The organism is Streptomyces sp. NPDC101166 (assembly GCF_044768125.1).
Classification (GTDB): domain Bacteria; phylum Actinomycetota; class Actinomycetes; order Streptomycetales; family Streptomycetaceae; genus Streptomyces.
Window position 1 is genome coordinate 480,381 of sequence record NZ_JBIWPF010000002.1, and the last position, 54,838, is coordinate 535,218.

The following is a 54,838-nucleotide window of genomic DNA, read 5'->3' on the forward strand; positions in this document are numbered from 1 at the left end:
TCGGCCCGGAAGCGATCACCTCGATCGCCCGCACCCTGCGGGAAGGCACGCGCTGACGGCGGCGCGCGGGCCGACTGCGGGGCGGTGAGCGCCGCCCCCCGAACGCGTCGCCCAGGTGTGCGTGCCGGTGACGGCAGGCCTCAGCGGCGTCGTGAGCCTCCGGCGCGGCGCAGCCGGCGGACCGCCGAGCGGAGGTCGGCCGTGCGAGGGGGCCGTGCGGTCACCGCGCCCGGCGGGACGTCGTCGGCCCGAGGCTCTCCGGGGACCGCGGCTTCGTCGAAGACCGAAATGACGCCTTCACCGCTGCCGAGCGGCATCCCCTCCCCAGGTACGGCGATGTCGCCGGGAACGGATCCGCGGAGAGCGGATGCCTCGGTGGCGTTCCCCTCGTCCCTCCCCCACAGTGCGAGGTCCCGGTCGCGCGGCCCGTACGCGGTGTACGCGACGGACGCGCTCGCCTCGGCGCCGTCCGCGCCGCTGTCGCCGAACACGCGCACCGGGTGCGTGGGGCCCCACGCCTCCCAGCCGGGGTCACCCGTCGTCGCGAACCGCACCCACGCCCCGTGCATGGCGTCGGCCAGCTCACGCGGCGCGTCCTCGCCTGCGAGCTTGACGGCGTCGGGCACGTCCCCGGTGCCGAAGACGAAGCCCAGCTCCAGGGCATGGCAGGCGCCGAGCCGCGGTCGCCCCGACCGCCAGGCGAACTCGTACACGTACGCGGAGCCGGGCCGGGCGTCGGCCAGGCGCTGGAGCGGCCGGCGCAGCAGGTGGTCGGTGATCATCTGTCCGACGATCTCGGCGGCGCCGGCCTCGGGGTGCAGCGCCCGGTAGCCGCGCGGCACCTCGTGGCCGCAGTGGCAGCGGGCCATGGCGCCGGCCAGTCCGACGGCGCCCAGCCGGTCGATGCGGTCCAGCAGGCCGCCGGGCACCAGCCAGAGCCGGTACTCCTCGCTCGTCCAGCCCAGGAGCAGGTCGGCGCCGCGTGCGGCTTCGCCGTCGACGAGGGCCTGGAGAGGGTCGCGCGGGACGAGGTCGCCGTCGAAGACGACGCCGAAGGCGGGGCCGCCGAGGACGGGGCTGCTCAGCCTGCCGATCTCGGCCTGGGTGCGCAGCAGCACGTCGCGGTCGACGGCGGCGAGGGCCTCGGCCGTGGCGGGGACGCGCAGCCGGTTCGCCATCCGGCGGACCATGCGCCGCACCTTGTCCCGTGGCAGGGCTTCCGGCGGCCCGCTCTGCAGGACGGCGCGCCGGAACAGGCCCCGGGCCTGCGGGGCGGCGATCAGGGCGCCGACGCTGATCGCCCCGGCCGACTGCCCGGCCAGGGTGATCCGCGCCGGGTCGCCGCCGAAGCCCTCGATCGACTCGTGGACCCAGCGCAGGGCGGCGAGCTGGTCGCGCAGCCCCGGGTTGGCAGGCGCGTCGGGGAACAGTCCGTACCCCTCCACGCCCAGGCGGTAGTTGACCGAGACGAAGACGATTCCGTCGCGGGCGAAGTGCCGTCCGTCGTAGACCGGCACGGCGGAGGTCCCTCTGGTCAGCCCGCCGCCGTGCAGCCACACGAGCACCGGCAGCCGGCCGGCCGCGCCCGGTGCGGGGGTCCAGACGTTGAGGTTGAGGCATCCGTCGCCGGGCACGACCGGGTCGGACAGGTACCGGGCGAACGCCTCGGAGTACGGCGGTTTCGGCGCCGTCGGCCCGAAGTCGCCCGCGTCCCGCACGCCGTCCCAGGGCTCGGGCGGCACGGGCGGCCGGAACCGGCGGGGCCCGAAGGGGGGTGCGGCGTAGGGGATGCCCCTGAACACGCAGACCCCTGATTCGTGGCGTCCGCGGACCGCCCCGTAGGGGGTGCTGACCACGGGGTCGGGCCGGTCCCCGGCCACGGTGTCCTTCCGGCCTGCCGTCATCTGCCCACCAGCCCTCCAGGCCGCGGCCCTGCGCCGCGCTCGCGCACCGGCGGGCGGCGGTCGGTGACCGCCGCGCGGTGACGGGTGACCGACGCCGCCGGTACCACCAGAGCACCACAGCCGCGTCCGGTGTTCCGGCGCACGGGCCTTCCACAGGGCTGTTCGGCGTACGCGGGGGCGCTCAAACCCCGCGGCCCGCCGTCGCGCACGCCCGCTCGGGACGATTGACCTCGCTCCGGGCCGGACCTACCGTAGATCGCGCTTTCAGAAAGCGCTTCCCAGGCACCTCAGGAGAGTCATGCCCAGCGCCCAGCTTCCCAGGGCCGTGTTCGCCATGGATCCGGTGCACCTCCCCCAGCTGTTCCCCGCACAGCTCCTCGCACGGCTGCGGCGGACCGCCGACATCGACCCGGGGTTCGTGGTGCGGGACTTCCGGGATCTCACCGACCCCGCCGCGGCCGCGGCGCTGGCGGACGCCGAGGTCCTGATCACCGGCTGGGGCTGCCCCCGCCTCGACGCGGAGGCGCTCACGGCGGCGCCCGGCCTGCGTACCGTCCTGCACGCCGCCGGCTCGGTGCGGCCCCTGGCCGGAGAGGCGCTGTGGAGTCAGGGCGTGACCGTCTCCAGCGCGGTCACCGCCAACGCCGTCCCCGTGGCCGAGTACACGCTGGCGATGATCCTGCTGGCCGGGAAGGACGCCTTCGCGCACCGGGAGCGGTTCCGGCTCACCCAGGCCCACCCCACGCCCGCGGAGACCGCCGCTACCGGCAACCTGGGCCGGCGCGTCGGCCTGATCGGGGCGTCCCGCGTGGGCCGCCGTCTGCTCGAACTCCTGCGGCCGTACGACTTCGAGATCCTGCTGTACGACCCCTACGTCGACGCCGCCGAGGCCGCCGCACTGGGCGCGCGGCCGCTCCCGCTGGAGGACCTGCTGCGGCACAGCGACATCGTCAGCCTGCACGCGCCCGACATCCCCGAGACCCGTCACATGCTCGACCGGGAGCGGCTCGCCCTCATCCGTGACGGCGGCATGCTGATCAACACCTCGCGCGGGGCCCTGGTCGACCACACAGCGCTGACCGAGGAGCTGGTCTCCGGCCGGCTGCACGCGGTCCTCGACGTCACCGAGCCCGAGCCGCTGCCCGCCGACTCCCCCCTCTACCGGCTGCCCAACGTCTTCCTCACGCCGCACATCGCGGGCTCCCTCGGCAACGAGCTGGAGCGGCTCGGCCTCATCGTCGTCGAGGAGATGGAGCGGGTCGCGGCGGGCAGGCCCCTGGCCCACCAGGTCCGGCACACCGACCTGGCCCGCGTGGCGTGACCCGGACACGACGCCGGTACGGTCACCGGGCGCGGCCGCCCGAGCGGCCGGAGGCGGCCGGGGCCGCGCGCCGGAACACCCCGGCCCGCGGCCCTCGGCGCGTGCTCCGCGGAGGCCGCGTCAGCACCAGCCGGCGCAGCCGCCGGCGAACTGCTTGAAGGCGGCCTGCGTTCCCGAGCCGGCGATTCCGTCGATCGCTCCGGTGTAGCCCCAGTTCCGCAGCAGGCGCTGGAGCGCGCTCACCGTGCCGCCGCCGACTTCGCCGTCGATGGCGCCGGTGTAGCCCCAGTGGGTCCTGAGGTTGCGCTGGAACGCCTTCCAGCTGTTGGTGCCCAACTCGCCGTCGATGCGCCCGGTGTAGCCCCAGTTCGCCTTGAGCCAGCACTGGACGTATCCCGCCTGGGTGGCGTTCAGGCCGAGGTTGACCGTCGCGAACGGGGCCGCGGCCCGAGGGGGCGCCGCGGGGTGCGCGGCCGGCGCGGTGGCCGCGAATCCGGCGCTCGCCCCGGTGAGGCTCCCGGCCGCGATGCCCGCGACGGCGGTGAGAGTGACGATGGTCCTGGTCAGAAGTCGCATGCGTTTCCCTCTTCGATTCGTAGGGTGGCGCTTGACGTTCGGCTGACGCGCTCGTCGTAGTGGTGTCGCGGCGGGCTTTCGCGGGTGCCGTCTCCCTGCGGACACTTCGTGAAGTGCGGCTGGACGAACGGAACTTCCTGGGCCGCGCGCGACGTTCGGCGCACAACGCCCCGTGCACGGCGGGCAGTCGTCGGTGCGCGACGCCCCGGCCGTGGTGGCGCCATGGCCCGCGGGCGGAACTGCCCGCGCCGGATCGGTACGCGGCCGAAGCTACCGTCTCCGCCGCGCCGGGCGCGTCATCAGAATCGGCCATTGGGCAGTGGACGGTCGGCCGTGGTGCGCGATGCACAGGACCTGCGTCTTCCCGCCGCGCTGAGGCACACCTAGGATAGCAAGCGCTTTCTGCGAGCCGTGGGGTTGGCTCCGAAAGGACGGTGGTCGAACTTTCGCTGGCCCACGGGCGGGGCCGGAGAGGTGGTTCCCGATGGTCCGCACGGGCAGTGCGAGCGTGACGGCCGGGCCGACCCTGGCGGTCGTGGCCCGCGAGGCGGGGGTGTCCGTGCCGACGGCCTCCAAGGTGGTCAACGGCCGTGAGGACGTGGCTCCCGAGACCCGCCGACGGGTCACGGAGGCGCTGGACCGGCTCGGCTACGTACGCAGACCGCGTTTCGACGCGACGAAACCGCCCCGGCTGGTCGACCTGGTCGTGCACTCGCTGGACAGCTCCTCGACCGGCGCGGTGCTGCACGGGGTGGAGGAGGCGGCGCACGACGCGGGCCTGGACGTGGTCGTCTCGGCGGCGCTGTCCCGCACCAGGGCGGGTCGCCCGCAGCGCGGCTGGCTGGACAAGCTCACCGCCCGGGGGTCGGCCGGAGTCCTGTTCAACCTGGCCGAGTTGACGCAGTCGCAGTACGCCTGGCTGGAGCAGCACCGGATCCCGTTCGTGATGATCGACCCGGTGGTGGAGCCGCCGTCGGACGTGGTGTCGGTGGGCGCGGCCAACTGGCAGGGCGGTGTGACGGCGACCGAACACCTGCTGGCCCTCGGGCACGAGCGGATCGCGGTGATCGCCGGGCCGCGCCGCAGGATGAGCAGCAACGCCCGGATCGCCGGCTACCGCTCCGCGCTGGCGTCGGCGGGGATCGTCCACCGTCCCGAGTACGTTCGCCACGGCGGCTTCGACGAGACGGCCGCCCGCCGCCACATGCGCGACCTCCTCGATCTGCCGGAGCCGCCGACGGCCGTCTTCACCTGTTCCGACCGACAGGCCCTCGGCGTCTACGAGGTGTTGTCCGAAAGGGCGTTGAGGGTTCCGGACGACATCAGCGTGGTCGGTTTCGACGATCTGCCCGAGTCCCGCTGGACCACCCCGGCGCTGACCACCGTCCGCCAGCCCCTCGCGGAGATGGCGGCGACGGCGCTACGGCTCCTGGTGCGGATGATGGACGGGGACCGCCCGGAGGGTACGCGGACGGAGCTGTCGACACGGCTGGTGGAACGCTCGAGCACGGGCGCGCCCCGCGTCCGGACGGGGTGACCGTATCGGACGCGACACGCCGCACGACGCTTGGAGGGGCGTCTGACCAGCCCCTGTCAGGGTGCGCCGAGATATGTGGTGGCCTGGATGTCGTGCAGGTGGATGAGGATGTCGTGGGCCTTGCCGGGTGCGGCCGTGTACTCCACGGGGTCGGGCCATCCGGCGCCGATGTTCCAGGTGACCCGCTCCTTGTCCAGCCACTCGCGCACCGGCTCGGGGGCCCTGCGCATGTCGAGGATGTAGTCGTCCCCATGGGCCTTGTCCAGGGTCTGTTCGTTGGAGCCAGGCTTCGCGCCGTCCACGTGGTAGGTGCGTATCACGTTGTCGTCGCTGCCGAACGCCTTGAAGGAACCCTTGAAGAACGAGAAGCCGACGCTGGTGTAGCGGCTGCCCAGCGCGTCGCGGAGGAAGGAGCCCTGGGTCTTGGGGTACCGCGCGTCGAACGAGTCGTAGGACACGTGGGTGTTGTGGGCCGACAGCAGAATGCTGTCCCCGGTGTGCCTTCGCCACCACTGCACGTTCTCGGCCATCACCTGGTCGCGGAGCTTCATCATCAGGGCGATCTGGTCCTCGTCGCCGATGTCGAAGGCCATGCCCCTGGCCATCTGGTGGATGGCCAGGGCGTGCTGCGTCATCCACAGGTGGTTCCGCTTGTCGCCGGGGCCGGGGCGCTGTGCGCGCAGGAGGTCGTAGACCTTCCGGGTCCGCTCCGCCCGCTCCTGGCGCTCGGCGAGCGACAGCTCGAGGTACTCCTCGGCGAAGGTGCCGGCGTCGGTGGCCGGGGGAAGGCCGCGGTACAAGTCGGTGACCTGCTTCAGCAGGTGCGGGTACGTTCGGGACACGTGGTCGATGACCCGTGCGTACAGTTCCGGGCCGGCGTAGCCCATGTCGTTGCCCATGAAACGGACCGGGTCGCCGGGGTGGTGGAGGTTGTAGTCGCGCATCCACGTGATGAGGTCGATGTAGTCCTGGTTGTTCCAGATCCGGTAGGAACCCTGGAACTCGTCTCGGGCGATGTCCTTGAGGTCGCCCCTGCCCCGCACCACGTACTCGTCGATCCGCACACCGCTGCTCCAGGGGAGTTCCAGGCTGAAGGTCCTGAAGCCCTTCTCCTCGACCAGATAGCGGAAGACCCGGTGCTTCATGCGGAAGAAGTCCCGCGAACCGTGGGTGGCCTCGCCCAGTCCCACCACCTCGGCGCCCTTGAGCATGCGGCCCAGCGCGTCGAGGTCCCGCAGACTGCCGGTGGGGTTCGTGGTCCGCAGGGGGTGGGAGCTGCGGTCGATGCCGGCCACCACGCTCTCGCCGCGCTGCCAGGAGGCGGATGCCTGCGAGGCCGGGGCCGGCGAACCGTGCGCCGTGGCGCCCATGGCAGGCGTGGCGACCGTCAACGCGCTGAGCGAGAGGAGGACGGAGGGGATGATCATTGCCTTGCGTCGCGTCATGCCCACAGATTTCCGTGCGCACAGGGTCCGTCACCAACCCGTGTGCTGCCCGTTTCCGAGTACCGCAGGCACTACCGACGGGACTCGGGCCGCCCCCCTACGTCGTGACCTTGCCGCCTGGTGGAGCCGGTCGCGGGCGAAGAGCGGATACCGGGGACGACGAAAGCCCGGACCCGGCATACTGCCGGGCCCGGGCTGACGGACCGAGCGGTTCAGTGAACCCGAATCGCTTCGGCGGGCGCCGTGCGCAAGGCCTGGCGCGTAGGAAGTTCGATGGTCAGGTAGGCCGTGGCGGTGACCGTGAGGGCCAGGGCGGGCAACAGCCAGGTGGGGCCGGCGGGCCAGGGGCGTCCGAGGAAGCCCTGGCCCAGGAGGGCCAGGGGAATCGCGGAGAGCAGCATGGCCGTGGTGAGCGCGGTGGCGGCGGTCACCGCGGCCTCGCGGCGCATCATCGCGCGGATCTGGCGGGGTGTGGTGCCGTTGAGGCGGAGGGCGCCCAGTTCGGCCCTGCGCTGGGCGGTGGCCGCGACCAGCTTGTTGGCGATGCTCAGCAGGAGGTAACCGAGCAGCACGACGATGGTGGCCAGATTGATCCACACCGCGGGCGGAACGTCCTTCAGGCCGCCGGCGGAAGGGGAGTCGGCAGGTGCGAGGGCCAGGCCGGGGCGGGAGGCAGCGAGAGTCGTCAGGCTCTGCCGGACCTTCGCCGTGTCGTCGGTGCGGATCAGGAGGGACTGGTCGAGTGCCGTGGTGGTGTGTCCGGCGGCCAGGTCGTGGGACAGCACGACCGTGCCGAATCCGAGGCCCCGGCCGTACACGGCGACCACCTCGGCGTCGACCCGCGCGCCGTCACCGAGAACCAGGCTCACCCGGCGGCCCGCCGTCGCGGAGCGCGAGCGGGCGACATCGCTGCTGACGGCGACGGTCGCGCCGGTCAGGCGGTCCAGGCCGCCGTCCTGCACGTCGAGGTCGAGGACGCCCGCCGCCTCCGGGGTGAGGACGGCCGCGGAACCGGACTCGGCCTCCTTGTCGCCGAACTGCGTGTACTCCCACACCACGGTCGTCGTGCCGACCGGGGCGGCGGCCCGCACACCGGCCGTCTTCCGGACGGCGGCGGGAACGTCGGCTGGAATACCGCCCAACCCTGGTGCACTCAAACGAAGTTGGGCCAGGGTGCCGGTACGGGTGTCATGGCCGGTGGCGGCCAGCACGGTGGTCTGGGTGAAGGTGTACGTCAGCACGAACACGACCGCCATGGCCAGGGTGGAGACGATCCCGGCGTTGCGCAGGGCGTAGGCGCGGAAGTTGGCCATCGCCAGCCAGGTCGGCGCGGAGCCGCTGCGGCGCGTCGCCCGGGCCACCGCGCCGCCGATGCCCCGTACCAGCGCCGGACCTGCGACGGCCAGGCCGATCGCCGCGACGATGCCGGCGATCGGGGTGGCCGTGGCACCGATGACCGTGCGCAGGAAGAGCGGCGGGACCGACATCACCATGGCGGCGAGGACGACGAGCACGCCGATCCACGTCCGGGTCCGCGACGGGTCGCGCGGTTCACTGCGCGACGCGGCGACCGCCTCGGTGGCCGGCATCCGCGAGGTGCTCCAGGCCGAGCAGCGGGCCGCCGCCTGGACAACCAGGAGCAGCAGGAGGAACGCTGCGAGGGCGGGCAACGGGCTGAAGGTGAGCGGAAGTCCGGGCGGTATGACCCCGCGGTCCGCGAGCACGCCGCGGAACAGTCCGGCGAGCAGATAGCCGAGGCCCACGCCGGGTGCCACGGCCACCGCCGCGACCGCGGTGGACTGCGCGGCGGCCAGCCGACGGATCTGTCTCGGGGTGGCGCCGACCGCCCGCATCAGCGCCAGGTCGCGGCGCTGCCCGGCGACCGACACGGCCAGCGCGCTCGCCATCACGAAACCGGTGATCAGCAGGATGATCCCCGACAGCGAACCGGCGAGCAGCACCAGCAGCGAGCGGGAGGCGCCGGCGCCGGGCACGGCCGCCTCACCCCGCTCCGCTCCGGTGAGCACGCGCAGCCCGGCGCCCTTCACCTTCGTACGGATCTCGGCGGCCACCCGCTCCTCGACGCCGGGCGTGGTGCGCAGGCCCACCAGGTCGACGCGGTCCGAGCGGCCGGAGAGTCGCAGGGCCGTCGCGTCCGCGAAGTAGACGCCCTCGCCAGGCGCGTCGACCACGGCCGAGACGTGATAGCCCGTGGCGGGGCGGGCGTTGACGACGACCTGGACCTCGTCGCCCGGCTCGATGCCCGCCGCGGCGGCGGTGGCGCGGTCCACGGCGATCTCGTCGGAGGCGTTCGGCTCGCTGCCGGTGACCCGCGCGTCCGCCAGCAGCTTCGTCGAGGACCAGCCGTGCCCCGCCACCCGGGGATCCTCGAACGGTACGACCTGCCCATGGGTGTCGACGAGGGCGGCGGGGAACCCGATGTCGCCGACTGTCGTGGTCACGCCGGGCAGCCGGCCGAGCTCGCCGACGAGTCGGGCCGGGAGCCGGCGGCGTTCCGAAAGCGCGAGCGGCAGGTCGCCGGCCGGGTGGAACTCCTGGTCGGCCGCGACCACGACGGACGCACCGGCCAGCCGGCCGGCGGGCAGACGGGAGCGCAGACCGGACTCCGCCAGGACGCCGGTGGCGGTGATCAGAGCCGCACCGCCGAGGACCGCGCAGGCCACGGCGATCAGCGCGATGACGCGGTGTCCGGCCATCTGTATCGCGAGACGGAACACGGTTCAGTCCTCTCCCAACGCGACCAGGCGGCTCGCCAGTTCAGGAGCGGTCGGCGCCTTGACGGCCTCGACCACGCGGCCGTCCGCCATCACCAGCACCTGGTGCGCGCGGGCGGCGGCGGCCGGATCATGGGTGACCATCACCACCGTCTGGTGCAGGTCGGCGACGAGGTCGCGCAGCAGGTCGAGGACCTCGTGCGCGCTGCGCAGGTCGAGCGCGCCGGTCGGTTCGTCGGCGAACACGACGGCGGGTTTCGCGGCCAACGCCCGCACCAGGGCAGCCCGTTGCTGCTGACCGCCGGACAGCTCCGCCGGGCGGTGACTCAGCCGGTCGGCCAGTGCCACCCGCTCCACCAGCGTCCGCAGCCAGTCGCGGTCCGCGGTACGGCCCGCCAGCCTCAGTGGCAGCGTGATGTTGTCCTCGATGGACAGCGAGGGGATCAGGTTGTACGCCTGGAACACGAACCCGACGCGTTCCCGACGCAGTCGGGTACGGCGGGATTCCTTCAGTCCGGCGATCTCGTGACCGTCGATGCGGACGCTGCCCGACGTCGGGGAGTCGAGGCCGGCGGCACAGTGCATCAGTGTGCTCTTGCCGGAGCCCGAGGGGCCCATGACGGCGAGGAAGGTGCCGCGCTCCACGGTCAACGACACGTCGTCGAGGGCGCGTACACCACCCGGGTACGCCTTGCTGACGCCCTCCAGGGCGATGGCGGGGGCGCCTGCGGCGTTCATCGTCGGCCTCGCAGGTTCCGTACGGCGAGCGTGCCCGCGCACAGGACGGTGATCGCACCGCACACCAGGTGCACCCAGGTGTCGGCGCCGCCGAAGGAGGCCGCCATGTTGGCGAGCGCGCCTGCCACCACCGCCGTCCAGAGCAGGGGGCGGGCGATGTCCTCGGAGTCGGGCCGGTCGGCGGGATCGGGGGTCGTCGTGTGCCGCATGGGGCTGCTCCCGGGGTCTTGTTGTGTGGTCCTGCGGTGGCCGTGTGCCGTCCCCGCTGTCGTCACCGACGCTATGGATCAGCACCCGTGGCGGCCGATCCCGCAGGCCGCCTGGTTCGAGGTACAGCAGGCTGTACCGCCCCGCCGCTCGGATGACGTGAACTCGCTCGCGACATAGGGTCGTTCGCATGACAGTGGGCACGAGTGGAGCGGCGGACCGACGCGAGAGCCGCGAGAGCTTCAAGGCCATCGCGCTCCGGAGCCTGAGCGCCGCCGGTGAGGCGATCGCCCAACTGGCGTCCGGGCTCAACACGGCGCTGCTCGCCATGCTGTTGCTGCTGTGGCTGACTCTCACCGTCGCGACGAGCGTCATCGGCGTCGGACTGCTCATGGCACCCGCGCTCCTGCGCACCCTGCACGCCCTGGCCGGCCGGGAGCGCGGCCGGCTCGCACGCTGGGGCCCCGAGGTCGCCGCCCCGGAGCCGCCGCCCACATCGCTGCGTGCTGCCCTCGTCGACCGCACCACGTGCCGCGAACTGGCCTGGCTGGTCCGGCACTCCACCGTGGGGGCGCTGCTCGGGCTGCTCGGCGTCCTGCTGCCGGTCCTCGCGGTGCGGGACACCGCCTTCTTGCTGTACTGGACGTACATGCCCGAGGGCGCGACCGCCACCTCCGTGGGCATCGGAAACGCACACACCTGGCCGGACGCCGTCGCCGTGACGCTGCTGGGCGTGGGCTGGATCGCCATCATCCTGGGACTGACGCCGGGTATGGCCCGGCTCCAGGCGGGCCTCGGGCGGCGTCTCCTGGCGGCCGACCCCGGTGTCGATCTCTCCCTGCGCGTCGCGGAGCTGACCGCCACGCGTGCCGCCGCCCTGGACGCCCACGCCACCGAACTGCGCCGCATCGAACGCTCGTTGCACGACGGTGCGCAGAACCGGCTCGTCTCCGTCGCCGTGCTGATCGGGGCGTCCCGCCGCATGGTGGCCCGTGATCCGGCGGGCGCCGACGAACTCCTGGAACGTGCCCAGTTGGCCGCCGAAGAGGCGCTGGCCGAGCTGCGTGCCGTCGCCCGCGGCATCCTTCCGCCGGTGCTGGCCGACCGTGGCCTCGAGGGCGCGCTCTCCGGTCTCGCCGCGAACTGCGCGGTGCCCTGCCGGATCGACGTGGACGTGCCCGAACGCTGCGCCGCCTCCGTCGAGGCGACCGCCTACTTCGTGGTCGCCGAGGCCCTGACCAACATCGCCAAGCACAGCGGCGCCCGGCACGCCGTCGTCACGGCACGCGGCCGCGGGGGCCGACTCGTGCTGTCCGTCGAGGACGACGGCAGGGGCGGCGCGGGGGGTGACTCCCGGGCTTCCGACCCCGGGGTGGAGAGTGGCGGCTCCGGGCTCACCGGCATCCGTCGCCGCGTCGCGGCGCACGACGGCGACCTCACCCTGACCAGCCCGCCCGGTGGCCCGACCCTCCTGACAGTGGACCTTCCCTGTGGATCGTGACGACCGGAGCCCGACCCGGGGCCTTCGCCCACCGCCGTTGAATCCGGACCCTTTGGAGCCTGACATGCGGATTGTGATAGCGGAGGACGATCCCCTGCTGCGTGAGGGGCTCGCCCTGCTGCTGCGCGCCGAGGGACTCGACGTGGTGGCCACCGCGGACACCCCCGACGAGGCGCTGGGCGCCATCGACGTGCACAAACCTGATGTCGCCATCTTCGACGTCCGGATGCCGCCGACCCACACCGACGAGGGGATCGTCGCCGCGGTCGAGGCCCGGCGTCGACGGCCCGGCCTTGCCGTGCTCGTGCTGTCCGCGTACGTCGAGCAGAGCTTCGCCACGGAGTTGCTCGGCGGCGGGGTGAACGGCCTCGGCTACCTGCTCAAGGAACGGGTCGGCCGGGTCGAGGAGTTCCTGGACGCGCTACGGCGCGTGGCCGGCGGCGGCACCGCCATCGACCCGGAGGTCGTCGCCCAGCTCTTCACCCGCTCCCGCCAGGACACCCGCCTGGAACGGCTCAGCCCCCGCGAACGGGACGTGCTCGCCCTGATGGCCGAGGGGTTGGGCAACTCCGCCATCGCCGGGAAACTCGTCGTCACCGACGGCGCCGTCCACAAGCACATCCGCAGCATCTTCGCGAAGCTCGATCTGTCTCCGACGGACCAGGTGGACCGCCGGGTCGCCGCCGTCCTGCGGTATCTGGAGGATCTGCGGCGGCCGGCTTGAGGTGGTGTCGGTACGAGGGTTCGGCGTCGTCGGTGTCGATCACTGCCGCCGACCGGGCCCCTCGCAGCCCGTCACCCCGGCCTCCCGGCCGATGTCCGTTTCCTTCAAGACCGGGGCGCGATCGGCCGCCTACGGTGGGCGCATGACTCCACGATTCGATGCCGTCGGCCTGGTCGTCTCCGACATGGCCGCCTCCGTCGCCTTCTACCGCAGGCTCGGGTTCGCCTTCCCGGAGGGGGCCGAACATGAGCAGCACGTCGAGGCCCGACTGCCCGGCGGGCTGCGGCTGATGCTCGACACCGAGTCCGTCGTCCGGTCCTTCCGGCCGGATTGGCGGGCCCCCGCCGGCGAAGGCCGGCACTCGCTGGCCCTACGGTGCGACGGGCCGGCCGAGGTGGACGCCGTGTACGAGGAGCTGGTCGGTGCCGGGTACACGGGCGGGCTGAAGCCGTGGGACGCGGTCTGGGGCCAGCGGTACGCCATCGTGCACGACCCCGACGGAAACGGTGTCGACCTGTTCGCCGCGCAGGAGTAGGCCGGTCAGCGTCATACCGCTCAACTCCCTCACGTCACGCGCGAGGTGGGCCTGGTCGGCGTAGCCGGCGCGGGACGCCGTGTCCGCGTACGGCACTCCCCGTCGGGCCAGGGCGAGAGCGCGCTGCAGGCGCAGGATTCGGGCCAGTGTCTTCGGGCCGTACCCGAAGGCGTTCAACGAGCGTCGGTGCAACTGGCGCGCGGTCAGACCGAGTTCAGCGGCGGTGGCGGCCACCGGGCGACCCTCGGCGAGGGCGGTGACGAGGCGGCGCAACTCACGGTCCGGCGGGGCGGCCCGTCGCAGCGCGAGTTCCTCCAGCGCCGTCGCGGGGTGGGGCGCGGCCGCGACCCGGGCGCACAGGCGTCGCACCTCTGCCGCCGGCCACAGCTCGGCCAGGTCCACGCGCCGGTCGCGCAGTTCGTGCGCCGGCACGCCGAGCAGGGCGGGCGCGGCGCCCGGGTAGAAGCGCAGGCCGGACCAGGAAGCGGGCGGTCCGTCGGGGAGGTGAGCCCGGGTGTCGGGACCGGCCACCAGCAGCCTGCCCTCGTTCCACAGCAGGTCCATGCAGCCGTCGGGCAGCACCGGGTGAGCACCGGCGCCCGCCGGGGTGTCGGTCCACACCACCGCGCCGGCCAGCCGGGAGGGCCGTTCCTGGTACACACGCCCAGGTTACGCGGCGGGGGCCGTGCCGGGCGGGCGAGGCATCCTCACGGGATCTTCGTCCGGTGCTCCTGCGGGCTCCGGCCGTGGACCCGTTTGAAGGCGGTGGACAGGGCGAACGCGCTGCCGTAGCCGACCTGCCGGGCGATCGCGGCGATCGTGTCGTCGGTCTCGCGCAGCAGGTCGGCGGCGAGGGCGAGACGGTAGCCGGTGAGGTGGGTCATCGGTGGCTCGCCGACGAGTTCGGTGAAGCGGCGGCCCAGAGCGGCCCGGGAGACGCCCGCCTTGGCGGCGAGGGAGGCGACCGTCCAGGGGTGGGCGGGGTCGTCCTGGACGAGGCGCAGGACGCGGCCGACGACCGGGTCGCCCAACGCCCGGTACCAGGTGGGGGCCGCCGCCTCCGGACGGGAGAACCAGGCCCGCAGCGCGGCGATGACCAGAAGGTCGAGCATGCGGTCGAGGACGACCTCCTGGCCCGGCTCGTCGCGGGCGATCTCCTCCATGAGCAGCGGGGTGAGCGGGCACCGCCACACGTCGTCGGTCAGGGACAGCAGCGGGGGCAGCGCGTCCAGCAGGCGGCCGTTGATCTCGCCGTCCATCGTGTAGGTGCCGATCAGCAGCACCGTGGAGCCGTCGAGGCGGTCGCCCCAGGCCCGTACGCCGAGGTCCATGGAGCCGTTCAGGGACCGGCCGTCGGGGTAGGCGCACTCGCCGCCCGGCAGGATCAGGGCCTGGGGCGCGGTGGCGGGGTCGTCGGCGCCGGTGTACGCGCCGGGGCCGCGGGCGATGGCGAGTTCTCCGGCGGTCAGCCGGACCGGCTCGCCGGCGTCGGGCACGACCCAGGCGTCGCCGCGGACGACCAGCATCACCGTCAGCGGGGCGCGGTCCTGCACACGCACCGCCCACGGAGGGTCGAAACACGCGCGGATCATGAACGCGCCCCGCGCGCGCGGACCTTCCAGCAGACCTGTCAGAGGGTCTCCCCGGGTGAGGGGCTTCGAGGGGGCGGGAGCGTCCATGCGGCCAGCGTAGACGCGCGCTTATGGGAACGAGCCGTTCAGCGATGTTCCCTTGCGGCGCAGGGCAGTTGACTTGCGGCATGACACAGAACACGACGCAGGAGACGGTCCGGAACTCGACACGGGACATGACGGTGGTGGTGACCGGGGCGACCGGTCGTACGGGTGGGCGCGTCGCGCGGGCCGTCGAGGCGGCCGGTCTCACGGTGCGGGCCGCCTCGCGGGCGACGGGCTTCGACTGGCGGTCCCCTTCGACGTGGGCGGACACGCTGCGCGGCGCGGACGCGGCCTACCTGGCGTACCCGACGGACATATGCGCTCCGGAGGCGGCCGCGGCGGTCGGCGCGCTCGCCCGGGAGGCGGTCGGCCTCGGCGTACGGCGGCTGGTGCTGCTGTCGGCGCGGGGTGAGGAGCGGGCGCGGCCGGCGGAGGAGGCGCTGCGGGAGTCCGGGGCGGACTGGACCGTCGTACAGGCCGCGTGGTTCGCACAGAACCTCAGCGAAGGGCCGCTGGTGGAGGAGTTGCGGCTGGGCGGGGAGCTGGTGTTCCCGGCCGGTGAGGGGCTTCGGGAGCCGTTCGTCGACGTGCGGGACATCGCGGACGTGGTGGTGGCCGCGCTGACGTCGGGTGCGCGGTTCATCGGGCAGGACATCGACGTGACCGGGCCCCGGCTGCTGACGTGGGGCGAGGCGGTGGCGGAGGCCGGCGCCGCGGCCGGGCGTGAACTGACGTACCGGGCGGTGCCGCTGGGCGAGTACCGGGAGCGGCTGGTCGGTTTCGGGCTGCCCGCGGAGGAGGCCGACTTCCTGGTCGAGCTGTTCGAGGGACTGCTCGACGGCCACAACGCGCATGTGACGGACGGGGTGCGGCGGGTGCTCGGGCGTGAGCCGCGGGACTTCTCGGAGTTCGCCGGGGAGGCGGCGCGGGCGGGGGTTTGGGGCTCGGCTTCGGCGAAGGCGCAGGCCTGAGGGCCGTCCCGGCCGGTCGGACCCGCGGGCGCCGGCCCCGCTGTCAGTGAGCGGGCGTGTGGAGGATGCCGTTGATCAGGACGTCGAGGCCCCAGGTGTCGCGGTCGCCGGGGGAGAAGAGCGCCTGCCGCATCGAGGTGAGCATCGGGTAGCGGTGGGCGGACAGGGCGGCGTAGTGGCGGTTCGCCGCGCTGACGGCGGTCTCCTCGTCGGAGCCCTGGGTGTCGCGGTTGTTCTGCTCGACGGCGGCTGCGGCGATGTGGAGCCACAGGAGGTCGACGGCCCAGGCGGCGGCGGTGTCGTCGAGGCCGCCCTGCTTGAGCAGGGCGAGCATACGGTCCAGGACGAGCAGGGAGTTCTCTCCGGTGGGGATGGCCCCGAGGGCGACGCCGGCCAGGCCCTCGTGCCGGCTCATGGCGGCGATGGCGGCGGTGGCGAGGGCGCGCAGCTGTTCTCGCCAGGTGCCCTCCTCGGTCGCCGCGACGGATGCGAGGGCTTCGTCGAGCATGGCGGCCATGAGGTCGTCGCGGTTGGCGACATAGACGTACAGCGAGGCGGGGCCGGTGTCGAGCGCCTTGGCGACGCTGCGCATGGTCAGGGCGTCCAGGCCGTCGCGGTCGAGGATCTCCAGGCCGGTGCGCACCACGGCGTCGCGGCTGAGGGGGGCCTTGGTGGGCCGCGCGCGGCGGCTGATCGGCTGCGTCCTCATGGGGCAAGCCTAGCCGTACGACGAACACCGTTTGACACGAACACCGTTCGCTCCCTAGGGTCCGACGAACAGTGTTCGTAACGAACGCCGTTCGACCTCCTCTCGGAAAGTACACCATGACCAGCACCCTCGCCCCGCCCAGCCAGGTCGGGGCCCTCTCACCCGCGCGGCGCTGGGCCGTCCTCGCCGTGATCCTGGCAGCCGAGGTCCTCGACCTGATCGACGCCACGATCACCAACCTCGCCGCGCCGAGCATCACCGCCTCCCTGAAGGGCGGACCGGCCCTCGTCCAGTGGCTGGGCGCCTCCTACGCACTCGCCCTCGGCGTGCTTCTCGTGGTCGGCGGCCGGCTCGGGGACAAGTACGGACGGCGTCGCGTCTTCCTGACGGGCCTGGCCGGGTTCACCGCGGCCTCCGTGGCCTGCGGACTGGCCGTCGGTCCGCAGACGCTGATCGCCGCCCGCCTCGTCCAGGGAGCCTTCGGCGCCCTGCTGATCCCGCAGGGCTTCGGCATCCTCGGCGCCGTCTTCCCCCGCGACCAGATAGGCAAGGCGTTCAGCGCCTTCGGCCCCGTCCTCGGCCTGTCGGCGGTGGGCGGCCCGATCCTGGCCGCCGCCCTCATCGACACCGATCCCCTCGGGCTCGGCTGGCGCTCCATGTTCCTGATCAACATCGTGCTCGGCGGCGGCGCCCTGCTCGCCGCCCACCGCCTGCTGCCCCGGGACACCGGCGAGCGCGGCACGGTGATCGACGCCCCGGGCGCGGTGCTGCTGGCCGGAGCCATGGCCACCCTGCTCTACGGGCTGATCGACGGCCCCGCCCACGACTGGCGCCCCGTCTCATGGGCCGCACTCGGCGCCGCGGCGGTCTTCTTCGCCCTCCTGGCCCGCCGCCAGGCCACCGCCCCCCACCCGCTGATCCAGCCCTCGCTCTTCCGCAACCGGGGCTTCGTCTGCGGCCTGGTCCTGGGCGTCGCCTTCTTCGCGGCCGTCGCCGGGCTCCTCTACGTCGTCTCCCTGTTCCTCCAGGAGGGCCTGGGCTACTCGCCCCTGCGGACCGCCCTCACGGGCAGCACCCCCATGGCCGCCGGAATCGTCATCGCCTCGATCGCCTGCTACCGGCTCATCAGCCGCCTCGGCCGCACCCTCGTCCTGATCGGCCTGCTCACGACGCTGACCGGCACTCTGGGGCTGTGGGCAGCCGTCCACACCGCCGGCACCGCGACCGGCCCGGCCGCGATCATCATCGCCACCCTGGTGACCGGGCTCGGCATGGGCACCTGCTTCGGCACCGTCTACGACATCACCCTCGGGGACGTCACCCCCGCCGAAGCAGGATCCGGCGCGGGGTCCCTGACCGCGGTGCAGCAGCTCGCCAACGCTCTGGGCGCCGCCGCCGTCACCACCGTCTACCTCCACATCCCCGGCCCCGCCCACGCGATGACCCGCAGCCTCCTGATCGTGGCCGGCATCACCCTCGGCTGCTGCTGCCTGGTCCGCCTGCTCCCCCGCACCGCACAGCCCCAGCACCACTGACCCGCACCACGCCCGGAACCAGACTCGGAAAAGAGCCCACTCATGATCCTCATCACCGGAGGCCGCGGCGCGGTCGCCACCCACCTGACCACGCTGCTCCACCGCGACGGACTGGCCACCCGGGTCGGCTCCGCCGCCCCCGAGAAGCTCACCCCGCCCGAGGGTGTGAAGACGGTCCGTCTCGACCTCACCGCCCCGGACACCTTCCCCGCCGCCCTGGCGGGCGTCACCACGGTGTTCCTCTACGCCAGCCCCGACCGCGTCACCGACTTCATCGACCACGCCCGGCAGGCCGGAGTGACGCACATCGTGCTGCTGTCCTCATCGGCTGTGCTCGGCCCCGACCCCGAGAACGACCCGCTCGCCAAGTCGCACCTCGACGTGGAACGCGCGCTGCTCTCCTCGCCGATCACCACCACGATCCTGCGGCCGGGTTCCTTCGCCTCCAACGCCGGCGGATGGGCGTGGGCCGTCAAGGCAGGACGACCCGTCAGCCTGCCCTTCCCCGACGCCCACACCGACCCCATCCACGAGAAGGACGTCGCCGAAGCCGCGTACGCCGTCCTCACCGACCCCCGCCACCACGGCGGCCGGTTCACCCTCACCGGCCCCGAGTCGCTGACCTTCGCCCAGCAGATCGACCAGCTCGCCGCCGTCACCGGGCGGCCCGTCTCGATCGACCACGTCACGGTCGAGGCGTGGAAGCGGGAGTCGGCCGAGTACATCCCCGCCGCCTACGCCGACGCCCTGCTGAACTGGTGGGAGACCAACGACAAGCCCCTCCCCCTCACCCGCACGGTCGAAGAACTCACCGGCCGCCCGCCCCGCACCTTCACCACCTGGGCCGACGACCACGCCGCCGACTTCACCGATCACTGACACCCCGCCCGCACCCGCCCGTCAGCCGGTACGGCGGGTGCGGGAGCGGGCCAGTCCGCCGAGGGCGACGGCGGTCAGGCCGAGGAGCATGGCGACGAAGGCGCCGCCCAGCCCGTTCCCGGTGCCGAGACCGCCGTCGGCGGTGGCCGCGATCGTGCCGCCGACGGCCACGGCGACCGGCCCGGCCACGAGAGCCGTGACGGCGCCGTTGCGCCGGGCCCAGGCGCCGATGTGCCCCTTGCTGTCGGGGCGGGCCAGAGCCAGACCGCCGCCCACCGCGCCCAGCAGGCCGACCAGCGCCGACAGAGAAGCCCCGACCCGGCCCACGCTCAGCGTGGTGACGCCGGCGGCGACCTGCTGTGACGGGTCCGCGGCGGCGGCCGGTCCGGCGCACGCGAGCACGCCGATCAGGACGGCGGCGGCAAGGGTGAGAACGGATCGAACGGACATGAGACGTCCTGCTTTCCTCGAAGGGGTCTGAACCGGTCGTTCGTGGGACAGCCGTCCGCAGCACACCTCAGGCGGCGGGGCGCCGCGGCAGTCCCTGGGACACCGCACGGGCCAGGGCGAGCGTGCTGAGGGCGAACATCACCACGCCCAAGGGGACATGGAACGAGGGCACGTGCGCGACGCCCAGCGCGACCTGCGCGGAGGCGAGGAGGAGGAAGCCGGTGGCGTACAGGACGGGGCGGGGTGATCCACCGCCCCGGCGCCAGGCCAGGACCGTGGCGAGCACGTACAGCATGGCGGCCGCGTACATCACCTTCGATCCGAAGTCGTGCAGCCAGTAGCCGCGGGACGAGGTCAGCAGCAGGCCGGCGGTGACCGCCTGGAACAGGAGGGTCAGGGTCTGCAGGGCGGTCGCGGTTCTGAGGAAGGTGAGGCCGCCGGGCGTGGCGGCCGTCGTCTGCGTGGTCATGGCGGGATCCCTCGTGACGGGTGCGGAGACGGACGGGTGCTTCGGAGCCGTCGGCGTCAACGCAGGGCGAGCGGGGTCTCGGAGGTGACGCGGGTCAGCTTCTCGGGGTTGCGGACGAAGTAGAGGCCGGCGATGCGGCCGTCCTCGAGACGGACGGCCATGACGCCGTCGAGCTCGCCCTCGCGGTGCACGGCGAGTGCCGGGCTGCCGTTGACCACCGTGGACTCCCAGGTGATCGTGGCCTCGAACCTGGCAGCCGAGGTCGCGCCGCCGAGATAGAAGCGGACGATGTTCTCCGCGCCGACGATGGGCCTGAGCGCGGCGCGCTTGACGCCGCCGCCGTCGCTGAGCAGCACGACGTCGGGGGCGAGCACGTCGAGGAGGTCCTGCGGGTTCCCGGTCTCCAGGGCGCGCTGGAAGGACTCCAGGGCGGCCCGGGTCTCCCGCGCGGAGGCCGTCCGGCGGGGCCGGCGGGCGTCGACGTGCGCGCGGGCGCGGTGCGCGATCTGCCGTACGGCCGCCGGGGTCTTGCCGACGGCGCCGGCGATGTCGTCGTAGTCGACCTCGAAGACCTCGCGCAGCACGAACACCGCCCGCTCGGTCGGGGAGAGGCTCTCCAGGACGAGCATCATCGCCATCGACAGGCTCTCGGCGAGTTCCAGGTCCTCGGCCGCGTCCGGCGCGGTGACCAGCGGCTCGGGCAGCCACTGGCCGACGTACGCCTCACGGCGGCGCTTCATGGTCCGCAGCCGGTTGAGGGCCTGCCGGGTGGTGATCCTCAGCAGGTAAGCCCGCTGGTCGCCCACTCCGTCCAGATCGACCTTGACCCACCGTAACCAGGTCTCCTGGAGGACGTCTTCGGCGTCGGCCGCCGATCCGAGCATCTCGTAGGCGACGGTGAACAGCAGATTGCGATGGGCGACGAATGCTTCGGTCGCCGGGTCGGTGGTGCGGTCGGTCATCTCCCTGGCCCCTCTCCCTCGGACACGCCTGGTCAGGCTGTCCCTAGGACACCGCTGGGCCGCTCGCCGTGACAGCTTGTGAGGCAGATCACTTCTCGGGGGGCGGGGGTTCCTCGCCGCCCGGGGCGGTGTTCTTGTGGGAGGTCTTCGCGTGGGCTCGCAGGCGGCCCGTGACGTCCTCCGGGGGGAGGAAGCGGGACCAGCGTTCGGGGAACTCGGAGGGCATGTCGGGGTCGTCGGGGTCGTCCTCGTACTGGCGGGCCGCGGTCAGACGGGCGACGTACTCGGCGGCCTCCTCCTCGCGCTGCCGCTCGTTGGCGGCGCGCGCGGCGGCGGTCGCGGCGGCCGGCCAGACGCGGTCGATCGCGGCGTTCACGGCCGCCCCGACGAGGACGGCGAAGGCGGACACACCGATCCACAGCAGGACGGCGACGGCGGCGGCGAGGGAGCCGTAGATGGTGGCGCCCTCGATGGTGCTCTGCAGATAGATGCGGAGCAGGAAACTGCCGAGCACCCACATCGCGAGGGCGACCAGGGCGCCGGGGACGTCCTCGATCCACGGGGAGCGCACCGGCACGGAGACGTGGTAGAGCGTGGTGAGGAAGGCGATCGACAGGACGATCACGACGGGCCAGTACAGGACCTGGACGACCGTCGTCGACCAGGGCACGATCCGCACGACGGCGTCGGGACCGGCCACCATCAGGGGCAGCGCGACGGAGCCGATCAGCAGGGCGGCGATGAACAGCAGGAACGCCACCAGCCGGGTCTTGACGATGCCGCGCACCCCGTCGAGGCCGTACATGACGGTGATGGTGTCGATGAAGACGTTCACCGCACGCGACCCCGACCACAGGGCGAACAGGAACCCTATCGAGATGACGTCGGGGCGGCCGCCCTTCATCACGTCGTCGAGGATGGGCTGCGCGATCTCGGCGACGCCCTTGTCGGACAGGACGGTGCGGGAGGCGTCGAGGAGGTTGGCCTCCAGGCTGCTGATGGTGTCGGTGCCGGTCCAGTCGTCGACGTAGCCGAGGAGTCCGATCAGGCTGAGCAGCAGCGGCGGCACGGACAGCAGGGTGAAGAAGGCGGCCTCGGCGGCCAGGCCGAGGATGCGGTACTCGATGCAGGAGTTGACGGTGTCCTTCAGAAGCAGCCAGGCGGTCCTGCGCTTGGAGACGTTCCGGTAGAGGGCGCGGGCTCGGTGGAGACGCCCGGCGAGGGCCGCGTGATCGTCGGGGCGCTCGGGGTGCTCGGGGGGCTGACTGGCTGGCTGCACGCCATAAAGGTATCCGCCGTGCGAGGCTCCACTCACCTCCGGTGGGCCCGCTCGCGCCGTGCGTGTTGGGCGGTCATGAGCTGCGGGGCGGCGGGTACGTTCACGGTATGGCAGGCAGCACGCACACCGTGACCAACCAGCCCCCGCCCCTGCTGGGCCACGACGTCTACGCCACCGATCAGGCCCTGGTCACGGCCGTGGAACGCCATCTCGATCCGGGCCTGCTCGACGAGGCACGTGGCGAACTGTCCTCGCTGGGCCGGGCGGCCGGGTCCGCGCAGCTGCACGAGTGGGCGGCCCAGGCCGACGGCAGCCCGCCGGTGCTGCGCACGCACGACCGCTACGGTCACCGGGTCGACGAGGTCGACTTCCATCCTGCGTGGCACCGGCTGCTCGGCAAGGGCGTCGGGGCGAATCTGACGTCGGCGTGGGCGCGGCCGGGAGGACATGTGCGGCGGGCCGCCGCGTTCGTGGTGTGGACGCAGGTGGAGGCGGGCAACTGCTGCCCGCTGTCGATGACGCACGCGGCCGTGCCCGCCCTGCGCGCCGACCCCGGCCTGGCCGCCGAGTGGGAGCCCCTGCTGACGTCGACCGTCTACGAGCGTGAGTTGCGGCCGGCGCGTCTGAAGGCGGGCGCGCTGGTCGGGATGGGGATGACGGAGAAGCAGGGCGGCAGCGACGTCCGGGCGAACACGACGTCCGCGCGGCCGCTCGCCGAGGACGGGGCGTACGAGCTGAGGGGGCACAAGTGGTTCTGCTCGGCGCCGATGTCGGACGGTTTCCTGGTGCTGGCCCGGGCGTCCGCGTCGCCGGGGGCCGGGGACGGAGGGCTGACCTGCTTCCTCGTGCCGAGGGTGCTGGAGGACGGCAGCCGTAACACGTTCCGCATCCAGCGTCTGAAGGACAAGCTCGGCAACCGGTCGAACGCCTCCGCCGAGGTCGAGTTCGACGGGACGTGGGCGCGGCGGGTGGGCGAGGAGGGGCGGGGCGTGCGCACCATCATCGGGATGGTGGCCGCGACCCGGCTGGACTGCGTGCTGGGCTCGGCGGGGCTGATGCGGGCGGCCGTCGCGCAGGCGGCCCACCACTGCGCCCACCGGGAGGCGTTCGGCGGCACGTTGCTCGACAAGCCGCTGATGCGCAACGTCCTGGCCGATCTGGCGCTGGAGTCGGAGGCCGCGACGACCCTCGGGCTGCGGCTCGCGGCGGCGTACGACGACGGCGGCGAGCAGGAGCGGGCGCTGCTGCGGATCGCGGTGCCGGCCGCCAAGTACTGGGTGGCCAAGCGGTGCGCGCCGGTGGTGGTGGAGGCCGCGGAGTGCCTGGGCGGCAACGGGTACGTGGAGGAGTCGGGGATGCCGCGGCTGGTGCGGGAGTCGCCGCTGAACTCGATCTGGGAGGGCGCGGGCAATGTGCAGGCGCTGGACGTGCTGCGGGCGCTCAGGCGCGAGCCGGAGGCGCTGAACGCCTACCTGCGGGAGGTGGGGCGGGCGCGGGGCGCCGATCACCGGCTGGACGCGGCGATCAAGGCCCTGTTGACGGATCTGGCCGATCTGGACGGCGCCGAGGCGCGGGCGCGGCGGCTGACCGAGCGGTTCGCGCTGGTCCTGCAGGGGTCGCTGCTGGTGCGGTTCGCGCCCCCCGAGGTGGCGGACGCGTTCTGCGCCTCGCGGCTGGGCGGCGACGCGGGCGGGGCCTTCGGGACACTGCCGCACACACTGGATCTGGGGGCGATCGTGGAGCGGGCCCGGCCCGTGGCCTGACTCCGGCGGTCCGTCCGGGGAGGGCGGGCGCGGCGTCCGTCGCGGGCGGGGGTGGCGCCGCGCCGACACGGCGCCACCCCCGCGGCGATGGCCCTGCGAGGCCAGGAGCGCCGCTCGGGACGGCGTGGCACAAGTTTCCGGCACCCGGTGGTGGCCGGCCAGGGTTGCAGGGGGTTGCAACGCATTCGTCCCAGTGGGCGGAGTGTGCCCCTCCGTCCTCGACGGAGGGGCAGTATGGGACGTCCGGCAGGACGGACGGGGAAGACGTTCGGCGCCCGTGTGCTCTCGGGGAGGCCCAGTGGCGATGTCGCCGATGAACGTGCCGCGGCTCGCGGCGGTCGACGCGGCGCGGGCGGCGCGGCTGCTCAGCGAGGTGCGCGACGCCCGGCTCGCCGGCCGGCGGTCGCCGGTCGCGCCCCGGCCCGTGATCGAGCAGTCCTGGCAGCGGGTGCTGCGCAGCGGAGTCGATCCGGAAGTCGGTTCGGGAGCCGGGCTGTTGAGCGTGGAGGAGGTGCGCAGACGGCGTGAGACGTCGCCGTTGAGGGAGGTGCTGCCGGTGCTGCGCGAGGGCTTGCTGTCGGCCGCGGACATCGCCCACCACATCATGGTCGTGTCGGACGGCGAGGGCCGGGTGCTGTGGCGGGAGGGCTGCTCCCCGGTGCTGCGCAAGGCCGACCGTGTGGGTCTCGAGGTGGGCGCGGACTGGCGGGAGGACGTCGTCGGCACCAACGGCGTGGGCACGCCGGCGGTGGTCCGGCGGCCCGTGCAGGTGTTCGCGGGCGAGCACTTCGTGCGGTCGCACACGGCGTGGACGTGCGCGGGCGCCCCGATCACCGATCCGCGGGACGGCCGGCTGCTCGGAGTCGTCGACGTCAGCGGGCCGTTGGAGACGATGCATCCGGCGACGCTCGCCTGGGTGGGCGCGGTGGCGAAGCTGGCGGAGGCCTCGCTGCGGGAGTCGCATCTGCGGTCGTTGGAGCGGCTGCGCGCGGTGGCGGCGCCGGTGCTGGCCCGGTCGGGCGGGCGGGCGGCGGTGGTCGACGGGGACGGCTGGACGGCGGCCGTGACGGAGATGCCGTACATGAGCCGGATCGTGTTGCCCAAGCCGCCCTCGCCCGGACGGCGGTGGCTGCCGGCGCTCGGATGGTGCTCGGTGGAGCCGCTGGCGGGGGGCTGGCTGGTGCGGTCGGTGGACGGGGCGGCCGAGCCGCCGGCGCGGGCCGCCACCCGGATCGTGCTGGACGTGTCGCGGGCGGGCCGCTGGTCGGTGACGGTGAGCGGCCCGGAGGGCGTCTGGTCCCGGGAACTGACGCCGCGGCACGCCGAGTTGCTGTATCTGCTGGCGGCGCACCGGGGCGGGCGCAGTGCCGCGGATCTGGCCGAGGACGTGTTCGGGGACCGGGGTCGCACGGTGACGGTGCGGGCCGAGATGTCGCGGGTGCGGCGTTATCTGGGCGCTCTGCTGGAGCACCGGCCCTACCGCTTCGGCGACGAGGTGGAGGTCGACGTGCTGCTGCCGGACGACCCGGTGAGGCTGCTGCCGCATTCGACGGCGCCCGCGGTGGCCGGGGCCCGGACGGCGGATCCCGTGCCGTAGCGCCACGCTCCGCCGTGCGAGCGGTGGGTCGCCACAGGTCCGAGGCCGATCGTTCCGTGCCCTGAATCGACTTATGTCGCCGCGTCTTTCCCGCATTGTGAAGTCTTCGTCCCGGGCGGGGGCGCTCTGCCGTAGGCTCCCTCACGGGTCACCCCACCTGTTCCTCGGTCAACGTACGGATCGTGCGGAGCAGTTGGCCCGCCTCGGGAGGACGAATGAAGCAACGCGGCCGACATCGCCGGCGCAGACGGGGAAGGGCGGCACGGGCGTTCCTGGCGGGAACCGCTCTCGCGCTCACCGCAGCCGCCACCATGATCAGCGCCTCCCAGGCCACGGTCACCGGCAGTCCCGGGGCGTTGAAGCCGCTCACGGCGGCCGCCGACACCGATGCGCTGCGGCTGACGGAGGAGCCGGTGCCGCGGGGCGCCCTCGACCGGCTCTCCACCGAGCTGGGCCCGCCGGTCGGGGTCGGCACCGTGCTGAGCGGCGCCGAGCGCGTTCTGCGCGACTCGGTCGACTGCACGCCGGCCGAGCGGGCGGCGCTGCCCGTCTCCCCGGCGGCGGCGCGCGCCTACTGCTGGGGCACCGACGACACCGTGGGCTGGCAGCCGGGCGCGGTCACCACGTCCGGGGACGCCGACGACGACGGCCTGTGGGGTGCGCACCGGGTGGTGCTGTCCGGCTGGTCGCGCAGTGCCGGTCCGACGGCCGAGCGGGGGCTGGCCCGGATCGCGCTGGTCGACGCGGGCGACCTGGACCGCATGCGGTACACGTGGGCGCTGCTGGCCGTCCCGGTCGACGGCGGGCGCGACTTCCGCGGACTCGTCTCCCATGTCTCCGGCATGGTCTGGTACCAGAACAAGCTGCTGGTCACCACGGACGAAGGGGACGGCGCGGCGCTCTACGTCTACGACATGAACCGCATCCACCGGGCCACCGTCGCCGGTGAGGCGGTCGGGCGGGTGCCCGGCGGCTGGTCGGCGCACGGCGCGCGGTACGTCCTTCCGGCCGTGGCCGTGTACCGGTCGGCCGGCGGCGCGGGCGCCCCGCATCCCGCCACCGTCTCCCTCGACCGCAGCACCACGCCGGACACGCTGGTGGCCGGCGAGTGGACGCTGGACGGCTCGGACACGGGCGCCCGGCTGTGGCGCTACGCCCTCGACCGGGCTCCCGGCCACGCCGGCCTCCTCCACGGGGACGGCGCCGGGCAGGTCCGGGCCACGCAGGCCTACCGGTCGAAGCTGACGGGGGTGCGCGGGGTGCTGGCGTACCACGGCGCCTGGTATCTGACGAGCGCCGCGGGCGAGGACGGCGGGCGCGGGACGCTGTGGCGGCAGGACGCGCAGGGGGCCCGGTCCGCGCGCTGCGGGGCCGACGATTCGCGTGCCTGCTGGAGCCCGCTGACCGAGTCCCTCTCCTACGGGGCGGAGTCCGGAGAGGTGTGGGCGCAGTCGGGCCGCACGCTGTTCTCGCTGCCGCTGGCCTCCATCGACAGATCAGCGGACTAGCGCCGCGGCAGGCAACGTTCGCCCCGTCGCGACGTCCGGCACGCCTCTCGCCGCACCGGCCGAAAGCCCGAGTACATCCAGTACGCGGACTTCCGGCCGGCACACCGAGAGCACGCACCGGACGCCGCTCCTTCCCGGGCGGACGTTGCCTGCCGCGGCACTGGATGATTCCCTGACGGGCATGAGCCACATCCCCGTGACCACCTGGTCCCTGGAGCAGACTTCGCCGAGTGACCTCCTGTCGGCCGCCGCGCCCGAGGGCGACGTGCGGATCGTCCGTTCCGAGGTGCCGTCGCCCGAGTTCAGCCGTTTCCTGTACGCGTCGGTCGGCGGTGACATCCGCTGGACCGACCGGCTCGGCTGGAGCCACGCGCGGTGGCAGGAGCACCTGGACCGGCCGGGCGTGGAGACGTGGGTCGCCTACGAGCGGGGCACGCCGGCCGGGTACGTGGAGTTCGAGCCGCAGGACGAGGGCGCGGTCGAGATCGTCTACTTCGGTCTGATCCCGGCCTTCCGAGGCCGGCGGATCGGCGGGCATCTGCTGTCCTACGGCGCCGCCCGCGCCTGGGACCTCGCAGAGCGCCGGCCGGGACTGCCGCCGACGAAGCGGGTGTGGCTGCACACGTGCAGCAAGGACGGTCCGCACGCGATGGACAACTATCTGCGGCGCGGGTTCAGGCTGTTCGACACCAAGGTGGAGGAGGAGCGGGAGGTGGCGGCTCCGGGCCCGTGGCCCGGAGCGTTCCCTGTCTGACGCCGGCCTCATAGCCGGGTGGGCGGGCGCGGACAAGTCGCCGTGCGCCGCATGTGACCGACGACACCCTTGTCTCACTCTTCGGGACCAGGGTGTCCACATGGCGGACGAAGCTGGACTGTGTCCAGATCGCCGTGACACGCTTCCGTCATGTCTGGAACTGGAATTGCCTTGGTGAGTCGGCGGCACGTCGACCTCGGCCGCATGTCCAGCGCCATCTGTCGCGTGAGCTGAGCCCGCGACTCCCCCGGCATCCCTCCGTCGTCAGTTCTCCGCTCCGCGCAACGACGCGCACTTCCCCATGCGCCCGTCAGCGCAGCTCAGAGCCGCTTTCCGTCTGTCCCGAAGGACTCATCACCATGGCCGCCACCCCGCAGAACCCTGCCGCCTCCGCGCCCCGCCGCAAGGTGAGCCGTCACCGCGGCGAGGGTCAGTGGGCCGTGGGTCATCACACCCCGCTCAACGGCAACGAACAGTTCAAGAAGGACGACGACGGTCTCAACGTACGGACACGTATTGAGACGATCTACTCCAAGCGCGGCTTCGACTCCATCGACCCCAACGACCTGCGCGGACGCATGCGCTGGTGGGGCCTGTACACCCAGCGCAAGCCCGGCATCGACGGCGGCAAGACGGCCGTTCTGGAGCCGGAGGAGCTGGACGACGAGTACTTCATGCTGCGCGTCCGCATCGACGGCGGGGCGCTGACCACCCGGCAGCTGCGCGTCATCGGCGAGGTCTCGCAGGAGTTCGCGCGCGGCACCGCCGACATCACCGACCGGCAGAACGTCCAGTACCACTGGATCCGGATCGAGGACGTGCCCGCGGTCTGGGAGCGTCTCGAGGGCGTCGGCCTGTCCACGGTCACGGCCTGCGGTGACACCCCGCGCGTGATGATCGGCTCACCGGTCGCCGGCATCGCCGAGGACGAGATCATCGACGCCACGCCCGCGCTGGAGGAGATGAAGCGCCGGGTCCTGAACAACAAGGCGTACTCGAACCTGCCCCGCAAGTTCAAGACGGCCATCTCGGGTTCTCCGCTGCTCGACGTGGTGCACGAGATCAACGACGTCGCCTTCGTCGGCGTACGCCACCCCGAGCACGGCCCGGGCTTCGACGTGTGGGTCGGCGGCGGTCTGTCCACCAACCCCAAGCTGGGCGTACGGCTGGGCGCCTGGGTGTCGCTCGACGACGTCCCGGACGTCTACGAGGGCGTCATCTCGATCTTCCGCGACTACGGCTACCGCCGGCTGCGCACCCGCGCCCGGCTGAAGTTCCTGGTCGCCGACTGGGGCGCGGAGAAGTTCCGGCAGGTGCTGGAGGACGAGTACCTGGGCCGCAAGCTGTCCGACGGCCCCGCCCCCGATCAGCCGTCCCAGCAGTGGCGTGACCACATCGGCGTGCACCGGCAGAAGGACGGCCGTTTCTACATCGGTTTCGCCCCGCGGGTCGGGCGGGTCGACGGCGCCACGCTCACCAAGATCGCCGACCTGGCGGAGGCGCACGGCTCGGGCCGGGTGCGCACCACCGTCGAGCAGAAGATGATCGTCCTCGACGTCGAGGAGGGCCAGGTCGACTCGCTCGTCGAGGGCCTGGAGGCGCTGGACCTCACCGCCCGGCCGTCGTCGTTCCGGCGCGGCACCATGGCCTGCACCGGCATCGAGTTCTGCAAGCTCGCCATCGTCGAGACCAAGCAGCGCGGCTCCCAGCTGATCGACGAACTGGAGCGCCGTCTGCCGGAGTTCGACGAGCCGCTCACCATCAACCTCAACGGCTGCCCGAACGCCTGCGCCCGCATCCAGGTCGCGGACATCGGTCTCAAGGGGCAGCTGGTCCTCGACGACCGGGGCGAGCAGGTCGAGGGCTACCAGGTGCACCTGGGCGGCGCGCTCGGCCTGGACGCCGGCTTCGGCCGCAAGGTGCGCGGTCTGAAGGTGACCGCGGAGGAACTGCCCGACTACATCGAGCGCGTCCTGAAGCGGTTCCTGGCCGAGCGCGAGGACGGCGAGCGGTTCGCCGCGTGGACGGCGCGGGCCGGCGAGGAGTCACTGACATGAGCGAGCGCGCCGCCCCGTTCTACTGCCCCTACTGCGGTGACGAGGACCTGCGTCCGAGTGAGGCCATGGAAGGCAGCCACGGCGCGTGGGAATGCGCGGCGTGCAACCGCGCATTCCAGCTGAAGTTCCTCGGGCTGCTGGCCCAAGGGCTGAAGCGATCCGACTCCGGAGGGGCACAGATATGACGACCGCTCAGGAAGAGCTCGACACCGAGGAGTTGAAGGCGCTCGCCGAGCAGGCGGGCCGCGACCTGGAGGACGCCTCCGCGCTGGAGATCCTCCAGTGGGCGGCCGAGACGTTCGGCAAGCGCTTCTGTGTGACCTCCTCGATGGAGGACGCGGTGGTGGCCCACCTCGCCTCCCGTGCGATGCCCGGCGTCGACGTCGTCTTCCTCGACACCGGCTACCACTTCGAGGAGACCATCGGCACCCGGGACGCGGTCGACGCCGTGATGGACGTCAACGTCATCACCCTGACCCCGCGCCAGACGGTCGCCGAGCAGGACGCGCAGTACGGCCCGAAGCTGCACGACCGCGACCCCGACCTGTGCTGCAAGCTGCGCAAGGTGCAGCCGCTGGAAGAGGGCCTGAAGGGCTACCAGGCCTGGGCGACCGGGCTGCGCCGCGACGAGTCCCCGACCCGGGCGAGCACCCCCGTCGTCGGCTGGGACGACAAGCGGCAGAAGGTCAAGATCTCCCCGATCGCCCGCTGGACCCAGGACGACGTGGACGCGTACGTCGCCGAGCACGGTGTGCTGACCAACCCCCTGCTGACGGACGGCTACGCCTCCGTCGGCTGCGCCCCCTGCACCCGCCGGGTGCTCGAAGGCGAGGACGCGCGCGCCGGCCGCTGGGCGGGCCGCGGCAAGACCGAGTGCGGGTTGCACGGATGACGACGACGATTCAGGAGAGTGACGTGAGGACCGGAGCCACCGTCTGGCTCACGGGTCTGCCGAGCGCCGGCAAGACCACGATCGCCTACGAACTGGCCGGCCGCCTCCGTGAGGAGGGCCACCGGGTCGAGGTGCTCGACGGCGACGAGATCCGCGAGTTCATCTCGGCGGGCCTCGGCTTCAGCCGCGAGGACCGGCACACCAACGTGCAGCGCATCGGCTTCGTCGCCGAACTGCTCGCCCGCAACGGGGTGCTGGCCCTCGTCCCGGTCATCGCGCCGTACCAGGACAGCCGCGAGGCGGTGCGCAAGCGCCACCAGGCGAACGGCACCGGGTACGTCGAGGTGCACGTCGCGACACCCGTCGAGGTGTGCAGCGAGCGGGACGTGAAGGGGCTGTACGCCAAGCAGGCCGCGGGTGAGCTCACCGGGCTCACCGGGGTCGACGACCCGTACGAGGCGCCCGAGTCGCCCGACCTGCGCATCGAGTCGCAGGACCAGACCGTGCAGGAGTCCGCGGCGTCCGTGTACGCCCTGCTCAGCGAAAGGGGACTGGCATGACGACGACCGTCGCCACCGTTTCCGAGGGAACCGACAGCCCGTACGCGCTCTCCCACCTCGACGCCCTCGAGTCCGAGGCGGTGCACATCTTCCGCGAGGTGGCGGGCGAGTTCGAGCGGCCGGTGATCCTCTTCTCCGGCGGCAAGGACTCCATCGTCATGCTGCACCTGGCGCTGAAGGCCTTCCGGCCGGCGTCGGTGCCGTTCTCGCTGCTGCACGTGGACACCGGGCACAACTTCCCCGAGGTCCTCGACTACCGCGACCGCACGGTCGACAAGCACGGGCTGCGGCTGCACGTCGCCTCCGTGCAGGACTACATCGACCGCGGTGTCCTCAAGGAGCGCCCGGACGGCACCCGCAACCCGCTGCAGACGCTGCCGCTGACCGAGAAGATCCAGGCGGAGAGGTTCGACGCCGTCTTCGGCGGCGGCCGCCGCGACGAGGAGAAGGCCCGGGCCAAGGAGCGGGTGTTCTCCCTGCGTGACGAGTTCTCCCAGTGGGACCCGCGCCGGCAGCGCCCGGAGCTGTGGAACCTGTACAACGGCCGGCACGCGCCCGGTGAGCACGTCCGCGTGTTCCCGCTGTCCAATTGGACCGAGCTGGACGTGTGGCAGTACATCGCCCGCGAGGGCATCGAACTGCCGCAGATCTACTACGCGCACGAGCGCGAGGTGTTCTCCCGCAGCGGCATGTGGCTGACCGCCGGCGAGTGGGGCGGGCCGAAGGACGGCGAGAGCGTCGAGAAGCGGCTGGTGCGCTACCGGACCGTGGGTGACATGTCCTGCACCGGCGCGGTGGACTCCGACGCCGACACCATCGAGAAGGTGATCGTGGAGATCGCCGCCTCCCGGCTCACCGAGCGCGGCGCGACCCGCGCCGACGACAAGATGTCCGAGGCCGCGATGGAAGACCGCAAGCGCGAGGGGTACTTCTAGAGATGAGCACGATCACCACCGAGGAACTCGCGGAGACCACGCTCCTGCGGTTCGCCACCGCCGGCTCCGTCGACGACGGGAAGTCCACCCTGGTCGGGCGGCTGCTGCACGACTCCAAGTCGGTCCTCACCGACCAGCTGGAGGCCGTGGAGCGCGTCTCGGCGAGCCGGGGCCAGGAGGCGCCTGACCTCGCGCTGCTGACGGACGGCCTGCGGGCCGAGCGGGAGCAGGGCATCACCATCGACGTGGCCTACCGCTACTTCGCCACGCCCCGCCGCCGGTTCATCCTCGCCGACACGCCCGGCCATGTGCAGTACACCCGCAACATGGTCACCGGCGCCTCCACCGCCGAGCTGACGGTGATCCTGGTCGACGCCCGCAACGGCGTGGTCGAGCAGACCCGCCGGCACGCCGCCATCGCCGCGCTGCTGCGCGTCCCGCACGTGGTGCTCGCCGTGAACAAGATGGACCTGGTCGACTACCGGGAGCCGGTCTTCGCCGCGATAGCCGAGGAGTTCACGGCGTACGCGACCGAGCTGGGCGTCCCCGAGGTCACCGCGATCCCGATCTCGGCGCTCGCCGGGGACAACGTCGTGGAGCCTTCCGCGACCATGGACTGGTACGGCGGCCCGACGGTGCTGGAGCACCTGGAGACCGTGCCGGTCAGCCACGACCTGAGCCACTGCCACGCCCGGCTGCCCGTGCAGTACGTGATCCGCCCCCAGGGCCCGGAGCACCCGGACTACCGGGGTTACGCCGGCCAGATCGCGGCGGGTTCCTTCCGCGTCGGCGAGTCCGTCACGGTGCTGCCGTCCGGCCGGGCCTCGAAGATCTCCGGCATCGACCTGCTGGGCGAGCCGGTGGACGTGGCGTGGACGACGCAGTCGGTGACCCTCCTGCTGGAGGACGACATCGACATCTCGCGCGGCGACCTGATCGTGCCGAGCAAGGACGCGCCCGCGACCACGCAGGACATCGAGGCGACGGTCTGCCATGTCGCCGACGCCCCCCTGACGGTGGGCCACCGGGTGCTGCTCAAGCACGGCACCCGCACGGTCAAGGCGATCGTGAAGGACATCCCCTCCCGTCTCACGCTGGACGACCTGTCCCTGCACCCGCACCCGGGACAGCTCGCCGCCAACGACATCGGCCGGGTGAAGATCCGCACCGCGGAGCCCCTTCCGGTCGACTCCTACTCCGACTCGCGCCGTACGGGCTCGTTCATCCTGATCGACCCGAACGACGGCACCACGCTCACCGCGGGCATGGTCGGCGAGTCGTTCGCCGCCCCGGAGCCGGTCAAGGACGCCTCCGAGGACGACGGGTGGGACTTCTGACGATGAACTCCCCCGATGTCTTCTCCACGTTCGCGAAGGAGGGCGGCCGCGTCGGCAGCGGCGCCCTCGGCAGCGGGCAGGGCGGAGTGGCGCGATGTGCGCGCTGACGTTCGCGCACCGCTTGCGCGCCCCGTCCCCCCACCCTCCCCCACATGCTCGGCTTCGCTCGCAGGCCGGGGGACCCCCACCCCGGAAGCGACGAAGACCTTCTGCCGATTTCCCGGCCACGACCTGAGAGACCGTGACCGCCGGGCCAACGAGAGGAAAGCCTCCCGTGCCTGCCAACCTGCCCCCGTCCGGGCCTCGCTCCACCGGGAGCGTCCGCGCCGCCCGTTCGGGCGCGTTCCGTCGCTCTGTGACCGTCCTGGCCGCTCTTCCCCTGCTCGCCCTCGCCGCCTGCGGATACGGGTCCAAGGCCGAGGACACCCCGCCCGCCCAGAAGGTCGCCGCCGGCGCGCAGAAGATCGACGGTCTCGACTCCGTCAAGATCGGCTACTTCGGCAACCTGACCCACGGGACCGCCCTGGTCGGCGTGAACAAGGGCTACTTCCAGAAGGCGCTCGGCGCGACCGAGGCCAAGTACCAGATCTTCAACGCCGGCCCCTCCGAGATCGAGGCGCTCAACTCCGGCGCCATCGACATCGGCTGGATCGGCCCCTCCCCGGCGATCAACGGCTACACCAAGTCCAAGGGCAAGAACCTGCGCATCATCGGCGGTTCGGCGTCCGGCGGAGTGAAGCTCGTGGTCAACCCGGAAAAGATCAAGTCCCTGAAGGACGTCAAGGGCAAGAAGATCGCGACTCCGCAGCTCGGCAACACCCAGGACGTGGCGTTCCTGAACTGGGTCGCGGAGCAGGGCTGGAAGGTCGACGCGGAGAGCGGCAAGGGCGACGTGTCGGTGGTGCGCACCGACAACAAGGTGACCCCGGACGCCTACAAGTCGGGTTCCGTGGACGGCGCGTGGGTGCCCGAGCCGACGGCGTCGAAGCTGGTCGCCGAGGGCGCGAAGGTGCTGCTGGACGAGTCCGACCTGTGGCCGGACAAGAAGTTCGTGATCACGAACATCATCGTGTCGCAGAAGTTCCTCAAGGAGCACCCGAAGGCCGTCGAGGCGGTGCTGAAGGCGTCGGTCGACGCCAACAAGTACATCAACGCCGACCCGGAGGCGGCGAAGGCGGCGGCGAACGCGCAGCTGAAGGAGGACTCCGGCAAGGAGCTTCCCGCGAAGGTCCTGGACCCGGCGTGGAAGTCGATCCAGTTCACCGACGACCCGCTGGCCGCCACCCTCAACACCGAGGCGCAGCACGCGGTGAAGGCCGGTCTGCTGAAGAACCCGTTGCTGGACGGCATCTACGACCTGGCGCCGCTGAACAAGGTGCTGTCGGCCGCCGGTGAGAGCACCGTCGACGACGCCGGTCTCGGCGCCCAGTAACCCCGAAGTCGGATGAGTTCCCAGGAGGTGACGACCATGGCCACCACCCTCGCCAAGGCCGAGAGCGCCGAGTCGGTGGAGTACGCCGCGCGCATCGAGCACGTCTCGAAGTCCTTCGCCGGGCCCGCCGGGCAGCAGCTCGTCCTGGACGACATCACGGTCGATGTCGCGCCGGGAGAGTTCGTCACCCTCCTGGGGGCCTCCGGCTGTGGCAAGTCCACGCTGCTGAACCTGGTGGCGGGGCTGGACAAGCCGAGCTCCGGCCGCATCACGACGGACGGGCGTCCGGCGCTGATGTTCCAGGAGCACGCGCTGTTCCCGTGGCTGACCGCGGGCAAGAACATCGAACTCGCCCTGAAGCTCGGCGGAGTCGCGAAGAACGAGCGGCGCGGTCGCGCCGAGGAGCTGCTCGAGCTGGTGCGGCTGAAGGGCTCGTACGGCAAGCGGGTGCACGAGCTGTCCGGCGGTATGCGCCAGCGGGTGGCGCTGGCGCGGGCGCTCGCCCAGGAGAGCCGGCTGCTGCTGATGGACGAGCCGTTCGCGGCGCTCGACGCGATCACGCGGGACGTGCTGCACGACGAGCTGACCCGGGTCTGGAAGGAGACGGGGGTGTCCGTCCTGTTCGTCACGCACAACGTGCGCGAGGCGGTGCGCCTCGCCCAGCGGGTCATCCTGCTGTCCTCCCGCCCGGGCCGCGTGGCGCGCGAGTGGACGGTCGGCATTCCGCAGCCGCGCCGTATCGAGGACGCGCCCGTGGCCGAACTGTCCCTGGAGATCACCGAAGTCCTGCGTGGGGAGATCCGCCGTCATGGCCAGCACTGAGACCACCGACCCGAAGGCCTCCGCCTCGGCCTCCGACGAGGACGGCGCCGGGTTGCGGGGTCTGGAGGCGGGCCTCGACGCCCTGGAGAGCTCCTCGGCGGGCCGTACGCCGTTCCGTCAGACCCTCGTCAACAAGGTCCTGCCGCCCGTCCTCGCGATCGCGGTGGTGCTGGTGCTCTGGCAGGCGCTGGTCTCCTTCCGGATCGTCGACGATCCGAGCAAGCTGCCCTCGCCGGCCGACGTGGGCGGTGAGTTCAAGGACGCGTGGCTGGAGGGCAAGCTCCTCGGGTACATCTGGACCAGCGTCTCGCGCGGTCTGCTGGGCTTCCTGCTGGCGCTGGCCATCGGCACCCCGCTGGGTCTGCTGGTGGCCCGGGTGCGGTTCGTGCGCGCGGCCATCGGCCCGGTCCTGTCCGGTCTGCAGTCGCTGCCCTCGGTGGCGTGGGTGCCGCCGGCGGTGATCTGGCTGGGTCTGGACAACGAGATGATGTACGCGGTGATCCTGCTGGGCGCCGTGCCGTCCATCGCCAACGGTCTCGTCTCCGGCATCGACCAGGTGCCGCCGCTGTTCCTGCGGGCGGGCCGGACGATGGGGGCGACCGGACTGAAGGGGGCGCGCTACATCGTCATGCCGGCCGCCCTGCCGGGCTACCTGGGCGGTCTGAAGCAGGGCTGGGCGTTCTCGTGGCGGTCGCTGATGGCGGCGGAGATCATCGCCTCCTCCCCCGACCTGGGCATCGGTCTGGGCGCGCTGCTGGAGAACGGCCGCAACGCCAGCTCCATGTCCATGGTGTTCGAGGCGATCATCCTGATCCTGTTCGTCGGCATCGCGATCGACCTGCTCATCTTCAGTCCGCTGGAGCGGCGGGTGCTGCGCGGCCGCGGGCTGCTGGTGAAGGGCTGAAAGGCTGACTGCCATGCTCCACAAGCCGGTTCGTCCCGTCCTCGTCGTCATCGCGCACGGCAGCCGCGACCCGCGGCACGCGGCGACCGTCCACGCCCTGGTGCGGCGGGTGCGGTCGCTGCGGCCGGGCCTGCGGGTGGAGACCGGCTTCCTGGACTTCAACCTCCCCTCGGTGCAGGGGGTGTTGGAGTCCCTGGCGGCGGAGGGCGTGCGGGACGTGGTGGCCCTGCCGCTGCTGCTGACCCGCGCCTTCCACGCGAAGGCGGACATCCCGGCGGTCCTGCGGGAGGCGCCCTCGCGGCTGCGGATCCGCCAGGCGGACGTGCTGGGGCCGTCGCCGCTGCTGCTGTCCGCGCTGGAACGGCGGCTGTACGAGGCGGGGTTGACGCCCGCCGACAAGTCCTCGACCGGGGTCGTGCTGGCCTCGGCGGGGTCCTCCGACCCGGAGGCGATCGCGGTGATCGCCGACATCGCGCGGGAGTGGTGGCACACCGGTTGGTGCGCCGTGCGGCCCGCGTTCGCCTCCGCATCCCTGCCCCGAACCGAGGACGCGGTGCGGGAGCTGCGCGCGCTGGGCTGCTCCACGGTGGCGGTCGCCCCGTACGTCCTGGCCCCCGGCTTCCTGCCGGACCGCATCGCCCGCGGCGCGGCCGGAGCAGACGTACTGGCGGACGTCCTCGGCCCGGCCCCGGAGGTCGCCCGTCTCCTCCTCGACCGCTACGACACGGCCCGCGCGCCCCTGCCGGCTGCCGTGGGGGCCTGAGGACAGCGCGGCCGGTTCAGCGGCACAGGTCGTCGCCGAGCGGCGTGCGCGCGTACCGCACGGTCCTGCCGCTGCGGGTGCGGGTGAGGAGCCCCGCGTCGTGGAGGATCGCGAGGTGCTGGCTGACGGCGCCCGGGGTGACCTCCAGCCGGTGCGCGAGTTCCGTCGTGGAGGCCGGTTCGGCGAGCAGCAGGAGCAGACGGGCCCGGGCGCGGCCGAGGAGGCGCACGAGGGCCTGGCCGACGACCGGGGCGGGCTGTTCGGCGAGGGTGGCCCGGCCACGGGCGGGATAGATCAGCACCGGCGGGCGGGTGGGGTCGATCAGGGGCTGGGCGCCGCGCGCGAACAGGGTCGGCAGCAGCACCATGCCCCGGCCGGCGATGCTCATGTCGGCCCACGGCGCCGGCATCAGGAAGTCCCTGGTGTTCAGCCGGAGATGGCTGTCCGCCCAGGAGAGCCGCGCATCGAGGCCCGGCAGCATTTCGGCTGCGCCCCGCTCCGCGAGCACTCGTCCCCGGTGGGCGAGATCGGCCTCCAGGACGCTCTGTGCGCGCGGCCACCACTCGGTGGCCAGACAGGTGTGCCAGTAGGCGTCGAGCGCGTCCGCGAGCCGGGTGAGGAAGCGGTCGGGCCGGGCGAGCCCCCGGGCGACGACCGGCGGCAGCGCGTCCTCGGTCCGGTAGGCGGCGCGGAGGTCGGCCGCGATGACGTCGGGTTCGGTGAGGCGGACCCGGTCCAGTTCGTCGGCGAAGACGGGACGGGCCCGGTCGGGGCGCGGGGTGAGGAAGTCGGGGATCCACAGCCAGGGGGAGACCAGCGAGGTGAGCAGCTCCTGGTCGAGCGTCTCGAGCCGGGGCCGGAAGCGGCGCAGCCACGGCCGGTGATGCGGGTAGCGGGCGGGGTCGTTGAGGCAGCGCAGGGAGAACACCGCCTCCTGCAGCGGGGAGTAGGCGAAGGAGGTGGTGGCGAGGTCGTCGACGGTGAACCGGAACTCGATCATTGAGCGCCACGCTAAATCAATGCCACCGCCCGGGGTGTGCCGGGTTGGCTGTCGACCATGACCATCACCCCGGCCAACTCGGCTCCCGGGAGAGGCAGTTCCTCCCAACCTGCGACAAAGAGGCCCCTCTCGCGGGCCACCGGACTGCTGCCCGCCGATCCCGTGCTGCGCCGTGCCGCGCTGCTGACCCTCGTCAACTCCCTCGGCAACGGCCTCTACTTCCCCCTCGGCGTCCTGTACTTCACCCGGATCGTCGGCCTCGACGCGACGTCCGTGGGACTCGGGATGACGTGCGCGGGTCTCGTCGGCGTGGCGGCGGGGGTGCCTGCGGGGCGGGCGGCGGACCGGTGGGGCGCCCGGCGTGTGGCGGCGCTGCTGTGGGCGGGCACAGGGGTGGCGACGGCCGCGTACGTGCTCGTGCACACCTACGTCGGTTTCCTCGTCGCGGTGGTCTGCGCGACCGGGCTGCAGATGGCGTCGCGCGGGGTGCAGGGCGCGCTGTACGCGGAGGTGCTGCCGGTGGCGACCCGGGTGGAGTCGCGGGCGTATCTGCGGATGGTCACCAACGTGGCCATGGGGCTGGGCGGTCTGTTCGGGGCGGTCGCGCTGCAGGTCGACACCCGTGAGGCGTACACGGCGGTCATCGCGCTGAACGCGCTGTCCTTCGCCGGGCCGGCGCTGCTGATCCCCGGCCTGCCCCTGGCCGCGCACGCCCTGGACCGTCCGGCCCTCGGCGACGACGCCCCGGCCGGGGACCGCTGGCGGGCGGTGCGCGACCTGCCCTATCTGACGGTGACCGTGCTGAACGCGGTGCTGGTCGTGCAGTACACGCTCGCCGAGGTGGGGCTGCCGCTGTGGATCGTCGAGCGGACCGACGCGCCGCGCTGGACGGCCGCCCTGCTGATGATCGTGAACTGCGCGCTGGTGGCCCTGCTCCAGGTGCCGGTCGCCCGCCGCTTCTCCCACGTGCCCAGCGCGGTGAGGGCGATGGGCTGGTCCGGGCTGCTCCTCGCCGTCGCCTGCGCGGTGTACGCCCTGTCGGCGGGGCTCTCCCCCGTCTGGGCCGTCCTCGCCCTCACCGCCGGCGCCGTCGTCCACGTCTTCGCCGAGGTCCTGTCGGCGGCGGGCGGCTGGACCCTCGGCTACGCACTCGCCGACGCCCGCGTCCACGGTGTGTACCAGGGGGTCTTCGGCGCGGGCATGTCGGCGGGCATGATGGCGGGCCCGGCCCTGGTCACGATCACGGCGATCGGTCACGGCTCGGCGGGCTGGGCGGCCCTGGGCCTGCTGTTCGCCGCGGCGGGCCTGGCCATGGGACCGGCGGTGCGGTGGGCGGAGCGGGACGAGTGGCGGGGCGAAGGGGGGTGAGGGCCTCTCACACCCCCGGGCGGGGGTCGCGGCCGCTCGCCGCCAGCGCGCGCGAGAAGGACGGGGCGTCCGGTGGGAAGGGGACGGGGGCGGCGAAGCCGTCGTAGCGGCGATAGAGGTCGCCGTGGCGTTCGACCACGTCCAGGACGAGCCGGGCCGCGCCGTCGGAGACGTGGAACGTCTGGCCGGTGCAGACGGCGACGTCCCACCCGTGGACGGCCGTCTCCTTGACGATCATCGCGGCGAGTTCCGCCGCCGGCAGCGTGCCGCCGCCGAGGTCCACCTCGCCCTCCCAGACCGCCGGGTCGGCCCAGGCGGCGACCGCGCGGTCGAGCTGGGCCGCGTACGCCTCGGCCCAGTGCGGGCCGGCGGTGAAGTCGCGGCTGAGGAGCTCCTCGGGGAGCTGCTTGCGCAGGGCCCGGTGCTCCAGGCCGTGGGAGGTGTAGAGGACCCAGTGGTTGACCAGGGCCCGCAGGTCCCAGTCGGTGCAGTGCGTGGCCTTGTCCAGGCCTGCCGCCGGGACGCCGCGGGCGACGCGGGCCGCCTCGGCGGCGCATTCGGACATGTACCGGTGTGTCTCGTCGTGCTTCATGCGCCTCACGCTAGGAGCGGAAGCGGCCGGGCTCTTGAACGAACGCGACGGCGTCGTCCGCCAGGCGGGTCAGTTCGCGCACCGGCAGCGAGCCGGGCGCCCTGCGGTCGCGCGCGTGCTCGTTGGCGAGCCGTTGCAGCAGTTCGTTCAGCGGGGTCGGAACGCCGTGCAGCCGGCCCAGGAGGACGATCTCGCCGTTGAGGTGGTCGGCCTCGATGGTCCCCGCGCCCCGGCTGAGGGACTGCCAGGAGGAGCCGCCGCCGCGCGGAACGCCCTCCAGCCGGACCAGGGTGACCTTGTCGCCGCGGACCGCGCGCTGCTCCTCGGGGCTCGCGTACGCGATGCCGGCGGCCCGCAGCACGGCCTCCCCCTCGGCCCGGACCCTCCCGAGCAGCGCCGCGGCCTCCTCGCCGTCGACCGGGCCGCTCAGCGCCTCCACGGCGTTGCCCAGGTTGGACAGCAGCTTGGCGTACTGCCAGCGGGTCACGTCCGGCACGACCGGCGCCTCGAAGTGCGCCTTCTCCAGGTCTGCGGCGATCCGGCGGGCGGTGTCGTCGGCGCCGTGCGGGTAGCGGCCGAGGTGCAGGATGCCGGTGAGGGGGGCGCCGGCGGCGCTCACCGCGCCGGGTTCGAGGTGGGTGGAGGGCAGCCAGACGCAGACGCCGTAGACGTGCCGGAAGCGGCGCAGGGCCAGGCGCTGGCTCTCGACGCCGTTCTGCGCGCAGACCAGGGGCAGCCGCTCGGCGGCCGTGCCCCCGCTCTCGACGGGGGCCGCGCCCCACGCGCGCAGGGCCGCCTCGCTGTCCTGGGTCTTCACGGCGAGGACGAGGACGTCGTCGGCGCGCAGCGTGCCGAGCGCATCGGGTCCGTCGACGACGGGCAGCCGGTACGTCAGCTCGCCCTCGGGCACACGCAGCCGCAGCCCGCCCTCGCTCAGCGCCGCCCGGTGCGCGCCCCGCGCGACCAGTACGACCTCGTGCCCGGCTCCCGCGAGCCGCCCGCCGACGGTTCCGCCGACCGCCCCTGCCCCGATGATGACGTAGCGCATGCGACGAGCCTCGCACAACGCGTGTGCACGCTCGGTCAGCCGCCCGTCAGCCTCACGAGTTCGACGACGGTGTTCCAGTTGCGGGTCGTCGCGACGACGCCCTTGGTGAGGCGGGGCCGGGACAGCTGCTGGGCGAGCTTGGAGCGGCCGAGGCCCTCGGGAGCGTACAGGTACAGCGCGCGGTCGCCGAGGCGGAACTCCTCCGGCAGGAAGGCCTCTTGGTCGACCCCCGTGAAGCGTTCCGGGGCGACGGGCGCGGAGAAGTAGGTGACGTGGAGCTGCTTGGCCTCCAGTTCGGCGGCCGGGAACGGGCAGGCCTCGGCGACCGTCCTGAGATAGGCGTGGTCGCGGACGATCACGTCGACCGCGAAGCCGAACCGCTTCTCGACGGCCTGCGCGAGCTGGGCGGCGAGGTCGTCCTCGTCGCCGTGGGCGCTGGAGAACACGGCCTGGCCGCTCTGGAGGTAGGTGCGCACGTGGTCATGACCGAGGTCCTGCAGGAGGGCGCGCAGGTCGGCCATCGGGACCTTCCGGGCGCCGCCCACGTTGATGCCGCGCAGCAGGGCCGCGTACGTCGTCGTCATGCGCCCACCGTAGGCCTTCGCCACGGTCCGCACCCTGATGATCGGCCCCGAGGCGGTGGATTTAGATGTAAGGGCCTTCCTCCTCCCCAGCGGTGAGACGACACGCTCCGAGGGGAGGACCCGGGCGGAGCGGACGTCACCGGGCAGCACGACGATCGGGCTTTATCCAACCCCTACCTTGGTGTCGAAAGGTGGTGGCAGGGGGCCGCCGCCGCACCTTCGAGGGGGAAAGCCCGTCATGGGGAAGAGCGGAGATTCGCGGGTGCGGGGCATCGCCGCGCGGGCCGGCGGCTGGAGTGCCCGGCACCGGTGGGCCGCCGTCGGGATCTGGGTGCTGTTCGTCGCCCTGTCCATGGGACTCGGGTCGGCGGCGGGCCGGGCCGACGTCGACGAGAGCGACCAGCTGAAGGGTGAGACGCACACCGCCGCCACGATCATCAAGGAGGCGGGGATCGAGGAGCCGGCGAGCGAGTCGGTCCTCGTGCAGGCCAGGGACGGCCGCCTGAAGGCCACGGACGCCGAGTTCCGGCAGGCCGTCGAGGCGGTCGTGAAGGCCGTCGAGGGCACCGGGCAGGTCACCGACGTCACCTCTCCCTACGACACGCACACCATCTCCAAGGACGGCCACAGCGCGCTGGTGCAGTTCGACATGCGCGGTGACTCCGACACCGCCGGCGAGCGGGTGGAGCCGGTCCTCGAGGCCGTCGACGGTGTGCAGCAGGAGCACCGGTCGCTGCGGATCGAGGAGATCGGCGGCGCGAGCATGATGAAGACGTTCAGCGACGCGTTCGGGGACGACTTCCAGAAGGCCGAGTACTCCGCGGTGCCGGTGGCCTTCGGCATTCTGCTGGTCGCCTTCGGCGCGGTCGTCGCGGCGCTGCTGCCGGTGCTGCTGTCGATCACCGCGATCATGGCGACGTTGGGCCTGATGGGCCTGGTCAGCCATGTCGTGCCGATGAGCGACACCGCCAACTCCGTGATGCTGCTGGTGGGTCTGGCCGTCGGCGTGGACTACTGCCTGTTCTATCTGCGCCGGGAGCGTGAGGAGCGGGCTGCCGGACGGGACGCGCAGACCGCGCTGCGGATCGCCGCGGCGACCAGCGGCCGGGCGATCATCGTCTCCGGTGTCACGGTGTGCGTGGCGATGGCGGGCATGCTGTTCACCGGGCTCGCCGCGTTCGAGGCGATGGGTCTGGCCTCGCTGATGGTGGTGGCCGTGGCGATGGTCGGTTCGGTGACCGTGCTGCCGGCGCTGCTGTCCCTGCTGGGAGAGCGGGTCGAGAAGGGCCGGCTGCCGTTCCTGCGGCGCCGCGCCAAGGCCGGCGCGGACGGCAGCAGGTTCTGGACGGCCGTCCTGAAGGGCGTGCTGGCCAAGCCCGCGGTCTCCGTGGTCGTGGCGGGCGGCGCGCTGCTCGCCGTCTCCTTGCCCGCGCTCGGCATGAAGACGCAACAGCTCACGCTGGACCAGGAGTTCGGCGACTCGCTGCCCATCGTGCAGACCTACAACCGCCTCAACGAGGCCTTCCCCGGCGGCTCCGAGCCGGCCGAGGTGGTCGTCCGGGCGAAGGACATCAACGCGCCCGAGGTGAAGTCGGCGCTCGCCGAGTTCCGTGCGCGGGCGGTCAGTTCGGGCGCCTCGGGCGGCCCGGTCGAGATCGAGCTGCACGACCAGCAGAACATCGCCTTCGTGTACGTCCCGCTGGTCGGCGGCTCCGATCTGGACAAGGCGGGCGCGAGCCTGGGCAAGCTGCGCGACGAGGTGCGGCCGGCCACGCTCGGCAAGGTGGACGGCCTCGACGCGCCGATCACCGGGCAGGTCGCCGGTTCCGAGGACTTCAACGACCAGTTGAGCGGGGCGGTCGTCCCGGTCTTCGCGTTCGTCGTGGTCTTCGCCTTCGCGCTGATGCTGCTGTCGTTCCGCTCGCTGACGATCGCGATCACGTCGATCGTGCTGAACCTGCTGTCGGTGGGCGCCGCGTACGGCATCCTCGTGGCCGTCTTCCAGCACGGCTGGGGCGCGTCGCTGGTGGGCGCGGAGGGCGTGGGCGCCATCATCACCTGGCTGCCGCTGTTCCTGTTCGTGATCCTGTTCGGCCTGTCGATGGACTACCACGTGTTCGTGGTCTCCCGGATCCGTGAGGCGCGGCTGCGGGGGCGGACGACGAAGGACGCGATCACGCACGGCGTGGTCACCACGGCGGGCGTCGTGACCAGCGCCGCCGTCATCATGGTCGCCGTGTTCTCGATCTTCGGGACGCTGTCGATGCAGTCCATGAAGCAGATGGGCGTGGGCCTCGCGGCCGCGGTGCTGATCGACGCGACGATCATCCGGGGCGTGCTGCTCCCGGCGGTCATGGCGCTGCTCGGCGAGCGCAACTGGTACCTGCCGAAGTGGATGCACCGGCTGCCCGACCTCACGCACGACGAGTCGCCGGAGGCGATCGCGCCGGTGACGCGGGACGACGAGGGCGAGCCGGTCAAGGTCTGAGAGCCGGTGTCTGCTTGACGGCCCGTCAGGGCTCTGCGCGCCGAGGGCCCGCCGGTCTCCAGGGAGACCGGCGGGCCCTCGGTCGTGCCGGGTTCGAGCGCGGCCCGGCACGCCTCACGGCCGGTGGGGCCGCCTCCCGACCGGTTCGCCGGGCAGCTCGGCCTCGATCAGGTCGACCGCGCGGAGCGTGCCGCCCTCGGCGGCCGTCTCCGCCTGGAGTTCCTTCAGCCGGCGCGCGACCTCGGGGTCGTCGACCAGGGCCAGGGCGGCACCACGCAGGCTCTCGGCGGTGGCCTCCTCCGTCGGGACCAGCCGGGCGACGCCGAGCGACTGGAGCATGTCCGCGTTCCCGAACTGGTCCACGGCCTGCGGTACGGCGATCATCGGGGTCGCCGTGGCCAGCCCCTCCTGGCTGCCGCCCGCGCCGGCGTGGGTGACGAACAGGTCGGCCTGCTTCAGGATCGCCAACTGCGGCACCCAGGAGTGGAGTTCGACATTGTCCGGCAGCTCCCCGAGCTCGGCGGGGTCGACGTGCCCGCCGATCTGGAGCACGAGGCGCCAGCCGGGCAGCGCGGCGAACGCCTCGACGCAGGCGCGGTAGAACTCCGGCTGCTTTGTGAAGGCGGAGCCGAGCGAGACGAGCACGACCTTCCGCGCGTCGGCGGGCCGCGTCCAGTCGCCCTCGGCGGCGCGGTCGCCCTGACAGGCGCCGACGAACGTGTGCACGCTCTCGTCGACCCGGTCGGCGTTCGGCTGGAGCGCCTTCGGGATGACCACCAGGGAGCGGGCGGGCCGCCCGACGAACGAATCGGGGTGCCGGGTGATCCCGTTCTCCTCCAGCCAGGCCTGGAACCGGGCGTAGTAGGCCTGCCCGCGCTCGGTCTTCTTCGGTTCCGCCCACATCGGCTCGGCGACCTCCTGCTCGTAGCCGTCCCAGGCGACGAGGTTGGGCGAGAGGGAGATCGCGGGGACGCCCCAGCGGTGGGCCAGGACGCGGGCGGGGTAGGAGGTGATGTCGTGCAGGACGAGGTCGGGTTCGTCCCCGTCGTAGGCCTCGGCCAGCTGGGGCAGCGCCTGGATCGCGTCGTCGAGGAAGCGCTCCACGTGGTCGAGGAGGGTGGCGCCCCAGGCCGACGGGTCGGCGTCGGGGCCGGGCAGGGTGGAGTGCCAGGGCGCGACCTCGGCGCCGGTCCCGGCGACCTTGTCGGCGAGGGCCGGCGGGATGGCGTAGGTGACCCGGTGGCCGCGCGCGACGAGTTCACGGATCACCTCGAGGCTGGGGTTCACATGCCCGTGGGCGGCGATGGAGAACATGGCGATGTGCGCGGGAGCGGTCATGCAGAGACCGTAGACGAGACGAGACGTCTCGTGCAAACGAATACGCGGGCGCGAAGACGTGGACCGCGGAGGGCCTGCCCGCCGACTGGAAGCAGCAGATGAACCGCTGGGACCGCTTCCACCACGTCCGCGTGGCCGTCATCGTCGCCGCCTTCGCCCTGCTGGTCACCGCCCTCACCTGACCTGCGGACCGCCGGCCGGCGCCGGGCCCCTAAGGCCGTGGCGGCAGCACCTCGATCGAGCCGTCGCGGCCGACCTTGCGCCATGGGTACTCGCACACCAGCCGCTTGGCGGTCGGCGGTTCGACGACGGGGCGGTTCGGGAAGTCCTGGCAGGTGTGGCGGTCGGCGTACCGGGGGCAGGCGCCGTCGGGCTTGCGGAACTGGTGGGCCTGCCAGGCCATCACGCCCACCTGCCGCTCGGCGGGCGCGGTGGGAAGGTACTGGTTGGCGAAGAACGAGCCGATCATTCCGCCCGCCAGAGCCAGGGCGAGCAGCGCTCCGACGGCGGGGAACTGCCGTGCGGGCGCGGTCCCCGCCCGGCGGACCAGCGGCGCCAGCTTTCCGGCCGCCAGGACGCACGCCAGGACGGCGAGGGCCGTGAGCGTCACCTGGATCTGCAGCATCGTCCGGGGGAAGAGCTGGACCTGCTGGTCCGCTTCCATGTGCCCGGCCAGCCAGAACCGGATGAACCAGGCGCTCGCGAAGCAGGCGAGCGGGGCGACCACGACGGCCTTGCGCAGCCCGAGCGCGACGGCGACGCCGAGCCCGATCAGGACGATCACGGCGTAGATGTGCAGTCCGGCGAACTCGCCGAAGCCCGGGTACTCCCCGGGCTCGTCCCAGGCCCGGTTGCTGAGCGGCGTGGTGCCGATGTACGCGGGCTCGGTCAGCGCGAACCCTGAGCACCACTGGTCCCGGGTGCCGGTCGCGCCGAGCAGCACCCGCAGATACGTGCCCGCCACCAGCAGGAACCCGGCCAGCGAACCGCCGAGGAACAGCAAGCCCCGCACCGGCTTCGTACGCCACGGAAAGAAGAAGAGGACGGCGACGAGCACGCCGGGCAGGGACCACACGTGCCAGCCGGAGTACACGAGGAAGAGCAGTCCGAAGACGGCCCCGAGGAAGGCGCCGCGTCCCGCCGTCCCGCGGGCTGTGAAGCGGGGCGAGGCGCGCAGCCACAGCAGCAGCTTCGCGATGAGCGGCACGAGGGCGACGAGGACGAAGGGGCTGTAGGGCTTGTGCGGCAGCGTCTGCTGGAGCGCGGGCAGCAGACCGACGGCGAGCGCCGGCAGCGGCCGCAGGCACATCCGCCAGGCCAGGTAGGCGACCGGTCCGGTCAGCGCGACGAACGCGATGAACAGCCACTTCAGCCCGAAGGCCGGCTGCCCGTCGAAGAGGCCGGCCTTGGCCGCGTAGCCCAGGATGTACGGCACGCCCGGCGGATAGAACGCGTCCATGGAGCCGGTGTGCAGCACCTGCTCCGCCCAGCCGAGGATGCGGTTGTTGTCCGCGTAGGGTCCGTTGAGGGGCCAGGGGGTGCCGCGCAGGGCGAAGACCTGGCCCGCGCCGATGAACCCGGTGCTCAGCCCGGCGACGGCCGCGGCGGCCAGCCGGACCGTCACCGCCCGCACCCGCTCGCTCCCGCGCACGGTCGCCCAGCCCACCACGGCGAGCACGACCAGCACGAGCAGCGCGAGCCGGAACTGAAGGTTCGACAGCCCGCTGACCTGACCCACCCGCGTGACGGGGCTGTTGGCGACCGTCACACCCCAGGCGGTGAACCCCAGCGCCGTCGCCACGGCGACCACGCACTCGGCGGCGGCCGGCCACCAGCGACGGGCCAGGGTGCGGGCCAGTCCCTCGGCCGCGGGCCGGGCGGGTGTGCTCGGGTCGCCGCTCGGGGTCGGCGCGAGGGTCTCCAGGGTCGGAGCGGTGGTCAACTGAGTCTCCAGGATGCGCGGCGCACGGGCGGAAACGCCGCCGTGGGCGAGCTGCGAGCGGGACGGTGCCCGTGTGACTTTCGTGGACCCCGATGACGAGCGCGTGGCCGACGACTGCACAACGGGTGTCCATCAACCCGCCTGACAGCTCCCGCCGGTTCCGCCGACGTCGTGACCGGCCGCGTCCTGGACGGTCACCGGCGCCGGGGCGCCGCCCGGGTCGGCGACGCGCTGTGCCGCGAGAACCGTGCAGATCAGCTGGGCGGCCGCCAGCTCGCTCAGCTGATCCACCGCTCGCGTCAGTTCGATCGTCACCTGGACGCCCTTCGTCCGCACCCGGAGGAGGTCCGGGCCGGCCGTGCGGGTCGTCGTGCGCCCCGGCGGCAGCAGTGTGGTGAAGCGCTGGGCGCGTTCCTCCGGCGTCGGGCCCCGGAGCAGGGCGTCGACGGCGGACTCGACGCCGACCGGCCGGACGGTCCTGCGCGGCACTTCGACGAGGGCCTCGTCCACCACGAAGTAGACGCTTGCCCGCGGCACGACTCCGCTCGCGGGGCCGCCCGCCTCGATCACGCCGGTCGTGGGAATGCCGCAGGAGGCGAGCGCGGCCAGCGCCGGCAGGCACAGCAGGACGGGTCGGTGCACGGATCTCACGGTCGGCTCTCCTCGGGCCAGGGCCCCTCCGGGCGCAGCGGGATCTCGACGGTGAACACGGCGCCGCCCTCGGGCCGGTTGGCTGCGCGGACGGCGCCGCCGTGCACCCGGACGTTCTCGGCGGTGATCGCGAGGCCCAGACCGCTGCCCTCGGTGCGGGTGCGGGCGGCGTCGGACTTGTAGAAGCGCTCGAAGACATGGGGCAGCACCGTCTCGGGGATGCCGGGCCCGCTGTCCAGCACCTCGATGACGGCGATCCTCCCCCCGGCGCCCGCGCCCCTCTCGCTCGCGTCGTGCCGCTCCCGCAGGCACAGCCGGACGGGGCGGGCGCCGTGCCGCAGCGCGTTGCCGACCAGATTGGCGACGACGACGTCGAGGCGGCGCGGGTCGACGCGTCCGCGCAGAACGCCGGGCGGCGGCAGATCGGTCTCCACCAGATCGGTCCAGGCGCGGGCGGCGAGGGTGCGGCACAGCGACTCGGCGAGGTCGATCTCGTCGAGGTGCACCACCGCCGCGCCCGCGTCGAAGCGGGAGATCTCCATCAAGTCGTCCACCAGCCGGGCCAGTTTCACGGTCTCCTGACTGATCAGCCGGACGGCGGTGGCGGTGTCCGGGTCGAGGCGGGCGGCGTCCTCGTCGAGGACGTCGGTGACCGCCGCCATGGCGGCCAGCGGAGTGCGCAGTTCATGGGAGACGTCGGCGGCGAACCGGCGGGCCCGGGCCTCCATGCCGCGCAGTTCGGCCACGGACTCCTCCAGGGCGGCGGCCGTCTCGTTGAACGTGTGCGACAGATCGGCGAGTTCGTCCGATCCATGGACGGTGAGCCGGGTGTCGAGTTTCCCTTCGGCGATGCTGCGGGTGGCGTGGCGCAGGGCGCGCACCGGGCGCAGCACCCCGCGTGCGGCGAGCAACGCGAGCAGCACCGCCAGCGCCAGGGCGGGCACGGTGGCCCGTTCAGCCGCGTCCACCAGGGCGTCGACGTACGCCGCTTCGGTGATCTGCGGCACCGTCAGATAGACCTGCACGCCGCTGGCGGTCGCGCCCGCTCCGCCGGCCGTGTCGTAGGTGATGGGCATGCCGACGACGAGCGCGGTGTGGTCGCCTCTTCGCACCCGCTGGAAGACGGTGGCCGTACGGGAGCTCACCGCCTCGCGCAGGGCGGGCGTCAGTTCGGGGAACGGGTCGTTCGGGGTGGAGGTGGCGCGCAGCGCACCGTAGGCGACCAGGACGCGCCAGGCCCCGGTCGGGTCGACGGAGGCCACCTCGACCGCGAAGTCCTCCAAGTCGTCCTGCTCGGGCGGGAGGTCGATGACGACGCTCAGTCCGTCGACCTTGTCGCGCAGCAGTTTGATCACGGTGTCCTGGCTCTGCTGGAGCACTCCGGTGCGCGCCTCGCGGAAGGTCAGCGAACCGGTGGCGGCGGCGGTGAGGGCGGCGACGAGCGTGAAGGCCACCACCAGCCTGGTGCGCAGACCGAGCAGGTGGGGGAGGTGGAGCCGGGCGGCCGGCAGGGCCCGCCTCACCGGGACGCGAACCGGTAGCCGAAGCCGCGCACGGTCTGGATGTAGCGGGGCTCGCGCGGGGGTTCGCCCATCTTGGCGCGCAGTCGTCTGACACAGGCGTCCACCAGCCGGGCGTCCCCGTGGTAGCTGTGCTCCCAGACCGCTTCCAGGAGTTGCTGCCGGCTGAACACCTGGCCGGGAGAGGCGGAGAGGGTGAGCAGCAGGCGCAGTTCGGAGGGGGCGAGCGCGACGGGCGCGCCCTGCCAGGTCACGGAGAGTCCGGCGCGATCGATGGTCAGGTCGCCGTAGGTGTCGATCCTGGGTATGCCGCCGTCGGCGGGCGCTGCGGCGGCCCGGCGCAGCACGGCCCGGATGCGGGCCTCCAGCACCCGTGCCTGCACCGGTTTGACGACGTAGTCGTCGGCCCCGGACTCCAGTCCCACGACGATGTCCTCGTCGTCGCCGCGCGCGGTCGCCATGACGATCGGCAGGGTCTGGTCGAGGGCGCGCAGCGCTCGGCACACGTCCAGGCCGGGCATGCCGGGCAGCATCAGGTCCAGCACCACGACGTCCGGCCGGAAGGACCGCAGCCTCTCGAGCCCCTCCTCGCCGGTCACGGCGACGGCGACCTCATGGCTCCGGCGGCGCAGGGCGAGGGCGACCCCTTCCCGTACGGCCCGGTCGTCTTCGATCAGCAGCACGCGTGACATGGGCTCAGTATCCGTACGCCGGAGCGCCGTTCGGATTTCTGTTACCGGATGATCATATGGATCTGCGGAGCATGGGCCGTTATTGGTTCGTTATCATTCGAGCCAGATTCGATCACATCACGATCACAACCTGGACGACCATGAGCACGCACCGATCACATTCCACCCGTCGCCGTCACCGTCGGGGCGGCTCCACTCCCGCCTCCGGGCGGCGGCGCATCGGCGCGCTGTGGGCGGGGCTGGCCGCGCTCACCGTCCTCGGAGCCAGTGGTTTCGCGGTCGCCGGATGGGCGGACGACGGCGGGAAGGCGGCCGGGAGCCGTGGCTCCTCCCCCGCACCGGTCCGGCCCACCGACCGGTTACCGTCGACCCCCTCGCCGTCCGGCCCGTCCGCCGCTCCGTCCGCCCGTCCGTCCGGCCCGGCCGCCGCCGGCTCAACGGCTCCACCCGCGGCGTCCCCCTCCACGCCCGTCATCCCGCCCACCGGCCCCGGCACCTTCGTCGTCGCCCGCGGCAGCGGCACTCAGGCGGGGAAGGGAAAGGCGCTGCGCTACCGGGTCGAGGTGGAGAAGGGTCTCGCGCTGTCCGCCGCGGATGTCGCCCGGCAGGTGGAGGGCGTCCTCGCCGACCGTCGCGGCTGGACCGCCGACGGCCGCTCGGCGTTCCGGCGGGTGTCGGGCGGCGCCACCGACTTCGTCGTACGGGTCGCGACGCCGGGGACCGTGGACAAGATCTGCGGTCGGTTCGGGCTGGACACCGGCGGCGAGGTCAACTGCAACGTGGCCGACAACGTCATGGTCAACCTCAAACGCTGGCTCCTGGCGACGCCCGTCTACGCCAAGGACGTGACGGCCTACCGCGCCCTGATCATCAACCACGAGGTCGGCCACTTCCTCGGCCACGGCCACGTCGACTGCCCCGGACCGGGCCGCCCGGCCCCCGCGATGATGCAGCAGATCAAGGGCATGCGGGGCTGTGTGCCCAACGTGTGGCCGTACGACGGGAAGGGACGGCTCCTGACCGGCCCTGCGCTCACCTGAAATCCGCCCCCACCTGTGCGAATGCGAGACTGGCCGTCGGATGCCCTGAGGCCGGCGCGCCGGCCGGGCGACGGGGCACGCGAGCGACACGGAGGCGGACCATGGACGAGGCACGCGCGCGGGGCGTACTGGCCGCGGCGGGGGTGCTGCCCGGCCTGGCCGGGGACGCGCGGCTCCTCGCCCTGGGCGAGAACGCGGTGTTCGCCGCCGGCCCCCTGGTGGTGAAGGTGGGTCGCGACGCCGAACTCCTCGACCGGGCCCGCCGCGAACTGGACGTCGCGGCCTGGCTGGAGGAGGCCGGCGTCCCCGCAGTGCGCGCCGCCGAACCGAGCGCCCTGCTGGTCGAGGGCCACCCGGTGACGGTGTGGCGCCGGCTGCCCGACCCCGTACGGCCCGCCGAACCGCGTGATCTGGCCGGCCTCCTGCGCGTGGTGCACGCCCTGCCGGCTCCCCCGTTCGCCCTGCCGCCGCGCGACCTGCTGGCCGGCGTGGAGCGCTGGCTGCGGCTCGCGGGCGACGCGATCGACCCGGCGGACGCCGCTTTCCTGCGCGAGCGCCGGGACGGTTTCGCGACGGCCGCCGCCGCGCTCACCCCGCACCTGCCGCCCGGCCCCGTCCACGGCGACGCCCTGCCCCGCAATGTGCACATCGGCCCGGACGGCCCGGTCCTGGTGGACCTGGAGACCTTCTCCGCCGACCTGCGCGAGCACGACCTGGTCGTCATGTCCCTCTCCCGCGACCGCTACGGCCTGCCCTCGGACGCCTACGACTCCTTCACCGCCGCCTACGGCTGGGACGTGCGGGAGTGGGCGGGATGCGGTGTGCTGCGAGGTGCGCGCGAGACGGCGAGCTGCGCCTGGGTCGCCCAGCACGCGCCGAGCAACCCCGCCGCCCTGGCCGAGTTCGAGCGCCGGGTGGCGTCGCTGCGGGACGGGGACGAGACGGTGCGCTGGTACCCGTTCTGAGGACCGCCCCGCTCGGGGACGCGGCCGCTCAGACCGGCTCGTCGGCGGGCTCCTTGACCGGCCAGGTCCCGTCGACCACCGCCTCGGTGTCGCCCTTGCGCCGCAGGAAGGCCTGGAAGTCGGCGGCCCATTCGGCGTACCAGTCGATCTGCCTGAGGTGCAGCTCCGCGGGGCCGAGGCCGGCGACCTTGGAGTGCCGCTCGGCTATCGCGCAGGCCAGACGGGCCGCGGCCAGCGCGTCGGCGCAGGCGTCGTGCGCCGCGTCGAGGACGACGCCGTACTCGGCGCAGACCGCTTCGAGGTTGCGTTTGCCCCGGCGGTAGCGGTCGGCCCAGCGGTCGATGGTGTAGGGGTCGACGACCGGGGCGGGGGCGCGGCCGCCCAGCCGCTCGCGCAGCGACGGCAGGCCGTGCCGCCTGAGTTCGGCGGACAGCAGCGAGAGATCGAAGGCCGCGTTGTAGGCGACGACCGGCACGCCGGTCTTCCAGTACGTCACGAGGACGTCCGCGATGGCGTTCGCGACCTGGTCGGCCGGTCGGCCCTCGGACGCCGCCCGCTCGTTGCTGATGCCGTGGACGGCGACGGCGTCGGCCGGGATCTCCACACCCGGATCGGCCAGCCACTCCCGACGGCCCAGGACCTGCCCGCCCTTGACCTCGATCACGGCCCCTGTGACGATGCGCGCCTCGCGCGGATCCGTGCCGGTCGTCTCCAGGTCGAAGCCGATGAGCAGCTCTCGGTGCCAGGCCATGGTGGCCCCCCTTCTCGGTGGTGCTTTCCCCCAGTGGTCACCACCTTCGCACGCACCACTGACAATCAGAGGGCCGCATTCCGGTTGCCCGGCCGACTCGAAGGAGGAACCGGGAGGTTCAGGACACCGGCCGCGAATCCACCCAGGCGAGCTCGAACTCCTCGCGGTACGCCCCGAAAAGCCCGCCTTCATCCGTCTCGCCCGATCTGACCACCCGGCTGCCGTTGCGCAGCACCAGCACCGGCGCCTCCATCCCGCGCATGCGCCGCAGATACGACTGCACGACCGCCACGCCGTCGGTGCCGTCGCCGTCGACCAGGTAGGCGGTGAAGCGGGGCGTCTCGTCGTACACCTGGATCTGGAAGGCTCCCGGGTCGCGCAGCCGGGAGCGGACCCGGCGCATGTGCAGGATGTTCATCTCCACCGACCGGCTCAACTCGCCGCGCTTCATCCCGAGTTCACGCTCTCGGCGCTTCACCGCGCTGGAGGCGGGGTTGAGGAACAGCAGCCGCACCCGGGCGCCGGCCTCGGCGAGCCGGATCAGCCGGCGCCCCGAGAAGTTCTGCACGAGCAGGTTGAGGCCGATGCCGATCGCGTCGAGACGGCGGGCGCCGTCGAAGATGTCCTCGGCGGGGAACTGCCGCATCAGCCGCACCCGGTCGGGGTGGACGGCCACCACGTCCGCGTACCGGTCGCCGACGAGGTCCTCGACCGCGTCGACGGGCAGCCGGCGCGCGGAGGGCACGTCGCCGCCCGTGCCGAGCGTCTCCAGCAACCGCGCGGAGGCGCGTTCGGCCTGGCCGAGGACCGCCTCGGACAGGGCCCGGTTGCGGGAGACGACGTTGCGGGTCACCTCCAGCTCGTCCAGGGCGAGTTCCACGTCGCGGCGGTCGTCGAGGTACGGCTCGAAGCAGGGCCAGTGCTGCACCATCAGCTCGCGCAACTGCGGCAGCGTGAGGAAGGAGATGACGTTGTCGTCGGCCGGGTCGAGCAAGTAGCCCTTGCGGCGGCTGACTTCGCGCACGGCGACCGCGCGGTGCACCCATTCCTGTCCGGCGGGTCCGGCCGCGGCGACCACCCAGTCGTCCCCGTGGACGGGTTCGTAGATGGGCCGCAGCACGGCCGACACGACCGCGCGCAGCCGCTGTTCGACGAGGTTCAGCCAGATGTAGGCCCGGCCGGCCCGCTGGGCGCGGGTGCGGACCTCGCGCCAGGCGTCGGCGTCCCAGTCCAGCTCCGGTCCGATGGCGCCCTCCATCGGACGGGCCAGGGACACCGTGCCGGAAGGGACGTCTGTGGAGGAGCCGCCCTCGTGACCCTCGTCACCAGGGGGCAGCTCCAGCCCTCCCGAGCCCACCCGCGTACCGCCTTCCGCTCCCCCG

General features: G+C 72.8%; 50 protein-coding genes and 2 pseudogenes. 28 read left to right on the plus strand and 24 right to left on the minus strand.

Features of this window, described 5'->3' with window-relative positions:
• Positions 1–140: 140 nt before the first annotated feature.
• Entirely contained in the window at positions 141–1,904 is a 1,764-nt protein-coding gene (locus tag ACIRS4_RS06485; protein WP_404190840.1) for a carboxylesterase/lipase family protein, read from the minus strand.
• 298 nt (positions 1,905–2,202) lie between these two features.
• Between ACIRS4_RS06485 and ACIRS4_RS06490 the strand changes: the two genes are divergently transcribed.
• Entirely contained in the window at positions 2,203–3,225 is a 1,023-nt protein-coding gene (locus ACIRS4_RS06490; RefSeq protein ID WP_404190843.1) for a hydroxyacid dehydrogenase, read from the plus strand.
• A gap of 120 nt (positions 3,226–3,345) precedes the next feature.
• Here the strand turns inward: ACIRS4_RS06490 and ACIRS4_RS06495 are convergent, their stop codons facing one another.
• A complete protein-coding gene (locus ACIRS4_RS06495) occupies positions 3,346–3,801 on the minus strand; it encodes a peptidoglycan-binding protein (RefSeq protein ID WP_404190846.1) in 456 nt (151 codons plus the stop codon).
• Between the two features lie 484 nt (positions 3,802–4,285).
• Between ACIRS4_RS06495 and ACIRS4_RS06500 the strand changes: the two genes are divergently transcribed.
• Complete coding sequence (locus ACIRS4_RS06500; RefSeq protein WP_404190848.1) at positions 4,286–5,338, plus strand: LacI family DNA-binding transcriptional regulator; 1,053 nt, start codon at positions 4,286–4,288, stop codon at positions 5,336–5,338.
• Between the two features lie 56 nt (positions 5,339–5,394).
• Here ACIRS4_RS06500 and ACIRS4_RS06505 read toward each other — a convergent pair whose 3' ends face one another.
• The 4 genes from ACIRS4_RS06505 to ACIRS4_RS06520 all read right to left on the minus strand — a co-directional run bounded on the left by ACIRS4_RS06505 (position 5,395) and on the right by ACIRS4_RS06520 (position 10,465).
• A complete protein-coding gene (locus ACIRS4_RS06505) occupies positions 5,395–6,783 on the minus strand; it encodes an erythromycin esterase family protein (RefSeq protein ID WP_404190851.1) in 1,389 nt (462 codons plus the stop codon).
• Between the two features lie 212 nt (positions 6,784–6,995).
• Positions 6,996–9,521 carry an FtsX-like permease family protein gene (locus ACIRS4_RS06510; RefSeq protein ID WP_404190854.1) on the minus strand — a complete coding sequence of 842 codons (2,526 nt, stop codon included), beginning with the start codon at positions 9,519–9,521 and terminating at the stop codon, positions 6,996–6,998.
• Between the two features lie 3 nt (positions 9,522–9,524).
• Positions 9,525–10,256: an ABC transporter ATP-binding protein gene (locus tag ACIRS4_RS06515; protein ID WP_404190857.1), complete on the minus strand. Its 732-nt coding sequence runs from the start codon at positions 10,254–10,256 to the stop codon at positions 9,525–9,527.
• Entirely contained in the window at positions 10,253–10,465 is a 213-nt protein-coding gene (locus tag ACIRS4_RS06520) for a hypothetical protein (RefSeq protein ID WP_404190860.1), read from the minus strand. Before ACIRS4_RS06520 ends, ACIRS4_RS06515 begins: the two co-directional genes overlap by 4 nt.
• A 188-nt stretch (positions 10,466–10,653) precedes the next feature.
• On the opposite strand from ACIRS4_RS06520, the gene ACIRS4_RS06525 reads away from it, so the two are divergent.
• The 3 genes from ACIRS4_RS06525 (at position 10,654) to ACIRS4_RS06535 (ending at position 13,223) form a co-directional block, all read left to right on the plus strand.
• On the plus strand, positions 10,654–11,964 hold the full coding sequence (locus ACIRS4_RS06525; protein ID WP_404190862.1) for a sensor histidine kinase: 1,311 nt from the start codon (positions 10,654–10,656) through the stop codon (positions 11,962–11,964).
• 64 nt (positions 11,965–12,028) lie between these two features.
• Complete coding sequence (locus ACIRS4_RS06530) at positions 12,029–12,688, plus strand: response regulator transcription factor (RefSeq protein WP_404190864.1); 660 nt, start codon at positions 12,029–12,031, stop codon at positions 12,686–12,688.
• 91 nt (positions 12,689–12,779) lie between these two features.
• Positions 12,780–13,223 (plus strand): VOC family protein, encoded by a 444-nt coding sequence (locus ACIRS4_RS06535; protein WP_404190866.1) that lies wholly within the window; start codon positions 12,780–12,782, stop codon positions 13,221–13,223.
• Here the strand turns inward: ACIRS4_RS06535 and ACIRS4_RS06540 are convergent.
• Positions 13,218–13,883 (minus strand): annotated as a pseudogene (locus ACIRS4_RS06540) (helix-turn-helix domain-containing protein); the annotation flags it as partial. The gene ACIRS4_RS06535 and the pseudogene ACIRS4_RS06540 overlap by 6 nt on opposite strands.
• Before the next feature lie 47 nt (positions 13,884–13,930).
• On the minus strand, positions 13,931–14,902 hold the full coding sequence (locus ACIRS4_RS06545) for an AraC family transcriptional regulator (RefSeq protein ID WP_404190869.1): 972 nt from the start codon (positions 14,900–14,902) through the stop codon (positions 13,931–13,933).
• 80 nt (positions 14,903–14,982) lie between these two features.
• On the opposite strand from ACIRS4_RS06545, the gene ACIRS4_RS06550 reads away from it, so the two are divergent.
• Positions 14,983–15,870, plus strand: a complete 888-nt coding sequence (locus ACIRS4_RS06550) for an NmrA family transcriptional regulator (RefSeq protein WP_404190872.1) — start codon at positions 14,983–14,985, stop codon at positions 15,868–15,870.
• Between the two features lie 43 nt (positions 15,871–15,913).
• Here the strand turns inward: ACIRS4_RS06550 and ACIRS4_RS06555 are convergent, their stop codons facing one another.
• Positions 15,914–16,579, minus strand: a complete 666-nt coding sequence (locus ACIRS4_RS06555) for a TetR/AcrR family transcriptional regulator C-terminal domain-containing protein (RefSeq protein WP_404190875.1) — start codon at positions 16,577–16,579, stop codon at positions 15,914–15,916.
• Between the two features lie 116 nt (positions 16,580–16,695).
• Between ACIRS4_RS06555 and ACIRS4_RS06560 the strand changes: the two genes are divergently transcribed.
• Positions 16,696–18,114: an MFS transporter gene (locus ACIRS4_RS06560; protein ID WP_404190878.1), complete on the plus strand. Its 1,419-nt coding sequence runs from the start codon at positions 16,696–16,698 to the stop codon at positions 18,112–18,114.
• Positions 18,115–18,156: 42 nt separating this feature from the next.
• Positions 18,157–18,993, plus strand: a complete 837-nt coding sequence (locus ACIRS4_RS06565; protein ID WP_404190881.1) for an SDR family oxidoreductase — start codon at positions 18,157–18,159, stop codon at positions 18,991–18,993.
• Between the two features lie 21 nt (positions 18,994–19,014).
• Here ACIRS4_RS06565 and ACIRS4_RS06570 read toward each other — a convergent pair whose 3' ends face one another.
• From ACIRS4_RS06570 to ACIRS4_RS06585, 4 genes are all read right to left on the minus strand, one after another.
• The gene (locus ACIRS4_RS06570; RefSeq protein ID WP_404190884.1) at positions 19,015–19,443 is read right to left on the minus strand and encodes a DUF6223 family protein; all 429 of its coding nucleotides are present in this window, start codon (positions 19,441–19,443) and stop codon (positions 19,015–19,017) included.
• 67 nt (positions 19,444–19,510) lie between these two features.
• Positions 19,511–19,912, minus strand: coding sequence for a hypothetical protein (locus ACIRS4_RS06575; protein WP_404190887.1), 402 nt, complete (start codon positions 19,910–19,912; stop codon positions 19,511–19,513).
• Positions 19,913–19,968: 56 nt separating this feature from the next.
• Positions 19,969–20,874 carry an RNA polymerase sigma-70 factor gene (locus ACIRS4_RS06580; RefSeq protein ID WP_404190890.1) on the minus strand — a complete coding sequence of 302 codons (906 nt, stop codon included), beginning with the start codon at positions 20,872–20,874 and terminating at the stop codon, positions 19,969–19,971.
• Between the two features lie 88 nt (positions 20,875–20,962).
• On the minus strand, positions 20,963–22,153 hold the full coding sequence (locus ACIRS4_RS06585) for a YihY/virulence factor BrkB family protein (protein WP_404190893.1): 1,191 nt from the start codon (positions 22,151–22,153) through the stop codon (positions 20,963–20,965).
• Positions 22,154–22,260: 107 nt separating this feature from the next.
• Between ACIRS4_RS06585 and ACIRS4_RS06590 the strand changes: the two genes are divergently transcribed.
• From ACIRS4_RS06590 to ACIRS4_RS06660, 15 genes are all read left to right on the plus strand, one after another.
• Complete coding sequence (locus ACIRS4_RS06590) at positions 22,261–23,916, plus strand: acyl-CoA dehydrogenase family protein (protein WP_404190896.1); 1,656 nt, start codon at positions 22,261–22,263, stop codon at positions 23,914–23,916.
• Positions 23,917–24,229: 313 nt separating this feature from the next.
• The gene (locus ACIRS4_RS06595) at positions 24,230–25,513 is read left to right on the plus strand and encodes a GAF domain-containing protein (RefSeq protein WP_404191088.1); all 1,284 of its coding nucleotides are present in this window, start codon (positions 24,230–24,232) and stop codon (positions 25,511–25,513) included.
• Positions 25,514–25,728: 215 nt separating this feature from the next.
• Positions 25,729–27,021 carry a hypothetical protein gene (locus tag ACIRS4_RS06600; protein WP_404190899.1) on the plus strand — a complete coding sequence of 431 codons (1,293 nt, stop codon included), beginning with the start codon at positions 25,729–25,731 and terminating at the stop codon, positions 27,019–27,021.
• 181 nt (positions 27,022–27,202) lie between these two features.
• The gene (locus ACIRS4_RS06605; RefSeq protein WP_404190901.1) at positions 27,203–27,775 is read left to right on the plus strand and encodes a GNAT family N-acetyltransferase; all 573 of its coding nucleotides are present in this window, start codon (positions 27,203–27,205) and stop codon (positions 27,773–27,775) included.
• 150 nt (positions 27,776–27,925) lie between these two features.
• The gene (locus ACIRS4_RS06610) at positions 27,926–28,009 is read left to right on the plus strand and encodes a putative leader peptide (protein ID WP_351092434.1); all 84 of its coding nucleotides are present in this window, start codon (positions 27,926–27,928) and stop codon (positions 28,007–28,009) included.
• A gap of 125 nt (positions 28,010–28,134) precedes the next feature.
• On the plus strand, positions 28,135–29,832 hold the full coding sequence (locus ACIRS4_RS06615; protein WP_404190904.1) for a nitrite/sulfite reductase: 1,698 nt from the start codon (positions 28,135–28,137) through the stop codon (positions 29,830–29,832).
• Positions 29,829–30,017, plus strand: coding sequence for a hypothetical protein (locus tag ACIRS4_RS06620; RefSeq protein ID WP_404190907.1), 189 nt, complete (start codon positions 29,829–29,831; stop codon positions 30,015–30,017). Before ACIRS4_RS06615 ends, ACIRS4_RS06620 begins: the two co-directional genes overlap by 4 nt.
• Positions 30,014–30,724, plus strand: a complete 711-nt coding sequence (locus ACIRS4_RS06625) for a phosphoadenylyl-sulfate reductase (protein ID WP_404190909.1) — start codon at positions 30,014–30,016, stop codon at positions 30,722–30,724. The genes ACIRS4_RS06620 and ACIRS4_RS06625 overlap by 4 nt, the downstream gene beginning before the upstream one ends.
• Before the next feature lie 23 nt (positions 30,725–30,747).
• Complete coding sequence (cysC, locus tag ACIRS4_RS06630; RefSeq protein WP_404190912.1) at positions 30,748–31,284, plus strand: adenylyl-sulfate kinase; 537 nt, start codon at positions 30,748–30,750, stop codon at positions 31,282–31,284.
• Positions 31,281–32,219 (plus strand): sulfate adenylyltransferase subunit CysD, encoded by a 939-nt coding sequence (gene cysD, locus ACIRS4_RS06635; RefSeq protein WP_404190914.1) that lies wholly within the window; start codon positions 31,281–31,283, stop codon positions 32,217–32,219. The genes cysC and cysD overlap by 4 nt, the downstream gene beginning before the upstream one ends.
• 2 nt (positions 32,220–32,221) lie before the next feature.
• Positions 32,222–33,556 (plus strand): sulfate adenylyltransferase subunit 1, encoded by a 1,335-nt coding sequence (locus ACIRS4_RS06640; RefSeq protein ID WP_404190917.1) that lies wholly within the window; start codon positions 32,222–32,224, stop codon positions 33,554–33,556.
• Positions 33,557–33,911: 355 nt separating this feature from the next.
• Complete coding sequence (locus ACIRS4_RS06645) at positions 33,912–34,988, plus strand: ABC transporter substrate-binding protein (protein WP_404191090.1); 1,077 nt, start codon at positions 33,912–33,914, stop codon at positions 34,986–34,988.
• A gap of 12 nt (positions 34,989–35,000) precedes the next feature.
• Complete coding sequence (locus tag ACIRS4_RS06650; protein ID WP_404190920.1) at positions 35,001–35,810, plus strand: ABC transporter ATP-binding protein; 810 nt, start codon at positions 35,001–35,003, stop codon at positions 35,808–35,810.
• Positions 35,797–36,714: an ABC transporter permease gene (locus ACIRS4_RS06655; protein WP_404190922.1), complete on the plus strand. Its 918-nt coding sequence runs from the start codon at positions 35,797–35,799 to the stop codon at positions 36,712–36,714. The genes ACIRS4_RS06650 and ACIRS4_RS06655 overlap by 14 nt, the downstream gene beginning before the upstream one ends.
• Positions 36,715–36,727: 13 nt before the next feature.
• On the plus strand, positions 36,728–37,477 hold the full coding sequence (locus ACIRS4_RS06660; protein WP_404190925.1) for a sirohydrochlorin chelatase: 750 nt from the start codon (positions 36,728–36,730) through the stop codon (positions 37,475–37,477).
• A 16-nt stretch (positions 37,478–37,493) separates the two neighbouring features.
• Here the strand turns inward: ACIRS4_RS06660 and ACIRS4_RS06665 are convergent, their stop codons facing one another.
• Complete coding sequence (locus tag ACIRS4_RS06665) at positions 37,494–38,477, minus strand: ArsR family transcriptional regulator (RefSeq protein ID WP_404190928.1); 984 nt, start codon at positions 38,475–38,477, stop codon at positions 37,494–37,496.
• A gap of 57 nt (positions 38,478–38,534) precedes the next feature.
• Here ACIRS4_RS06665 and ACIRS4_RS06670 point away from each other — a divergent pair, with 57 nt between their 5' ends.
• Positions 38,535–39,845: an MFS transporter gene (locus ACIRS4_RS06670; protein ID WP_404190931.1), complete on the plus strand. Its 1,311-nt coding sequence runs from the start codon at positions 38,535–38,537 to the stop codon at positions 39,843–39,845.
• Positions 39,846–39,852: 7 nt separating this feature from the next.
• Here the strand turns inward: ACIRS4_RS06670 and ACIRS4_RS06675 are convergent, their stop codons facing one another.
• The 3 genes from ACIRS4_RS06675 to ACIRS4_RS06685 are packed head-to-tail and all read right to left on the minus strand — an operon-like array spanning position 39,853 to position 42,069.
• On the minus strand, positions 39,853–40,437 hold the full coding sequence (locus tag ACIRS4_RS06675; protein WP_404190934.1) for a TIGR03086 family metal-binding protein: 585 nt from the start codon (positions 40,435–40,437) through the stop codon (positions 39,853–39,855).
• A gap of 10 nt (positions 40,438–40,447) precedes the next feature.
• Entirely contained in the window at positions 40,448–41,485 is a 1,038-nt protein-coding gene (locus ACIRS4_RS06680; RefSeq protein WP_404190936.1) for a ketopantoate reductase family protein, read from the minus strand.
• A 35-nt stretch (positions 41,486–41,520) separates the two neighbouring features.
• On the minus strand, positions 41,521–42,069 hold the full coding sequence (locus tag ACIRS4_RS06685; protein ID WP_404190939.1) for a DUF1697 domain-containing protein: 549 nt from the start codon (positions 42,067–42,069) through the stop codon (positions 41,521–41,523).
• A gap of 238 nt (positions 42,070–42,307) precedes the next feature.
• On the opposite strand from ACIRS4_RS06685, the gene ACIRS4_RS06690 reads away from it, so the two are divergent.
• Positions 42,308–44,557, plus strand: a complete 2,250-nt coding sequence (locus ACIRS4_RS06690; RefSeq protein WP_404190942.1) for an MMPL family transporter — start codon at positions 42,308–42,310, stop codon at positions 44,555–44,557.
• A gap of 114 nt (positions 44,558–44,671) precedes the next feature.
• Here the strand turns inward: ACIRS4_RS06690 and mgt are convergent, their stop codons facing one another.
• Complete coding sequence (gene mgt, locus ACIRS4_RS06695; protein ID WP_404190945.1) at positions 44,672–45,895, minus strand: macrolide-inactivating glycosyltransferase; 1,224 nt, start codon at positions 45,893–45,895, stop codon at positions 44,672–44,674.
• 53 nt (positions 45,896–45,948) lie between these two features.
• On the opposite strand from mgt, the pseudogene ACIRS4_RS06700 reads away from it, so the two are divergent.
• A pseudogene (locus ACIRS4_RS06700) lies at positions 45,949–46,077 on the plus strand (DUF1772 domain-containing protein); the annotation flags it as partial.
• A 29-nt stretch (positions 46,078–46,106) separates the two neighbouring features.
• Here the strand turns inward: ACIRS4_RS06700 and ACIRS4_RS06705 are convergent.
• The 4 genes from ACIRS4_RS06705 to ACIRS4_RS06720 form a co-directional block, all read right to left on the minus strand.
• A complete protein-coding gene (locus ACIRS4_RS06705) occupies positions 46,107–47,837 on the minus strand; it encodes a hypothetical protein (RefSeq protein ID WP_404190947.1) in 1,731 nt (576 codons plus the stop codon).
• Positions 47,838–47,969: 132 nt separating this feature from the next.
• Positions 47,970–48,488, minus strand: coding sequence for a hypothetical protein (locus ACIRS4_RS06710; protein WP_404190950.1), 519 nt, complete (start codon positions 48,486–48,488; stop codon positions 47,970–47,972).
• A complete protein-coding gene (locus tag ACIRS4_RS06715) occupies positions 48,485–50,011 on the minus strand; it encodes a sensor histidine kinase (protein WP_404190953.1) in 1,527 nt (508 codons plus the stop codon). Before ACIRS4_RS06715 ends, ACIRS4_RS06710 begins: the two co-directional genes overlap by 4 nt.
• Complete coding sequence (locus ACIRS4_RS06720) at positions 50,008–50,700, minus strand: response regulator (protein ID WP_404190956.1); 693 nt, start codon at positions 50,698–50,700, stop codon at positions 50,008–50,010. Before ACIRS4_RS06720 ends, ACIRS4_RS06715 begins: the two co-directional genes overlap by 4 nt.
• A 140-nt stretch (positions 50,701–50,840) precedes the next feature.
• Here ACIRS4_RS06720 and ACIRS4_RS06725 point away from each other — a divergent pair, with 140 nt between their 5' ends.
• Entirely contained in the window at positions 50,841–51,740 is a 900-nt protein-coding gene (locus ACIRS4_RS06725) for a DUF3152 domain-containing protein (RefSeq protein ID WP_404190959.1), read from the plus strand.
• Between the two features lie 101 nt (positions 51,741–51,841).
• A complete protein-coding gene (locus ACIRS4_RS06730; RefSeq protein ID WP_404190962.1) occupies positions 51,842–52,705 on the plus strand; it encodes a phosphotransferase enzyme family protein in 864 nt (287 codons plus the stop codon).
• A 28-nt stretch (positions 52,706–52,733) separates the two neighbouring features.
• Here ACIRS4_RS06730 and ACIRS4_RS06735 read toward each other — a convergent pair whose 3' ends face one another.
• Both ACIRS4_RS06735 and ACIRS4_RS06740 read right to left on the minus strand, forming a co-directional pair.
• A complete protein-coding gene (locus tag ACIRS4_RS06735; protein ID WP_404190965.1) occupies positions 52,734–53,456 on the minus strand; it encodes a 3'-5' exonuclease in 723 nt (240 codons plus the stop codon).
• A gap of 118 nt (positions 53,457–53,574) precedes the next feature.
• The gene (locus tag ACIRS4_RS06740) at positions 53,575–54,813 is read right to left on the minus strand and encodes an SAV2148 family HEPN domain-containing protein (protein WP_351092278.1); all 1,239 of its coding nucleotides are present in this window, start codon (positions 54,811–54,813) and stop codon (positions 53,575–53,577) included.
• Positions 54,814–54,838 lie beyond the last annotated feature (25 nt).

What these genes read in the sequence shown, in the direction of transcription:
- ACIRS4_RS06485 (WP_404190840.1), bottom strand. Translation starts at nt 1,904, where the DNA reads ATGACGGCAGGCCGGAAGGACACCGTGGCCGGGGACCGGCCCGACCCC.
- ACIRS4_RS06490 (WP_404190843.1), top strand. Translation starts at nt 2,203, where the DNA reads ATGCCCAGCGCCCAGCTTCCCAGGGCCGTGTTCGCCATGGATCCGGTG.
- ACIRS4_RS06495 (WP_404190846.1), bottom strand. Translation starts at nt 3,801, where the DNA reads ATGCGACTTCTGACCAGGACCATCGTCACTCTCACCGCCGTCGCGGGC.
- ACIRS4_RS06500 (WP_404190848.1), top strand. Translation starts at nt 4,286, where the DNA reads ATGGTCCGCACGGGCAGTGCGAGCGTGACGGCCGGGCCGACCCTGGCG.
- ACIRS4_RS06505 (WP_404190851.1), bottom strand. Translation starts at nt 6,783, where the DNA reads ATGACGCGACGCAAGGCAATGATCATCCCCTCCGTCCTCCTCTCGCTC.
- ACIRS4_RS06515 (WP_404190857.1), bottom strand. Translation starts at nt 10,256, where the DNA reads ATGAACGCCGCAGGCGCCCCCGCCATCGCCCTGGAGGGCGTCAGCAAG.
- ACIRS4_RS06520 (WP_404190860.1), bottom strand. Translation starts at nt 10,465, where the DNA reads ATGCGGCACACGACGACCCCCGATCCCGCCGACCGGCCCGACTCCGAG.
- ACIRS4_RS06525 (WP_404190862.1), top strand. Translation starts at nt 10,654, where the DNA reads ATGACAGTGGGCACGAGTGGAGCGGCGGACCGACGCGAGAGCCGCGAG.
- ACIRS4_RS06530 (WP_404190864.1), top strand. Translation starts at nt 12,029, where the DNA reads ATGCGGATTGTGATAGCGGAGGACGATCCCCTGCTGCGTGAGGGGCTC.
- ACIRS4_RS06535 (WP_404190866.1), top strand. Translation starts at nt 12,780, where the DNA reads ATGTCCGTTTCCTTCAAGACCGGGGCGCGATCGGCCGCCTACGGTGGG.
- ACIRS4_RS06545 (WP_404190869.1), bottom strand. Translation starts at nt 14,902, where the DNA reads ATGGACGCTCCCGCCCCCTCGAAGCCCCTCACCCGGGGAGACCCTCTG.
- ACIRS4_RS06550 (WP_404190872.1), top strand. Translation starts at nt 14,983, where the DNA reads ATGACACAGAACACGACGCAGGAGACGGTCCGGAACTCGACACGGGAC.
- ACIRS4_RS06555 (WP_404190875.1), bottom strand. Translation starts at nt 16,579, where the DNA reads ATGAGGACGCAGCCGATCAGCCGCCGCGCGCGGCCCACCAAGGCCCCC.
- ACIRS4_RS06560 (WP_404190878.1), top strand. Translation starts at nt 16,696, where the DNA reads ATGACCAGCACCCTCGCCCCGCCCAGCCAGGTCGGGGCCCTCTCACCC.
- ACIRS4_RS06565 (WP_404190881.1), top strand. Translation starts at nt 18,157, where the DNA reads ATGATCCTCATCACCGGAGGCCGCGGCGCGGTCGCCACCCACCTGACC.
- ACIRS4_RS06570 (WP_404190884.1), bottom strand. Translation starts at nt 19,443, where the DNA reads ATGTCCGTTCGATCCGTTCTCACCCTTGCCGCCGCCGTCCTGATCGGC.
- ACIRS4_RS06575 (WP_404190887.1), bottom strand. Translation starts at nt 19,912, where the DNA reads ATGACCACGCAGACGACGGCCGCCACGCCCGGCGGCCTCACCTTCCTC.
- ACIRS4_RS06580 (WP_404190890.1), bottom strand. Translation starts at nt 20,874, where the DNA reads ATGACCGACCGCACCACCGACCCGGCGACCGAAGCATTCGTCGCCCAT.
- ACIRS4_RS06590 (WP_404190896.1), top strand. Translation starts at nt 22,261, where the DNA reads ATGGCAGGCAGCACGCACACCGTGACCAACCAGCCCCCGCCCCTGCTG.
- ACIRS4_RS06595 (WP_404191088.1), top strand. Translation starts at nt 24,230, where the DNA reads ATGAACGTGCCGCGGCTCGCGGCGGTCGACGCGGCGCGGGCGGCGCGG.
- ACIRS4_RS06600 (WP_404190899.1), top strand. Translation starts at nt 25,729, where the DNA reads ATGAAGCAACGCGGCCGACATCGCCGGCGCAGACGGGGAAGGGCGGCA.
- ACIRS4_RS06605 (WP_404190901.1), top strand. Translation starts at nt 27,203, where the DNA reads ATGAGCCACATCCCCGTGACCACCTGGTCCCTGGAGCAGACTTCGCCG.
- ACIRS4_RS06610 (WP_351092434.1), top strand. Translation starts at nt 27,926, where the DNA reads ATGTCTGGAACTGGAATTGCCTTGGTGAGTCGGCGGCACGTCGACCTC.
- ACIRS4_RS06615 (WP_404190904.1), top strand. Translation starts at nt 28,135, where the DNA reads ATGGCCGCCACCCCGCAGAACCCTGCCGCCTCCGCGCCCCGCCGCAAG.
- ACIRS4_RS06620 (WP_404190907.1), top strand. Translation starts at nt 29,829, where the DNA reads ATGAGCGAGCGCGCCGCCCCGTTCTACTGCCCCTACTGCGGTGACGAG.
- ACIRS4_RS06625 (WP_404190909.1), top strand. Translation starts at nt 30,014, where the DNA reads ATGACGACCGCTCAGGAAGAGCTCGACACCGAGGAGTTGAAGGCGCTC.
- cysD (WP_404190914.1), top strand. Translation starts at nt 31,281, where the DNA reads ATGACGACGACCGTCGCCACCGTTTCCGAGGGAACCGACAGCCCGTAC.
- ACIRS4_RS06640 (WP_404190917.1), top strand. Translation starts at nt 32,222, where the DNA reads ATGAGCACGATCACCACCGAGGAACTCGCGGAGACCACGCTCCTGCGG.
- ACIRS4_RS06650 (WP_404190920.1), top strand. Translation starts at nt 35,001, where the DNA reads ATGAGTTCCCAGGAGGTGACGACCATGGCCACCACCCTCGCCAAGGCC.
- ACIRS4_RS06655 (WP_404190922.1), top strand. Translation starts at nt 35,797, where the DNA reads ATGGCCAGCACTGAGACCACCGACCCGAAGGCCTCCGCCTCGGCCTCC.
- ACIRS4_RS06660 (WP_404190925.1), top strand. Translation starts at nt 36,728, where the DNA reads ATGCTCCACAAGCCGGTTCGTCCCGTCCTCGTCGTCATCGCGCACGGC.
- ACIRS4_RS06665 (WP_404190928.1), bottom strand. Translation starts at nt 38,477, where the DNA reads ATGATCGAGTTCCGGTTCACCGTCGACGACCTCGCCACCACCTCCTTC.
- ACIRS4_RS06670 (WP_404190931.1), top strand. Translation starts at nt 38,535, where the DNA reads ATGACCATCACCCCGGCCAACTCGGCTCCCGGGAGAGGCAGTTCCTCC.
- ACIRS4_RS06675 (WP_404190934.1), bottom strand. Translation starts at nt 40,437, where the DNA reads ATGAAGCACGACGAGACACACCGGTACATGTCCGAATGCGCCGCCGAG.
- ACIRS4_RS06680 (WP_404190936.1), bottom strand. Translation starts at nt 41,485, where the DNA reads ATGCGCTACGTCATCATCGGGGCAGGGGCGGTCGGCGGAACCGTCGGC.
- ACIRS4_RS06685 (WP_404190939.1), bottom strand. Translation starts at nt 42,069, where the DNA reads ATGACGACGACGTACGCGGCCCTGCTGCGCGGCATCAACGTGGGCGGC.
- ACIRS4_RS06690 (WP_404190942.1), top strand. Translation starts at nt 42,308, where the DNA reads ATGGGGAAGAGCGGAGATTCGCGGGTGCGGGGCATCGCCGCGCGGGCC.
- mgt (WP_404190945.1), bottom strand. Translation starts at nt 45,895, where the DNA reads ATGACCGCTCCCGCGCACATCGCCATGTTCTCCATCGCCGCCCACGGG.
- ACIRS4_RS06720 (WP_404190956.1), bottom strand. Translation starts at nt 50,700, where the DNA reads ATGTCACGCGTGCTGCTGATCGAAGACGACCGGGCCGTACGGGAAGGG.
- ACIRS4_RS06725 (WP_404190959.1), top strand. Translation starts at nt 50,841, where the DNA reads ATGAGCACGCACCGATCACATTCCACCCGTCGCCGTCACCGTCGGGGC.
- ACIRS4_RS06730 (WP_404190962.1), top strand. Translation starts at nt 51,842, where the DNA reads ATGGACGAGGCACGCGCGCGGGGCGTACTGGCCGCGGCGGGGGTGCTG.
- ACIRS4_RS06735 (WP_404190965.1), bottom strand. Translation starts at nt 53,456, where the DNA reads ATGGCCTGGCACCGAGAGCTGCTCATCGGCTTCGACCTGGAGACGACC.